The sequence below is a fragment of the Lentzea sp. NPDC042327 genome (assembly GCF_040647275.1).
Taxonomy (GTDB): Bacteria; Actinomycetota; Actinomycetes; order Mycobacteriales; family Pseudonocardiaceae; genus Lentzea.
On the sequence record NZ_JBEZBX010000011.1, the window covers coordinates 168572 to 225137 of the forward strand.

The following is a 56566-nucleotide window of genomic DNA, read 5'->3' on the forward strand; positions in this document are numbered from 1 at the left end:
CGACCTCGGCCAGTTCGCGGAGTGCCGCTTGGGTGTGCAGAGAAGGCATGTCCAGGTCCTGTGCGAAGCCCTGCGCGATCGCGCCGGCCAGCCTGATCGCCCGGTCGCCGACGGTGGCGTTGCCGCGCACGGCGCCGTAGAGCACGCCCTGCACGGTGCCGCGCACCGCGACCGGATAGGCGAACACCGAGGTCAGGCGCTCCTCACCGACGACCATCGGGTCGAACTCGTGGGTGATCGCGCGGGTGGAGGCGTAGTCGTTGACGCGCACGGGCGTGCCCATCGCGACGGCCGTGCCGCCCAGCCCGCGGCCGGAACCGACCCGCAGGCCGTGCAACGACGTGCCGCGGGTGCCGTGGAAGTGCGAGAGCAGCAGCTGGTTCGCCGCCGTGACAGCGCCGCCGAACACCACGGGCAACCCGGTGGCGCGGCGGAGCATGTCCAGGCGTTGCGGCAGCAACGCGGGGAAGCGGTCCGGCAGCACGTCCAGCAGTCTTGCTGACGGGAGCACCCTCGAAAAGGGGTGCACCCCCGTCCGGGGGTATCGGCGTGCCCTCGGGCCACCGCACCCTCGTCAGCCAGCGAAAGGAGGCCAACCGATGGCCAGTCACGACACCTACCGCGCGGCCCGCGACCTGATGCTCACCGACCCGGGGTCGTTCCGCTGGCCGAGCTTCCCGGACGCCTTCAACTGGGCGCACGACTGGTTCGACGTCATCGCCGAGGGCAACGCCGCCACCGCGCTGCACATCGTCGAGGAGGACGGCCGCGAGCGGGCGCACTCGTTCGACGAGCTGCGCCGCCGGTCCAACCGGGTCGCGCACTGGCTCGCGCGGCACGGCGTCGGCAAGGGCGACAGCGTCATGATCATGCTCGGCAACCAGGCCGAGCTGTGGGAGTCGATGCTCGCGGTGATGAAGCTCGGCGCGGTGATCATGCCGACCACCACCGCACTCGGGCCCGCCGACCTCGCCGACCGGCTGCGGCGCGGTGCCGTCCGGCACGTCCTCGCCCGTGCCGAGGACGCGGACAAGTTCGAGGGCGTGGCCGGGGAGGACACCGGCACGGTGCTGATGGCCGTCGGCGGTGGCGCGCGGGCCGGCTGGCTCGACTACGCGCAGGCCGGCGACGAGCCGGACACCCCGCTGCCGCACCCGCAGACCCGCGCCGACGACCGCTTGCTGCTGTACTTCACCTCCGGCACCACCAGCCGCCCGAAGCTGGTCGAGCACACCCAGGTCTCCTACCCGGTCGGGCACGTCACGACCATGCGCTGGATCGGCATCCGGCCCGGCGACGTGCACCTCAACATCAGCTCGCCCGGCTGGGCCAAGCACGCGTGGAGCTGCTTCTTCGCGCCGTGGATCGCCGAGGCGACGATCTTCGTCTACAACTACGCCCGCTTCGACGCCGCGGCGTTGCTGGAGCAGATCCGCTCGAAGGGCGTCACCACGTTCTGCGCGCCGCCGACGGTGTGGCGGATGCTGATCAAGGCCGACCTCAGCGGCGGACCCGGTGCGCTGCGGGAGGTCGTGGCCGCGGGCGAACCGCTCAACCCCGAGGTGGTCGAGCAGGTCCGGCAGCACTGGGGCCTCACCCTGCGGGACGGGTTCGGCCAGACCGAGACCACGCTGTCGGTCGGCAACCTGCCCGGTGAGGTCGTGAAGCCCGGCTCGATGGGACGGCCGCTGCCCGGTGTGCCGGTGGTGCTGGTCGACCCGATCACCGGTGAGCGCGCCGACGAGGGCGAGATCTGCATCGACCTGGGGGAGCGGCCGATGTCGCTGATGGCCGGCTACCACGGCGACGAGGAGCGCAACGCCGAGGCGATGGCCGGCGGTCACTACCACACCGGCGACATCGCCTCCCGCGACGAGGACGGCTACCTGTTCTACATCGGACGGTCCGACGACGTGTTCAAGGCCTCGGACTACAAGATCTCGCCGTTCGAGCTGGAGAGCGTGCTGATCGAGCACCCGGCCGTCACCGAGGCCGCCGTCGTGCCCGCGCCCGACCCGCTGCGGCTCGCCGTGCCCAAGGCGTACGTGGCGCTGAGCCCCGGCTGGGAGCCGACCAGGGAGACCGCGCTGCAGATCCTGCGGCACGCCCGCGAGAACCTGGCGCCCTACCAGCGGATCCGGCGGCTGGAGTTCGCCGTGCTGCCCAAGACGGTGTCCGGCAAGATCCGCCGCGTCGACCTGCGCGGCCGCGAGGAGCAGGGCGTCGAGCAGGCGGCGGAGTGGCGCGACGAGCAGTTCCCCGAACTGCGCGGGTGACCGTCGCTCGACCTGGTGCCGACCGGCGATCACTGGGAGCGTGGACGACCTCGCCCACGACGACAGGAGCACACCCATGGTGCGCAAGATCGCCGGTCGGCCCGCTGTGATCACCGGTGCCGCCTCCGGCATCGGCCGCAGCCTCGCGCGGCGGCTGTCCCGGCACGGCTCCCCGGTGGTCATCGCCGACGTGAACGAGGAGGAGCTCGCGAAGACGGCGGCCACGCTGTCCGGGCCGGTGCTGAGCCGGGTGCTCGACGTGCGCGACGCGGAGGACTTCCGGCGCTTCGCCCGGGAGACGCGGGAGTGGCTCGACCTGCCGCTGGCCGCCGTGTTCAACAACGCGGGCGTGGCGACGGCGACGAGCGTGCTGAACGCCGTGCCCGAGGACGACACCTGGCTCTTCGACATCGACTACTGGGGTGTCGTGAACGGCACGCGGGCGTTCCTGCCGATGCTGGTGGAGCAGAACTACGGCGTCGTCGTGAACACCTCCAGCGTCTACGGGCTGGTGGGCATGCCGAACAACAGCGCCTACTGCGCGGCGAAGTTCGCGGTGCGCGGCTTCACCGACTCGCTGCGGCAGGAGCTGCGCGGCACCGGCGTCAGCGCGGTGACCGTGCACCCCGGCGGGATCAAGACCAACATCATCCGCAACGGCCGCATCCGCCGCGACCCCGAGGACCGCGGCCGGGACCTGGAGCAGATCGCGGCCGACTTCGACGCCATCGCGCTCACCACGCCCGACCGCGCAGCCGAGGTCATCCACCGCGGGGTGGAGAAGGGCAAGGCGCGCATCCTCGTCGGACCGGACGCGCACGTGTTCGACGCGCTGGCCCGCATCGCGCCCACGCACTACTTCAGCGCGATGGCGTGGTTGTTCGACCGGCGGCGGTGACGCTGCCGCCGGAGGACTGGGGGAAGATCTCGCGCATGCGTTCCTCGACCGCGGTCCGGCGGACCGAGCAGTGGTTCGTCCGGCAGGGCGCGCCGACCATGATCGAGGGCTACGCCTTCCTCACGCACGTGCTGCCGCGGATGCTGCCCGTGCTCGCCTTCATCGCGGCCGGCAGCCTCGCGTGGCTGGTGCCGCTGCGGGCGGCCGGGCCGGGCCGGTGGGTGCTGCTCGGCGTCGTCGTCGCGGTGACGGTGGGCGCCTGGGCGGTGATCTCGGTGTTCGTGCGGCGGCTGCCGACGTTCTCGCGGCGCACGACCTTCCTGCTGCTCGGGGCGTACGCGGCGATGCCGGTCGCGGTTCCGCTGCTGCAGCTGGTGATCGACGACACGATCACCGCGCCGGGCGAGGAGCTGTTCGGGCTCGTCGGGTTCGTCGTCTTCTTCGGGGTGGCGTTCGTCGCGGCGATGGTGTTCACGACCTACGGCGTGGCCGGGCTGGTGCGGGCGGCGGTCCGGCACGTCCTGCACGACCTGCGCAACAGCGTCCACCTGCTCGGCCGCGCGTTGCCGCCGATGCTGTTCGTGACGCTGTTCCTGTTCTTCACCGGTGAGCTGTGGCAGGCGATGAACCAGCTGTCGTGGCAGCGGGTGAGCCTCGTCGTGCTGCTGTTCGCGGCCATCACCGTGCTCGCCGCGGCGGCCCGGCTGCGCGAGGAGATCGGGCGGGTGGAGCAGGACCTGCGCCCCGAGGTGCTGGCGCGGGCGTGCGAGGGCACCCCGCTGGCCGGTGTCGAGGTCGCGGAACCGTTGCAGCCCAAGCGGCTCACCGGCAGGCAGCTGCGCAACCTGCTCGTCATGCTCGCCACCAGGCAGCTCGTGCAGGCCGCGGTGATCGGGCTCGCGCTGTTCGCGTTCTTCGTGCTGCTCGGGCTGATCGTGGTCACGCCGGCGGTGGCCGAGCAGTGGATCGGGTCGCCGCCGGTCATGTCCCCGGTCCTGGGCCTGCCGTCGGCGATGCTGCGCAACGCCACGCTGTTCGCGGCGTTCGGCAGCATGTACCTGTCGGTGACGTCGATGAGCGACAACGAGCACCGGCGGCAGTTCTTCGCCTCGGTCGTGGAACGGGTCGAGCGCACGCTGGCGGTGCGCGCGGTGTACCTGGACCTCAGAAAGCAGGTTCGGGGCTGAGCGCGGTGTCGCGGCTGGGCGGCACGCCGAACCGGCGCCGGTACTCGCGGCTGAACTGCGACGGGCTGTCGTAGCCCACCCGGTGGCCGGCCCGCGTGACGTCCGTGCCGGTGGCGAGCAGCACCCTGGCCTCCTGCAGGCGGATCTGCTTCTGGAACTGGATCGGGCTCAGCGCGGTGACGGCCTGGAAGTTGCGGTAGAACGCCGACTCGCTCATGCCCGCGACCCGTGCGACGTCCTCGACCTTGAACGACTCCGCGTAGTGCGCGCGGATCCAGCTCACCGCCCTGGAGATGTGCGCGAGGCTGGAGTCGCCGCTGCCCAGCTGCCGCACGGCGGCGCCCTGGTCGCTGTTCACCACCCGCCAGAGGATCTCCTGCTTGACCAGCGGGGCGAGCACCCGCGCGTCCCGCGGCCGCGCGACGAGCCGGGCCAGCCGGGTGACGGCGTCGAGCAGCTCGGGGGTCGCGTCGCTGACGGCCAGGCCCTGCGGGGTGCCGGTGGTCCGCGGCAGGTCGTGGCGCAGCAGCAGCTCGGCCACCGCCTCCGGCCGCAGGACGATGCCGAGGCCGAGCGCGGGGTGCGCCGGGCTCGCGCCGACCCAGTCGCCGGTGATCGGCAGGTCGACCGAGGCGACGAGGTACTGGCCCGCCCGGTAGTCGTGGACCCGGTCGCCGAGCGCGATGCGTTTGCGGCCCTGCGCCACGAACGCGAGGATCGTGCCGGTCGTCGACGGGCCCTCGTGGCCGCGGACGACCTTGGCCATGAGCACGTCCTCCACCGGTGTGCTCAGGTCCGGCCGGGCGTGCCGGAGGATCAGGTCACGCAGCTCGTCCACCGCGGTGATGGTCCTCGCCGCCGGAGGATCAGGCAAGCCCGTCCACGAACGTCAGCGCCTCCGACAGCGGTTTGCGGTGCAGGTCCGGCACCTCGCAGTCGTCGGCGGGGTACCCGACCGGGAACAGGATGTAGGGCCGTTCGGACTCGCGGCCCAGCAGGTCGGTCAGGAACGTCATGGGGTTGGGCGTGTGCGTCAGCGTCGCCAGGCCCATCGAGTGCAGCGCGGCGATGAAGAACCCGCACGCGATGCCGACGCTTTCGTTGGTGTAGTAGGTCTTCCGGCCGTTCTGCTGCTTCTGCGCGAACACCACCACGAGCCAGGGCGCGACCTCCAGGAACTCCTTGTGCTCGTCGGTCTCCAGCCGCGCCAGCGCCGCGTGCCACTCGGGGACGTCGCGCTCGCGGTAGAAGTGGCGCTCCTCCCGTTCGGCGGCCTCCCGCACCCGGCGCTTCACCTCCGCGTCGGCCGTCGCGACGAACCGCCACGGCTGCTGGTGCGCGCCGCTCGGGGCGGTGTTCGCGGCCCGCACCGCCACCTCGATCGCCTCGGCGGGAACGGGGTCCGGCGAGAACCAGCGCACCGAACGGCGCCGGTCGAGCAGCCGGTGGAACTCCCGGCCGCGGTCGAGGCCCTCCGCGATCGGCAGGCGCGGTGGCGTGTACGGCAGGAACGGGTGGCGGTGCTCTCGGGTCACGCCCTGGACGATGCCGATCCGCGCAGCCGAAGACCAGCTCAAGTTTCTCAGGCCAGTTGTAAGTTCAGCTCATGAATCTGCCGAACGTGACGCTGCGGCAGCTGGAGTACCTGGTCGCCGTCGCCGAGACCGGGTCGCTGACCGGCGCAGCGGCCCGGTGCCACGTCTCGCAGGGCGCGGTCTCGCTGGCGCTCACCGAGCTCGAACGCGTGCTGGACCTGCAGCTGGTCGTCCGGTCACCGCGCAGGGGAGCGGCACTGACCGCCGCCGGCCAGCGGGTGCTCGCCGACGCCCGCAGGGTGGTCGGCGCACTGGGCGACCTCGGCGCGCAGGCCCGCGGGCTGAGCCGGACGGTCGGCGGGACGCTCGTGGTCGGCTGCTACGCGCCGATCGCGCCGTTCCACCTGCCGGCGGCGATGGCCACGTTCGAGCAGGCCAACCCCGGGGTGTCGGTGCGGTTCGTCGAGGGGAGCCTGCCGGAGATCGGCGAGCACCTGCTCACCGGCCGCTGCGAGATCGCGTTCCTCTACGACCAGGACCTGCAGCCGGGTCTCGCGTTCCGCAGGCTGTACGACCAGGAGCCGAAGGTGCTGCTGCCGCAGGGACATCGGCTGCGCCGGCGACGCGCGGTGCACCTGCGCGACCTCGCGGGTGACCCGTTCGTGCTGCTGGACGTCCCGCCGAGTGAACACTACTTCCGCTCGGTGTTCACGGCGGCGGGGCTCGACATGGTGGTGGCGCACCGGGCCCGCAGCTTCGAGCTGGCCCGGTCCCTGGTGGCGCGCGGCCTCGGCTACTCGATGACCGTGCAGCAGCCGGCGGTGTCGCAGTCCTACGAGGGGCTGGAGGTGGTGAGCCTGCCGTTGCGCGACGCCGTGCCCACCACGCCGGTGGTGCTGGGCTGGGCGCAGGGCGGTCCGCTGACCCGGCGCGCGCAGGCGTTCGCGGACCACTGCGCGGTCCTCTTCCGCCCGTGAGCAACTGCAAGTACCACCAACACATGATCAAACCCCCGCTGACCACCACCAACATGTTCGTCACCTGCCGAAGCAGACTTGCGTGCGCAGGGCGGCCGGGGGTGCTGTTGGTAGTGGAAAAGTGCCTGTTGATGTTGAGTTGGTGGTACTTGCAGATGCGTGGGTCAGGGAGGGGCGGGGTGGTCGCTGATACGTTGCCGTGGGACGGGTGGTGAGGATCCACCACCCCTCGCGGAGAAGGGTTGGCTCGATGAGCTTGCTGCGCAGTTACGTGTCGGGGAAGTGGCACACGCCGGACGCCGAGGGCGCGCCGTTGCACGACGCCGTCACGGGTGAGGAGATCGCCCGGATCTCGTCCGCGGGCATCGACATGGGTGCCGCGCTCGACCACGGGCGCCGCGTGGGCGGGCCGGCGTTGCGCGAGCTCACCTTCCACCAGCGCGCGCAGCTGCTGAAGGCCCTCGGCCTGTACCTCAAGGAGCACAAGGCCGAGCTGTACGCGTTGTCCGCACGCAGCGGTGCCACGAGGTCCGACTCGTGGATCGACGTCGACGGCGGCTTCGGCGTGCTGCTCGGCTACGCCTCCAAGGCCAAGCGTGAGCTGCCCAACGACAAGGTCTACGTCGACGGGCCGGTCGAGCCGCTGGGCCGCGGCGGCACGTTCGTCGGCCAGCACATCTGCACGCCGCTGCGCGGTGTCGCGGTGCAGATCAACGCCTACAACTTCCCGATGTGGGGGCCGCTCGAGAAGTTCGCGCCCGCGTTCATCGCCGGGGTGCCGTCGCTGATCAAGCCCGCCTCGCAGACCGCGTACGTGACCGAGAAGCTGGTCGAGCTGATGCTCGCCTCCGGTCTGCTGCCGGAGGGGTCGCTGCAGCTCGTCTGCGGGTCGGCCGGCGACCTGCTCGACCACCTGACCGAGCAGGACCTGGTCGGGTTCACCGGCTCCGCGTCGACCGCCCAGCACCTGCGCACGCACCAGGCCGTGATCCGGTCGTCGGTGCGGTTCAACGCCGAGGCGGACTCGCTCAACTGCTCGATCCTCGGGCCGGACGCCGTGCCGGGCACGCCGGAGTTCGACCTGTTCGTCGGCCAGCTCGTCGCCGAGATGACGACCAAGGCCGGTCAGAAGTGCACAGCGATCCGCCGTGCGCTGGTGCCGTCGTCGCTCATCGACGCGGTGGGCGAGGCGACGGCCGCGAAGCTCGCCGAGGTGGCGATCGGCAACCCGGCCGACAGGTCGGTGAAGATGGGGGCGCTCGCCGGTCTGGAGCAGCGCGAGGAGGTGCTGCGGTCGCTGAAGGCGCTGCGGGAGAACGCTTCCGTGGTCTACGGCGACGGCGCGCTGTCCCTCGTGGACGCCGACGCCGAGCGCGGTGCGTTCATGTCGCCGATGTTGCTGCGCGCGCCGGCGGACGCCGTGCAGCCGCACGAGGTCGAGGCGTTCGGGCCGGTGTCCACGCTGATGCCGTACGACTCGGTGGACGACGCGGTGACGCTGGCCGCCAGGGGCTCCGGCTCGCTGGTCGGGTCGATTGTCTCGGCGGACACCGGCTTCGTGCGCGACGTCGTCGTCGGCGTGGCGCCGTGGCACGGGCGGCTGCTGGTCCTCGACCGCGACGACGCGGGGGAGTCGACCGGGCACGGGTCGCCGCTGCCGATGCTGGTGCACGGCGGACCGGGCCGCGCCGGCGGTGGCGAGGAGATGGGCGGCATGCGCGGCGTGCTGCACCACATGCAGCGCACCGCCGTGCAGGGCTCGCCCAAGGCCCTGGCCGCCGTGACGAACCGGTGGGTCGCCGGGGCGCCGCGCACCGAGGCCGAGGTGCACCCGTTCCGCAAGACGCTCGCCGAGCTGCGGCTCGGTGACACCGTGGTGGCCGGCCCGCGCACGGTGACGCTGGCCGACATCGAGCACTTCGCCGAGTTCACCGGGGACACGTTCTACGCGCACATGGACGAGGAGGCCGCCGCGGCCAACCCGTTCTTCGGCGGGCGGGTCGCGCACGGCTACCTGGTGGTGTCGTTCGCGGCGGGCCTGTTCGTCTCGCCGGAACCGGGGCCGGTGCTCGCGAACTACGGCCTGGAGAACCTGCGGTTCGTCACGCCGACGTTCCCCGGCGACGAGCTGACGGTGACGCTCACGGTCAAGCAGATCACGCCGCGCGAGGACCAGGACTACGGCGAGGTGCGCTGGGACGCCGACGTGGCGAACCAGAAGGGCGAGTCGGTGGCGCGCTACGACGTGCTGACGCTGGTCGCGAAGAGCTGACAGCACAGCGGGCCGGCGGCGACCTGCGCCGCCGGCCCGCTGTGTTCAGGAGGAGCCGGGCTACTTCGGGTCGCGCCGGGGCAGCGGCCGCGTGGCCGGTCCCTCCAGCACGTTGCCGTCCACGTCGAACCGCGAGCCGTGGCACGGGCAGTCCCAGCTGCGTTCGGCCGAGTTGAACCGCACCAGGCACCCGAGGTGCGTGCAGCGCATGGACACGGCGTGCAACTGCCCCTCCGGGTCGCGGTAGACACCGGTCTTGCCGAGGCCGTCGCGGATGACGTGCGCGTGGTCGGGCGGCAGCGCGTCGCTGTTCGTGGCGTCGGCCGGCAGCACCCGGTCGCCGACCATCTCCACGGCCACCTCGGCGTTCTTCTTCACGAGCGCCGGCAACGACTTCAGCGACAGCCGGTGCGGGCTGAACCGCTCGGCGAGGTCGTTCGGCTTGCCGGTCACGAGGTCCGCGAGCACGGTGGCGGCGAACGTGCCGGAGGTCAGGCCCCACTTCATGTACCCGGTGGCGGTGAAGATGGTGTCCGCGCCGGGCGTGTAGCTGCCGATCATCGGCAGGCTGTCGTAGGCCGTGGGGTCCTGGGCCGACCAGCGGTGGGTCACCTCGGTGACCGGCCAGTGCCGCCGGGCGAACTCCTCCAGCCGCCGGTACGGCTCCTGCACCGGCTTGCCGGTCTCGTGACCCTGCCCGCACACGATCAGCTGGTCGCCGTACGCGCTGATCGACCACGACGGGCTGCCGGCGCTGATGGCGAGCGCGCTGGGCGGCGGACCGTCCAGCCGGGCGGCGATGGCGTAGGAGCGCGGCGTCTTCAGCCGGGCGAAGAACAGGCCGCGGTCGAGCAGCGGGTAGTGCGTCGCGAGCACGAGCCGGTTGAAGCGCACCTCACCGTCCTTGGTGGACAGCTTCTGCCCGGTCACGTCGAGGACGCGGCTGTGCTCGTAGACCTTGCTGCCGTCACCGTCGACCGCGGCGGCCAGGCCGTGCAGGTACTTCACCGGGTGCAGGGTCAGCTGGTCGTCCAGCCGCACCGCGGCGTGCACCTCGAACGGCAGGTCGAGGTCCGCGTCGAGGCGGACCGGCAGCCCGGCCTGCCGCGCGTGGCGGAACTCGGCCTCGACGGTCGCCACCTCGTCCTCGGCGTAGGCGTAGGTGGCGGCGGAACCGCGCCGCAGGTCGCAGGCGATCTCCTCGCGCTGCACGAGGTCGGCGACCTGGCCCACGGCCGCCAGTGACGCGGCGGCGTAGTCGGCGGCGGTCGCGACGTCGTGCGTGCGCACGAGGGTCGAGTACACAGTGGACTGCAGCGCGGTCACCTTGGCGGTGTTGTTGCCCGACGCGCCGGACGCCACGCGGTCGGCCTCCAGCACCACGACCCGCAGGCCGCGGCGTTTGAGCAGCAACGCGGTGGTCAGACCGGTGATGCCGGCGCCGACGACCGCGACGTCGAACGAGTGGGTGCCGGTGAGCTGCGGACGGGGTCGGGCGGGCAGTGCGGAGAGCCAGAGCGACTGGTCGCCGGTGGTGGTCATGGCGGCCGGGTACCCGCGAGTGGTCTCTGCATGCCTGCGGCCGTGGCGGGGTATGCGGGGTGCATGGGTAAGCACCGGGTAGTCGTCGTCGGCGGAGGGTTCGGCGGCCTGAACGTCGTGCGCGGGCTCAAGGACGCCGACGTCGAGGTCACGCTGATCGACCGCACCAACCACCACCTGTTCCAGCCGCTGCTCTACCAGGTCGCGACGGCGTTGCTGCCGGCAGGGGACATCGCGCCCGCGTTCCGCGCCATCCTGCGCAAACAACGCAACGCGCACGTGCTGCTGGGCGAGGTGACCGGGTTCGACACGCAGCAGCGGCTGGTCGACGTCGACCTCGCGGACGGCACCGCCCACCGGGTCCCGTACGACACGCTGGTCGTGGCCGCCGGTGCCCGCGACAGCTACTTCGGCAACGACCAGTGGGCCGAGCACGCGCCGCCTATGAAGACCCTGGAACAGGCCGTCGACCTCCGCTCACGGCTGCTGCGGTCGTTCGAGCACGCCGTCACCGGTGACCCGAAGGAGTGGTTGTCGTTCGCCGTCATCGGCGCCGGCCCGACCGGCGTGGAGCTGGCGGGCCAGCTCGCCGACCTCGCCCGCCGCGCCCTGAAGGGCCAGTTCCGCGAGATCGACCCGCGCGACCTGAGCATCACGCTCCTCGACGCCGTGCCGCACGTGCTGCCGCCGTTCTCCGACCCGCTGCGCAAGCACGCGCGGGCCAAGCTCGAACAGCTCGGCGTCACGGTCATGACCGGTGCCATGGTCGAGTCGATCGACGACCGCGGCCTGACCACGAAGGACGGTGACCGGGTCGAGGCGCGCACGATCATCTGGGCCGCGGGCGTGCAGGCCTCACCGCTGTCGCGCAAGATCGCCGAGGCCACCGGAGCCGAGCTCGACCGCAAGGGCCGGATCAAGGTGGACCCCGCCGACTGCTCGGTGACGCCGGAGATCTTCGCGATCGGCGACATGGCGAACCTGAACGACCTGCCGGGCATCGCCGAGCCCGCGATCCAGGAGGGCCACCACGTCGCCCGCGTGATCAAGGCCCGGCTCACGGGGCGCACCCACCGGCCGTTCAAGTACCTCGACCTCGGCACCATGGCCACGATCTCGCCCGCCGACGCCGTCGCGGACATCAAGAAGCTGCGGCTCAGGGGCGTCATCGGCAAGGTGGCGTGGGCGGTGGTGCACATCGCGTTCCTCGTCGGCTTCCGCAACCGGATCGCCGTGCTCGCGAACTGGGGCTGGAACATCGTGACCGGCCGGCGGACCCAGTCGATCATCCTGCAACCGGTGCAGGCGCGGGACGGGTCCACCGGCAGTTAGCGCCGGCGCGGGTGCGGGTACCCGCCCTGGCGTGAACACCGAGCTGCTGGGCCTCTACCTCAACGACCACCTGACGGCCGAGGTGGCGAGCACCGAGCTGGCCCGCCGGATCAGCCGCACCCGGCCCGAGCTGCGGGCGCTCGCCGACGACGTCGAGTCCGACCGCGAGGAGCTGCTCGACGTGATGCGCGGCTACGGCGTGGAACCCCGCGCGGCCAGGGCCGCGATCGGCCGGCTGGCGGAGAAGGCGGGGCGGCTCAAGCTCAACGGCCGGCTGCTGAGCCGCTCACCGCTGAGCGACGTGCTGGAGCTGGAGGGCCTGCGGCTGGCCGTCGAGGGCAAGGCGGCGCTGTGGCGGACGCTGCGCGCGTTGCCCGGGGCCGACACCGACCGGTTCGACCGGCTGCTGAGCCGGGTGGAGGGCCAGGCGGGCGTGGTCGAGCGGGAGCGGATCCGGATCGCCCCGAAGGTGTTCACCGCGGAGCAGCCCGCCGGCGCCGACGCCGGCGGCCTCGGGGGAGTGGACGTCGAGCGCACGTTCACCGTCGCCGCCTCCCCGGAGAACGTCGTCGGCTACCTGCGCGACTTCGCCCGCACCGAGCAGTGGGACCCCGGCACCGTCACGTGCGCGCGGCTGGACGACGGCCCCGTCGCGGTCGGCTCGCGCTGGCGCAACGTCTCCACGTTCCTCGGCCGCCGCACCGAGCTGGTGTACGAGCTGACCAGGGACGACCCGGACCGGCTGCGGTTCGAGGGCCGCAACGGCACCGCCACCACCGTCGACGACATCTCGGTCACCGCGGGCGGCACACCGGGCACGACGAAGGTCGGCTACCACGTGCACGTGGAGCTCACCGGCCTCGCGAAGCTCGGCGCGCCGGTGGCGAAGCTCGCACTGGAGAAGCTCGGCAGCGACACCGAGCGGTCGCTGATCCGGGTGCTCGGCGACGTCGGCTGAGCCGTCGCGCACAGCGGTAAAGGCAAAGGAAAACCGCAGGTCAGGACGCGTTCCCCGGCTCGGGGGCGATCCCTAGACTCCCTCAGGCCGGTTGCACGGACAGGCTCTTCCTCCTGGCGGCACCGGCCTGAGCACAGAGGGAGAACTGGGGTGTTCGAGAACAACGTCACCAGGCGCGGTTTCGTCACGGGCGCGGCAGCGGTCGCCGGTCTCGCCGGCCTGTCCACCGTCGCACCGGGCCTCGCGGCCGCCGACCCGAAGATCGGCGACCAGCACCGCGAGGAGGAGTTCAGCGCCTCCGACGTCAGCGCCGCCGCGCTGATGACGTTCCAGAAGATCGACGGCACGCCCGTCTACTACTGGCGCTCCAACCGCGGCAACACCACCGCGCGCAACTGGCAGTGCACCGACGCGTTCTACACCGCGCTCGTCGCGTGGATCCGCGACCTGCGCTCCCTGTCGTCGAGCTACGGCTCGATCAGCTACATCGTCTCGGCCGGCTTCTACGTCGACAAGGCGGGCCAGCACGGCGCCGGCACCGCCATGGACCTCGACCACGTCCGCTGGTCCGGCGGCAACACCACCTCCCCGCTCGACCAGGCCCACGCGTCGGGCACCGCGTCGGTCCGCAAGCGCTACCTGGCCACCGAGGCCGTGTGCCGCCGCCGGTTCCGCTACGTGCTCGACGGCTGGTACAACGCCGACCACGCCGACCACATCCACGCCGACTTCGGCGGCATGCCGGTCCGCGCGGTCAAGGACTCCGAGTCCGACACCAAGTTCGTCCAGGCCGTGTGCAACAACTTCCGCGGCGCCGGCCTCGCCATCGACGGCATCTGGGGCCCGGCCACCACGAGCGCGTTCACCGGCCTCAAGTCGGCGCTCGCCATCACCGGCGACCCGCACACCAGCTCGTCGGTGTGGCAGTCGATGCTGTCGAAGATCGCGACCAAGGGCTTCGCGAACCAGAACATCTGACCCGCGCTCCGCATCGACCGGCTTTGCCGTGACATTCCGCGGTCGGCCGGTCTCGATTCACGAGCGGTGCGTTCACCGCACCTCGTGAATGCGCGAGGAAGCTTTTGGGGAATTGCCGCGCGGAAAACGGCGAGGGGCGCATCCGGCACCGTGGATGCGCCCCTCGCCGTGAGGTGGGGAAGTGCCTACCTGGGCGCGCTGCCGCCCGGGCCGCCGAGGCCGAACAGGATCCGCTGGATGAGCTCGGGATCGACCTCCGGCTCGTCGCCCAGCGCCTCCGCGGCCGGCGAGCGGCGGCGTTCGCGGCGGGGGAGCGGGACCGCGGTCGCGTTCACGCCGGTCGGGAGCGGGATCTCGCACCAGATCAGCTTCACGCCACCGCTGAGCTGCAGCTCACCGGTGCGCAGGTCGGGGGAGGTGGGCGGCATGACGAACCGGGCCGCCTCCAGCTCCACCACCAGGTAGTCGCCGGTCAGCCGCAGCCGCAGCGTGATCAGCCGTGAGGTCTTCGGGTCCGCGGCCTCGATCGCCGCCTCCACCAGGGCGCATGCGACGGCGGAGCACTCGCCGACCATGTTGCGCAGCCGCCACTCGCCCAGTGTGAACCGGACGAACAGGTCCGCGCAGTTCACCGCGGTGGGCAGCGCGATGAGTGTCAGGTCGTCGACCTGGGCGGTCGGGGCGTTCGCCTGCATGCTGCCTCCGTTTCGCGTGCGGCGCGCGAGGCCACGACAGACACCCACATGGCCGTCGCGGTGTGCCGGAATCTACATGGGTATACGGAGGAAGCAACGGCCCGGTTGACCCGTCCGTCAAAAGTCACGCTCAAGTCACGACCAGAAGGCCTGTCGTTCACTCAGTGTGGGAATGGCGGGGCCCCATGATCACTTTCCGTGATAACGGGAGTCGGCATCGCTTCCGGGCGAACCGGTACCGGGTGCCGGGAGGGGCGCCTGCTGCGGCGGGGCGACGGGGGGACGGTGCCAGGCCGTCGCGCTGGTCGTGGGGCGCATTTCCATTTCGGGGTGGTGGCGACATCACGGCACTTAAAAATATTTAAAACGGATTAATCGTCTGAACGGTGGATCAGCGGTGCCGGGCCGTCGGCTAACTTCGGTCGTGATCGCCACAGCGGTCACCTCGACCACCTGAACACGCCGGTCCCCACACCTGGCGCCGATAGCCCCGGCAGATCCACCTCACCACACCGGTGTGGAAGGGCACGTGCGCACTGCTCACCGGTTCCTCCCTCCTGCTCGGAACCCGGTGGTGCGGCAGCGGTGCAGCGCGGCCGGCCGGTGCCCGCCGGCGGCGCGGACCCCGTCCCGGTGTCCGCGCCGCCGGCGGTGTTCACGACACGACCCTCCGGAGCCTCAGTTGGACGCGTGCACCACCCAGAGGCCCGCGGTCGACGTGGAGGGAACCACCCGTGCTCTCCGCGACCCTGCGGGCGATGTCGAGCCCCAGCCCGGTGGACCCGCCACCGCTGGTGCCGCGCAGCACCGCGTGCCCGGTGTCCCGGATGCCGGGGCCCGCGTCCTCGACCACCAGCGCCACCAGGTCGGCCTGGTGCACCAGCGCGACACCGAACCGCGTGCCCTCCCGCGTGTGGCGGAAGACGTTGCCCAGCACCGCGTCCAGCGCCGCGGTGAGGTCGGTGCGGGCCAGCGGCACCAGCGCCGGGCGGTCGGCGCCCCTGACCGTCCACGGCCGGTCCTGGTCGTCGGCGAGCGCGGACCAGAACACCAGCCGGTCGCGCACCACGCCCGAGGCGTCCACGGCCGTGCTCTCCGGCTGGAGACCCGACCGGGCCGCCTTGATGATCTCGTCGACCTCTCTCTCAAGCCCCTTCACGGCCGCGCGGATGCGGTCCGCCCCCATCCCCTGTCCGAGGGTGTCCGCGTCCAGCAGCAGGGCCGTGAGGGGTGTTCTGAGGCGGTGGGAGAGGTCGGCGACCACCTCGCGTTCGGCGGCGAGCAGGTGCCGGACGCGTTCGGCCATCGCGTTGAACGCCCGCCCGACCTCCTTGAGCTCGGGCGGGCCCTGCACCGGGACGCGGGCCGACAGGTCGCCGTGCCCCATGCGCCGCGCGCCGTCCGCGAGCGCCCTCGTGGCCTTCACCGCCCGCGCGCCCAGCCGGTCGGCGACGAGCACCGACCCGGCCACCAGGCCGACCGCCACACCGGCCAGCGCGAGCCAGGTGCCCATGACGCCGTGCGTGAGCTGCTCCGCGGGCACGAACGCCTCGACGATCGCGATCTCGTTGCCGCCCAGGGCGATCGGCTGCAGGTAGGCGACGCCGTCCGGGCGTTCGGCGACGCCGGCCCTCGCCTGCCTCACCGCGTCGGCGAGGTCCTTCGCGGTGATGTGCGAGGTGCCGACCGTGACCGGTCCGCTGAAGTGCACGGCGAGCCGCTGCTGCCCGCCGTAGCGGGTGCTCGCGATGGCCTGCCGCACGTCCTGCGGAGTACGCGAGATCACCAGTGCGGGCGTGAGGGCACCGGCCTGCTTCTGCGCCTCGCTGAGCGCGCGGTCGTGGGCGGCGCCCTTGACGACGATCGCGAGCGGGATGAGGAACGCCAGCGCCACCATGCTCGTCGCCGCGAGAGCGACGAGCACCAGTGACCGCCTCACCTCGGTGCGACCAGGCGCACGCCGACACCGCGCACCGTGTGCAGGTACCGCGGCCGGGCGGCCCGTTCGCCGAGCTTGCGCCGCAACCAGCTCAGGTGCACGTCGAGCGTCTGGTCGTCGCGGTGCGAGGGCCACAGGTGCCGCAGGATCTCCGCGCGCGGCACGACCTCGCCCTGCCTGCTCGCGAGGAACGCGAGCAGCTCGAACTCCTTGTGCGTCAGCGACAGCTCCTGACCGTCCACAGCGGCCCTGCGGCGGTCCACGTCGACCTCCAGCCCGCCGACCCTGAGCTGCCGGTGGTCCTTGGCCCGCCGCAGCACCGCCTGCACCCGCGCGCCGAGGTGCTCGCTGGAGAACGGTTTGACCAGGTAGTCGTCGGCACCGGCGTTGAGCAGCCGGACGATCTCCTGCTCGTCGTCGCGCGCCGTGGCGATGACGACGGGCGTGTCGGTGACGCCCCGGATCATCCGCAGCGCGTCACCACCGTCGAGGTCGGGCAGGCCGAGGTCGAGGACCACGACGTCGTAGGCGTGCGCGGAGACTTCGCGCAACGCCTCGATCGCGAGCGCCACACCGTGCACGACGTGGCCCTGGTCGGTGAGCGCGCGTGTGATGGCGGCGCGCACGGCGGAGTCGTCCTCCACCAGGAGTACCGATGCCATGTCGCTAACGGAGGGACGTCGCGGTGAGACGGTCGATCGGGTACCTGACCGCGTGGGCGGTCGTGACCGCGGCGGCCGTCGGGCTGTCCTGGCTCGGAATCCGGTCGGCCATGGAACCCGCCCCCGTCGCCGTCGCCGATGCCACCGGTGGGCCCGGGATTCTGCCGATGCCGACCTTCGAGTCGATGAGCGTGGCCGTGCCGACCACCACCACTACCGCTCCCGCCGCTGTTGCCACCACGACCACCAGGCCTCCCCTGCGCTCGTCCGCTCCGGTGTCAGCTGTTCCGACGAGTACTACGGATGGGCGGGCGTCGGCGGCTCAACTCCCGGCCGGCGAATGGCAGGCGGACGGGTCGTACGTGCACGCGTTCCACCTGCGCGGCGGGGACGTCGTGGTGCGGTTCCGGGCGTCCGGGGTGCAGGCGCTGTCGGCCACGCCCGCGGAGGGGTGGGCGGTGGGCGTGGAGCAGCCCGGTGGGCCGTTGGTGGTGAACTTCCAGGACCCGGCGGGGAGGTTGTCGCGGTTGGAGGCCACTTGGGAGGGTGGGCCCACCGCGCGGGTGGTCGAGAGGTAGGCGGCACGGACGTTGCCCCGCCGCGGAACCGCCCGAGCGGCAGCTCCGCAACGGGGCAACGGTTACAGGCCGATGGCCTTCGCGATCTGCGCCGGCCGGAGCACCCGCAGGATCGCCTCGAACAGGTAGTAGTCGCCGTACGGCAGCGAGACCTCGACGCCGTCCTCCGAGGGCCGGTTGCGGGTGCCGCGCGCCAGGACCGCCTCCGCCCGGCTCGACTGCGACGTCAGGCAGGTGCGGACGAGACCGTCGAGGATCAGCAGCGCGCGCCGGCGGTAGCGCTCCTGGCCGGTGGCCTTCGCGAGGTCCAGCAGGCCGCAGGCCAGGATCGCGCCCGCGGAGGAGTCCTTGACGTCGTTGGCGCCCAAGGGGGAGCGGTAGTCCCACACCGGGACGTTGTCGGGGGTGAGGACGGACAGGGCGTAGTCGGCCATCCTGCGGACGGTGTCGCGGAACTCGCGCAGGCCCGTGCGGCGGTACATGGTCGTGAAGCCGTAGACGCCCCAGGACTGGCCGCGCGACCAGCACGAGGCCGGGCTGTAGCCCTGGACGGTGCCGGGGCCCAGGGGTGCGCCGGTGTCCGGGTCGAAGTCGAAGACGTGCGGGGTGGAGCCGTCGGCGCGCACGAAGTGGGTCTGGGTGGTGCGGGCGTGGGCGGTGGCGATGTCGATGAACCCGCGGTCGCCGGTCTGCTCGGTGGCGAACGCGAGGAGGTCGAGGTTCATCATCGTGTCGATGATGACGCGGCCCGCGTTGCCGGGGGTGCCGAGGCGGCCCCAGGCGCGGATGAACCGGCCGGTGGCGTTGTAGCGCCGGGTCAGGGTGTTCGCCGCGTCGACGGCGCCGTCGCGCCAGACCCGGTTGCCCGTCAGGCGGTACGCCGTGACCCAGGAGGGGGAGAAGAGGAAGCCCAGGTCGTGGTCGCGGGGGTCCAGGCGGCGCGGGGCCAGGCGGTCGTTCGCGGCCTCGGCGAGGGTGCGGAACAGCGGGTCGCCGGAGTCGAGGTGCGCGAGCCAGAGGGTGCCCGGCCAGAAGCCGCCGACCCAGCCGCCGTCGGCGACGTGGGTCCACTTCTCGAAGCGGGTGATCTCCGGGAACGAGGTGGTGCCCGGTGCGACCGCGCGGAGCTTCGCCAGGCCGTAGTCCAGTGCCGCGCGCAGGCGGGCCGGGTCGGCGGAGGCCGTTCCGGTGTCTGCGGAGGCGACCAGCGGGGTGGTCGCGGCGGACGCGAGGAGGGTGCGTCGAGACAGGTTCACGAGACCGTCCAGTCCCTTTCGGATTCCGTGCGCCCGGCGCCACCCTGCCAGAGACGATCAAGGTCCGGCAAGAGGTATTCGGGTTGTGCATGGGCAGTACGGAAAACCTTGGGATTGACGGTGTGAAAAATTGATTCTTACGCTCGATTGCGTCGAATCGAGTTGGAGGTCTTGAGATGGCACAGGTACGGGTTCGCAAGCCGGTCGCGCCGGTCGTGCTCACGCCGTCGCTGGTGCAGGCGATGATCGCCCGCCGACAGGCCGTCCAGGTGGCCAAGTTCCGCACCACCTGCACCGACTGCCTGCCCAACTACTGAGCGGCTGAGGGGACTTCGCCGTGGAGCTCGACGCTGATGCGCTGATTCGCGCCTTGGCGGTGTGCTGCGGCGAAGAACCCGCCGACCCGGCGGAGGCGGTGTGGCTCGCCCGCAAGAAGCAGCCGTCGTTCCTCGCCACCCTGTGCTCCGCGTGGGGTGAGCTGAACGACGGGCTGGCCTTCGAGCTGGCCGCGCAACGCGACCGGGTCGCGTTCTACCGGGTGCTGGCGGCCTCGCTGGACTCCCCGGAGATCATTCCGCTCAAGGGCCTGGAGGTCGGGCGGCTCTACCCGGCCGGCTGGGTCAGGTACATGAACGACCTCGATTACCACGTTGGAAAACCCGAACTGCTGTGGGAGGTCGCAGCCGCTTTGGTCGAACGCGGCTGGACGCTCGACTCCGGCACGTTCACGAGGGTGGACAACTCACTGCAGGTGCTGCTGAGCTTCCGGATGCCGCACCCCGACCGCTACCAGCTCCCCTACGGTGTGGAGCTGACGAGCTACGTGAGCCTCGGCGACCTCGGTGCGGTGCCGCCGGTGCTCACGCTCACACCGGACCTGGCGCCGGTGAAGAACCTGATGATGCTGCTGTTCGAACGGTTCGAGCAGCCGTTCCGGGCACGCGACCTCCTCGACGGGGCGTTGCTCGTCGAGGCGGCGCAACCCCGTGACGTGGAGCGGATGCTGGACCGGCTCGACCTGTGGCCCGAGTACGCGGAGCTGGCGTCGCTGCTCGCGCGCGCAGAACTGGGACCGTCGCCGCAAGTCCCGCGTGACGCCGTGGTGAGAGCACGTCGGCGTCGCGCGGGACGGGCCGTGCGCAGCGTGCTGTCCACCGCCGGGCTGGCCCGCAGGGCGCAGCACCGGATGGTGGACCGCGGGCTGCCCGCAGCCGGGCGCAGGGCGTTCGAACGGGTCGGTGCCCGCTGGGCGCTCGACTCGGGGCTGCTGTGCTTCGGGCTGCCGGTGGACGGGCGGTCCGACCGCGTGCGCGTCGGCGGGCGGGGGGACCTGACGTGGGTCGACACCCCGGTTGCCCGGTTCCTGCTGACTCCCGGCGACGAACTGCCGTCGTCCGCCGAGGAGTTCGTCTGAGGAGGTGTGTTGGTCATGGCCGTGAACTCCCGCAAGCCCAAGCTCCCGACGAAGAAGTAGGAGGACTCCAGATGGCGAAGAAGCACGGTCACAAGCAGGCGGTCAAGCCGAAGATCAAGAAGCGGCGCTAGGAGGTCGGGACGCTGTGGTGTTCGTGCTGCTGGGACCCGACGCGGTGGCGCGGCAGCTCGGCGTCCCGATCCTGGACCGGCTCGAAGGGGCCGGTTTCACCCCGCTGCGCTGGCACCTGATCGGTCGACGACCGTCCGGTTTGGACGCCTTCCACGCCGAGAACATCGACAAGCACTGGAAGGGCTACCTCTACCGGCTCGTCGACCGGCTGTTCGCCCACGGCCCGTTCCTGGCGCTGGAGGTCAGCGGGTCGCACGAGGAGCTGCGGGCCCTCAAGGGCTCCAGCGACCCCGCCCAGGCCGCCCCCGGCACGATCCGCGGCGACCTCGGGACGATCAACGTGGTGCTCGCGCTCATGCACAGCTCGGACACGCCCGCGGACTCCGCACGCGAGAGCGCGGCGTTCCTGCCCGGCGGTTTCGCCGGCACGGGCGACCCGCGGCCGGTGCTCAAGACGCTGGCCCGCGGCGGGGTCGCGGAGACGCGCGGGTTCGACGAGGTGCTCGTCGGGCTGCACTCGCGGATCGAGGCCGCGCTGTGGCACGAGCCGCCGGGCCACCCGGTGGAAGCGGTGCTGGAGCACGACTTCCTGACACCGGAGCTCGACGTGGAGCACGCCGCGGCGCTGGCGGCGACCGTCGGCGTGCGGATCGACCCGTGGGAACGGCTGGTGCTCGCCACCTCACAGCACTTCGCGCCGCGTCGTGGCGGCACTGCGGCGGAGCACCTGCGCTAGCTCCGGGTCGCGGGTGCGGACCCAGCCGTTGAGCGGCGTACCCGTGCACCCCCTGCCGCGCTTGGCCGCCCACGCACCCTGGCCGTAGCCGATGGTCCGCACGCCCTCCGCGTACGCGTGCTCCGCGGCCGCGTAGAAAGCGGTGCCGAAGTAGGCCAGCCGCGAGCGGTCGTCGGTGTAGTCGAACCCGACCGAGGTGCAGGTCCAGTCGCCCTCGTGGCGGGCGAACATCGCGTAGCCGACGGCGTTGCCGCTGTCCGGCCGGGCCACGAGCGTGGTCGCGTCCATCGCCGCGAGGTCGGCGAGCTTGCGGCGTTCGGCGGCGAAGTCCGCGCTGCCGCGGTACTTCCGCGCGAGCTGGCACTTCAGCGCGGCGAGCTCGTCGAGGTCGGGCTCCTCGCGGCGGACGTCCGCGGCGGACCGCATCTCGCGGCGGATCTCCTTGCGGCGCTTGCGGGGGAACGCGGCGAGGTAGTCGGCGACCCCCGTGCCCGGCAGGTGCAGGTCCCACGTCATCGACAGCGGCACGCACGTGAAACCGCGCTCGCGCAGCACCGGTTCCAGCGGACCGGGCCGGGTGTAGAGGAACGCCGTCGTCGGGACGTCGTGCGCGAGCGCCGCGTCGACCAAGCCGTGCAACGCCTCCGGGTCGGTGGCGCGCGGACCGACGGGCAGGCACTCGTAACCGGGCACCATCACGGTCAGCACCGGCACCCACGGCGGCGAGTCGATGGGCTCGCGGGTGATCGGCAGCGCGGACGCCGGTCCGGCCAGCGCGTACCCCAGGTCGAAGAACTCGGTGGGCAGCGGCTCGTGCTGGACGAACGCGTGCGCCTCGACCCCGTCGGCGCGCAGCGGAACCGGCGGGGGCAGCCGGCCGCCCATCACGGCGATCCACGTGGGAGTGGTGAGGATGCTCATGCGCGCAGCAGCACGCCGTCGAGGTGGCACGGGCCCAACCCGTGCCGCTGCTTGAAGACGGCGTTGCTGCGCCCGCCTTCCAGCACCGGTTTGCCCAGGGCGAGCGCGAGCCGCACCGACTCGGCGAACAGCACCCCGTACGGGCTGTGGTTGCCGTCCACCGAGTAGTCGACACCGCACGTCCAGGTGTGGAACCGCGTCGCGTCGGTGAGGCAGACACCGGCCGCGACGAGCCGGCCGCGCTGGCGCACCTCGATCACGTGCGCGCGCTCGCCCAGCGCCAGCACGAACTTCGCGAACGTGCCCTCGGGGTAGAAACCGCCGTTCTCGAACCGGGCCGCTGTCCGGCCGCACAACGGCGTGATCTCGTCGAGCGACGCCGACGTCACCGGCAGGACCTCCGTCGTGACACCGGCCTCGCGCGCCCTGCGCTCGTTGCGCCGCAGGTTCGCCCGCGCCCGTTCACCCAGCCGGGACAGGTAGTGCTCGTAGTCGGTGACACCGGTCAGGTCGGCCGCCCACCGGTCGACCAGGTGCCGCGCGGGCAGGCCGTTCGCCCGCAGCTCCTGGCCGAACTCGCTGCCGCGCCGCACGTTCACGAACCCGCACCACTGCGCGCGGAACAGCGACGCGGTGCGCAGCATGGCGTTGATGACCGTCGGCACCACGTCGATGCCGATCGTGGACGGCACGTGCGCGTCGTAGCAGTGCCAGGTGTGGCTGAGCAGCGCGGGCTGGTCGCGGGCCTCCGGGTAGGCGGTGTACAGGCAGCCCAGCGGGTCCGCCGCCGTCTGGAGGTACATCGGGTTCACCGCGACCGCCTGCTCGCCGCGCCGCACCACCAGGTAGGCGAAGGCGTCGATGGCCGTCAGCGGTGCCTGCTCGTAGGCGTCGAGGTACGCGTGCTCGTAGAACACCGGCGCTCCGGCCGCGTGCACCACCGCATCCCAATCGGCAGCATCGAATTCCCTTATGGAGCGGGAAAACTCGACGCGCATCGACGTTGACGCAGGTGGTTTCGGCACGCCCATACTCTACGACCTGTGCCAGGGCGAACGAGGAGATCGAGATGGCATCGGTGTACTTCCTGACGAAGCTGGGCACGACCGAGGAGCTCGCTGCCTCCCCCGGCCAGCCGCTGCCGGACGTGTTGCGCCGGCACGGGATTCCGGTCAACGCGGTGCTCACGTCGGTCAACGGCGAGATCGTCGCCGAGGACACCGTCGTGATCGGCGCGGACGACGTGGTGCAGGTGCGGCAGGTCCGCTTCTACGACCTGGACGTGGCGCGCCGCCCCAAGACCGTCGTCTACGGCACGCCGAACCCGGTCTACACCAAGAAGGTCATGTTCGACACCAACGGTTCGCTGGAACACCGGTGCGAGCAGCTGGACGCCGACTCGTTCGTGCAGTACGTCGAGGAGGCGTTCGTCCAGAGCTACGTGCTGAACGCCGGTGAACGCGTCGTCATCGGCCTGTCCGGCGGACGGGACAGCGTGGCGTACCTGACGCTGCTGGAGCGGACCCGCGACCGGCTGCCCGCGGTCGACATGACCGCGGTGACGATCACCGGCCTGCCGGACTGGGAGGAACCGGCGACGTTCGCCGCGGCCCGCGAGTCCGGCGCACGGCTCGGCATCGACCAGGTGATCGTGACCGCCGAGGACGTCGAGCGGGTGTTCCGGCTGCGCAAACCGTTCGTGGAGGCCATGAACGAGGTCGTCGCCGGCGACGGCGCGCACCTGACGATGGTGATCGGCCACCAGGTGTTGCGGCGGATGCTGGAGGAGGACGCCCGTGCCCGCGGCGCCTCGACGGTGGCGTTCGGCTTCAACGCCGACGACCTCGTGGCCTCCATGGTCACCTGGTACACGACCGGTTTCCGGATGGGCGGCATCCCGGCGCGCGAGATCGGCGGCCTGCGGTACGTGTTCCCGTTGTACCGCATCACGAAGAAGGAGCTGACGCTGTACCTGGAGCTGGTCGCGCCCGAGCTGAACCGGCAGGGCACACCGGGCCGCTTCACCACGGGACCGGACGAGCGGTCGATGTCGTACGCGGTGACGGACCACCTGTTCGACCTGTGGCCGGGCGTGGACTACTACCTGTTCTCGGCGTTCGAGAACATGCAGCGGTACATGTTCCCGATGGTGGAGGCCAAGTGCCGCTACTGCGGCGGCGTCTACCTGCTGCAGGAGGGCATGCAGAACGCCTCCGACGTGTGCGACGTCTGCGACTTCTTCGCGCGCCGGGAACTCAACTTTGCGTGAGCACCCGTTCTTCACGCGGGACTACTGGGTCTTCGCCGCCGCCGAGTACTCGCCGGCCCGCACCGCCGCCGAGGTCGCCTACCTCACGTCGGTGCTGCCGGCCGGTGGGCGGGTCCTCGACCTCGGGTGCGGGGTGGGTCGGCACGCGCACGGGCTGGCGCGCGCCGGGTTCGACGTGGTCGGGGTCGACGTGTCGGAGTGGGCGGTCGACCAGGCCCGGCGCGGGCCGGGGGTCTTCGTGGCGGCCGACCTGACGGGGGCCTGGCCGGACTTCGCGGGCCTGGGTGCCTCGGGGTCGGGTTCCGCTGGGTCGAACTCCGCTGGGTCGAACTCCGCTGGGCCGGGTTCCGACGGACCAAGTGCACCCCCTGGGGGCCCGCCACGCGGGATCGATCCAGGGTTCGACGCCGTCGTGTGCGTGCAGGCGTTCGGGTGGGGCGGTGACGCGGACCAGGTGCGGTTGCTGCGGCGGGTGCGGTCGGTGCTGAGGCCAGGCGGGGTGCTGGTGCTCGACCACTCCAACGCCACGGCGATCCTGCGCGGCTACCGGGACCACGCGGTGGCGGAGGTCGACGGCCACACGTTCACGTTCCACCGCCGCTTCGACCCGCTCACCGGGCGCAGCGGGGGAGAGGTGCGCGTCGAACGGCCCGACGGGTCGTCGTGCGTGCTGCACGACGACGTGCGGCTGTACCACCCGCCGGAGGTCGCCTCGCTGCTCGACCGGGCCGGGTTCGTCGTCGAGCACGTGGACGCGGACTTCACCAGGGGTGCCCCGGTCACCGCGGACACGCGGTACGTCCAGTTCGTCGCCACCGCTCGGGTGTCGGCGCTGGAGGGGCACCGCGGGGCGGCGGAGGGGGTCGACCTGCGGTGGGCACCGGACGAGGTGGAGTTCGTCCAACCCGCCATCGACCGGGCGTGGGCGGCGCTGGGCGGTGTGGCGGAACGGGCGCGCCGCTACGACGTGGCCGACCCGTACGGTGCGAAGGCGGCACCGGTGCTGCAGCGGTACTTCGGGATGTTCCTGGAACCGGAGCAGGTCACCTGCGGTGCGGGTGCGACGGGGTTGCTGCGGTCGCTGGCCGCGCTGGCGGTCGACGGCTTCACCTGCGCCGGGCACCCCGAGTTCGCGCTCGCCGCTGCCGCGATCGGGGCTCCGGAGGGCTCCGCCGTGGTCGTGGTGGACCGGCCCGGCGTCTCCGGTGAGGTCATGGGGCTCGACGAGATCGGTGAGATCGAGGCCGACGTCCTCATCGTCGACGAGACGTGTGCCGCGTACCTGGAACCGCACGACAGCGCGGTGCGGTTGCTGCCGCACCGCCGCGGGCTCGTCGTCATCAGGAGCATGTCGAAGGGCTACTGCTGCGGCGGGCTGCGGGTCGGGTTCGCGCTGGCGTCCAGGGACATCGCGTCCAGGGTGCGGGAGGTCGCCGCACCGCTGGCCGTGTCGGCGCTGTCGCTGGACCTGGCGCTCGCCCTGCTGGAACAGGGGGACGTGCTGCGGCCGCTGCGGGACCGGATCAGGGCGGTGAAGCCGTCGTTCGTGGACCTCCTGCCCGACGTGGCACCCGGCGACCCGCGGGTGCCGTGGGTGCGCGTGCCGTTGTCGGCCGAGGTCTGGCTCAAGGAACGCGGTCTGCAGGGCAAGGTGCTGCCGGACGGCATCAGGCTGTCGGTGCCGTTGTCGCAGCAGCGGCGCGAGGCGGTGTTCGGGTGAGGTTGCAGGAGCTGGTGGACGCGCTGCACCGCGGCTTCGACGCCGAGGCGGCGATGACCGACGTGAAGGCGCTGTGCGAGTTCGACCGGTACCAGGTGTCGGCCGGGCTGCAGGCGGCGGCGGAGTACGTGGCGGACCGGGTGCCGCTGCGCGACGTCGAGGTGCGCCAGCACCGGCCGGAGAGCCGGTGGTGGACCTTCCGCGGGCCGCCGGCGTGGACCCCGGTGTCGGCGACCCTGGAGGTCGGCGGCACCGCGCTCGTGTCGTACCCGGACCAGCCGTACGCGCTCGGGGCGTTCTCGGCCGCCTGCGCGGGCCGCACGGTGCCGGTGAGCGCGGAGACCCGGCCGGGGGCGCTGGTGCTGGCACCGGAGCTCTCACCGCACGAGCTGGCCCGCCGCGGGGTCTTCGGCTTCGTCACGCGGGCCGGGCGGGTCGAGCTGCCCCCGCACAGCCCGCTGGTCGCGTTCTGCGTCGACGAGGAGCAGCTCGCGGTCCTGCGGCAGGCAGGGCACGCGCGGGTCTCGGTCGAGCTGGGCGAGCCGGTGCAGATGCCGGTGGTGTCCGGGCTCCTCCCGGGAACGGGACCGGAGCTGCTGCTCACCGCCCACCTGTGCCACCCGCGGCCCAGCGCCAACGACAACGCCTCCGGTGTGGCGGCGTTGATGGCGGTCGCGTCGCTGCTGCGCGAGACGGCCGGTGCGCCGGTGCGGTTCGTGTGGGGACCGGAGTTCGTGGGCACGGCCGCCTACCTGCAGGACGCGCCGGTGCCGGCGGTCGCGGTCAACGTCGACATGGCCGGGGAGGACCAGGCGCTGTGCGGCGGGCCGCTGGTGATCGAACGGTCACCGGACGAGAAACCCTCGTACGTCACGGCGCTGGCCGAACGGGTGGCCGCGCTGATGCCGGGAACGCGGTCCTACAGCGGGGCCGTGCCGTGCGACGTGTGGTCGTGGCGGTCGGTGCCGCACGTCGGTGCCTCGGACCACGCGCTGGTGCCGTGCCCGAACGTCGGCCTCAACCACTGGCCGGACCGGTTCAACCACACCGCGTCCGACACGTTCGACAAGGTGTCGGCCGACGAGCTGCGCCGGACCACCGCGCTCGCGGCCGCGGTGATCGGTGCCATTCGGGTTGATGATGGCTCGCTCAAGGCCGACGTCGCGGACGCGACCTCCGCGTGGGCGGCGGCCTACGTGGCGGGCGGGCTGGCCGGTGCGGCACCGCGGCGGCAGCTGGAGTGGGACGAACCCGTCTACGACCCGTGGGCGACGACGGCGGCCGCACGCCGGCTCGCGCACCGCAGGGCCGTGGCCCAGGCGACCGTGGCGTCGCTGCGGCAGCCACCGACCTCCGGCGAGCCGCGCAGCGGTGGCGTGGTGGCGTTCTGGGACGGGCCGTTCAACCTCCGCGCGCTGGCGGAGGACTGTTCTCAGCAGGACCGTGCCTGGCTGGACGCGCGCATCGCCGAGGACCGCGGCGGTGCCTACGCGCGGATGTCGGCGCTGGCGCGGGGGATCGACGGGCGGCGGTCGCGGTACTCGGTGGGGTGGTGGGCGGCGCTGGCCTCGGAGCTGACGGTTCCGGTCGCGTTCGCGCAGCGGTTCCTCGACGTGCTGTGTGCCGCGGGATGGGCGGGGGAGTCGTGATGTGGCGCAAGGTGCTGAGGGACCGGCGGCTGCGGGTGCTGTTCGTCGGGCAGGTGCTGAACATGTTCGGCAACACCGCCCTCGTGATCGCGCTGGGCATCTGGGTGCTGGAGCTGACCGGGTCCAGCGGCGCGGCCGGGGTGATCTTCTTCCTGATCGCCGTGCCGACGCTGTGCGCGCCGTTCATCGGGCTGCTGGTGGACCGGTTCCCGCGCAGGACGGTGCTGATCTGGGCGGACCTCGGCGCCTGCGTGCTGGTGGGTCTGCTGGTGTTCTGGCCGTCGGTGTGGCTCATCTACGTGGTCACCCTCGGGTACGGGGTGTCGGCCCAGGTCTACCGGGCGGCCCGCGGCGGGCTCGTGCACTCGATGGTCACCGAGGACGAGCTCGGCGACGTCAACTCGGTGTTCGGCGCGCTGAACCAGGGGCTGCGGATCGTGGGACCGCTGGCCGGTGCGGCGGTGTTCGCGGCGTTCGGCGGGTCGGCGGTGGCCGCCCTGGACGCCGTGACGTACCTGGCGTCGATCGTGTCGCTGCTGCTGTTGCGCGGTGTTCCCGACCTGACCAGGACACCGGAGCGGGAACCGATCGTGCCCGCCCTGCTCGCCGGGGTGCGGCACATCTGGGCCACCCCGGCGTTGCGGCAGATGGTGATCGCGGGCGCGGTGGCGTTCACCGGCGCCGGGATGCTCAACGTCGCGGTGTTCGACCTCGTGACCGCGGGCCTCGGCCGGCCACCGGAGTTCCTCGGGGTGCTCGGGTCCGTGCAGGGCGCCGGGGCGGTGCTCGGCGCGGTGGCGGTCGGCCGGTTGATGCGGCGGCGCGGGGAGTTCGTGACCGCGGCCATCGGGTTCCTGCTGAACGGCCTGGGGCTGGGGCTCGCGGCCACCACGACCCTGACCGGCGTGTGCGCGGGCGCGGTGCTGATCGGGCTGGGACTGCCGATGATCCTCGTCGCCGCGATGACCCTGGTGCAGCGCAGGACCCCGAACGAGGTGCAGGGACGGGCCATCGCGGCGTCCGAGGCGATGGTGGACCTGCCGTACACGGTGGCGATCGGCGTCGCCACCGTGGTCATCAGCGCGGTCGGGTACTTCGCGATCTACGTCGTGCAGGCGGCGGTGTTCGTCGTCGTCGGGCTCGTGGTGCTGCGCATCCGCGATCAGGTGCGCCAGACGGCGTAGGGCACCTCGACCTCGTCGCGGCTCACACCGCCGTGCTCGAAGCGCGCGGACGGGTCGGGCACCGGGAACGCCGGCGACGCCGCCACGGCCACCACCGGGCCCGCCTCCGGCTGCGGCAGGCCGAGGTCGGACGCGTGGTGCACGGTCGCCGCGTCCCCCAGGGTCGTTGCCACGCGGTCGAAAACGGCCTCCAGCCGGTCCGGCCTCGGGTACAGCCAGCGCATCCGGCCCGCCCCGCCGGACGGGATCGCGCACTCCTCGCGGACGATCGCGTCCCACGCCTCGACGAGATCGGGGTCGGCCGCGACCGGGACCTGGCCGTGGTCCGAATGCGCGACGACGGTCCAACCCGCTGCGGCCCAACGGGAAGCGTGTGCGTCCAGACGCAGCATCGCCTCGTGCACCGACTCGTCGTACCCGTTGCGGTGCACGTGGTCGTCGATGTTGACGTAGGTCCACAGGAAGCCGTGGTCGGCCGAGACCTTGTCCAGGTCCGCCACGACGTTCGCGACGAGCAGCGGTGGGTCCTCCGCCTGCGCGGTGAGCTTGTGCTGTGCGGGCGCGGGTATCCGGGTGCACCCCCGCAGCAGCGCCCGCGCCCAGGTGCCGGTCAGCAGGTCGATCTCCCGCGCCAGGACCGCGGCGCCGTGGCGTTCCAGCACGGTCGGCAGCGACGGGATCGACGGTGCGCCGGTGATGGCGTGCACCAGGCCGGAACCGTTGCGGTACACCGTTCCCGGAACGCGGTGCACGTCGGCGGCGGCACCGGTCAGCGCCGTCAGCCAGGCCGTCGCCGACGTCGACGGCAGCGTGGAGGTGAGCGTGGTGATCTCGGCTTCGAGCCACGTCTGTCCGGCCACGTCCGATGAGAGCCCGTCCACGGCGAGGACGATGACGCCCCTGTCCGCGCTGCGCACCGCGTCGTCGAGCCGGGAAGGCACCTCTGCCAATGACATCGCAGCACTGTAACGCACGTCATCGGGTGACTTTTGCGCGGTTGGGCGCTAAAAGTTCGGGTATTCGAGCCGGATGCGGTAAAGAGGTCCTTTACGGGTGAGGGAAGGCGGGCGGATGGCGGTCGGGGTTCTGGACGTCGGGTGCTTCAGCGCACACCTGGTGGTCGTGGAACGTGACCTGACGCGTCCGCTGGTGTCCCACAAGGTCCGGCTGCGGCTCGACCGCGAGCTGAGCGCGGAGGGCGCCATCAGCCCGGCCGGGATCGACTCGCTGTGCGAGGCCGTGCAGGCCGCCCGCAAGGCCGCGGGGGACACGCCGTTCCTGCCGTTCGCCACCTCGTGCGTGCGCGACTCCGCGAACGCCGGCGAGGTGATGCGCAAGGTGTCGCGCCGCACCGGCGTGGAGCTGAAGGTGTTGTCGGGCAAGGAAGAAGCCCGGCTGTCGTACGCGGCCTCGCGGCACTGGTTCGGCTGGGGCGCCGGCCCGCTCGTCGTGCTCGACGTCGGCGGCGGCACGGTCGAGCTCGCCGCCGGTGACGGCGCCGAACCCGAATTCGCGATCTCCTTGCCTTTGGGGGCAAGGACTTTGACCCGCTCCGGCCTCGCGGTGGAGGACATGCGGGAAGAGGTGCGCGAGCGCATCGAGGCGGTGTTCCCGCGCTACGACGGCGCTCGCGCGATCGGGTGTTCCAAGGTGTTCCAGCAGCTCGCCCGGCTCGCGGGCGACCGGCGGTCGGCGTCCTCCGCGACGCGGCAGCTGCGGGCCAAGGACCTGGAGAAGTGGATCCCCCGGCTGGCCAAGCTCTCCGTGCGGGAACGTGCCGCGCTGCCGGGGATCTCCCGGCACCGCGCGCGGCAGTCGCTCGCGGGGGCGGTGGTGGCCGAGGCGTTGATGCGCGCCACCGGACATGACGTCGTGGACATCTCGCCGTGGTCCACCAAGGAGGGTCTGCTGCTGGACCTGGTCGAACGGTCGCGCCGCGTCACACCGGCCGCCTGACCCGCCCTCAGCGGGTGTTGACCAGAGCGGTCACGGCGTTGTCGACGCTGCCGAAGATGAGCAGCAACTGGTCGACCGCGGTCACTTCGAGGGGCTGCAGCACAGCCCTGCTGTTGCTCACGACTCCGAACCGGATGCCGAACTCGTCGGCCGTGTTCTGGGTCTCCACGAGCGTGCGGATGCCTTCGGAGCCGAAGAAGCGGACCTCGCGCAGATCGATGACCAGCGCGGGCGGCCTGCGGTCGAGCAGAGCGGCGATCCTGCTGGTCACCGGCGCTGACGACATCATGTCTATCTCGCCGGTGAGAGAGACGACCGGGATGGACTGGACATAGGTCGTTCGCTGTTGAAGTTGGTTCATAGGGGACTCCCGTCCGCACCGACCGTACGCGCCCTCCCACGACACCCACAACCCGGACGGGGTCCCCCCACCGCGCCGCTCAGGTGAGCAGGAAGGCCCTGACCAGCAGCATCGCGGCCACCAGCACCGCGAAGGCGATGATGACGATCACGGCGATCCGCCCGAGGTTGCGCGGCGGCGTCGCCTCCTGGTGGGACAGCCCCGAGGTCTGCCCGGCCTCCGGGGGTGTGTCACCCGGTTGCACCCCTCCGCCGGGTTCGAGTCCAGGTGTGCGTTCTGGGTCAGCGGTCATAGGGGCACAGGTACCCGTTTTCAGTCTTCCAACTCCGCCCAGACGACTTTGCCGCCACCATCGGGTGTCGTCCCCCAGCGCACGCTCAACGCCTGCACGAGCTGCATGCCGCGCCCGCGCGCACTGGTCGGGTCCACCGGACGCATCTGCGGCAGCCGCTCCGACAGGTCGTGCACCTCGACCAGCATCCCCGCCGCACGCCGCGTCACCGTCAGCGTGATCGGTCCCTTGCCGTGGTCGATGCCGTTCGACACCAGTTCCGTGACGATCAGCTGCGCGTCGTCGGACAGGTCCTCCGACAGTCCCCAGGAGGTCGCGGCCTCCCGTACGACCTGACGTGCGCGCGCACACGACCCGCCCTCGGCGGTCAGGGTCACCCGCACCTCTGCCAGTGGGTCGTTCAACACAGGGCGCATCGTCGCACATCCGGTGGGTCGTCCGGATCTTTCAGCCCCCCGGTGGTCGCACGGGTGGACGTCGTGCTGCACGATTTGGGTCGCACGAGTCGGGCGTGGCGGAAGGAACGGCGACGATGGAGCTCAACGTCGGCAGCGAGGTCCAGCGGGGGTGGCGGGTGCTCGCCGTCGCCGGTGAGCTGGACATCGACACCGTCCCCGTGCTGTCCGCGCGGATGGACGCGGACGTGACCGGGAAGCACGCGGTGCTCGACCTGGAGCTGCTGCAGTTCATGGACTCGACCGGGCTCGCGCTCGTGCTCGACTGGCACCGGCGGCTCGCCGAGTCCGGCGGTCAGCTGCGGATCGCCGCTGTTCAGGCGCCCGTGCTGCGGTTGTTCACGCTGGCCGACGTCGCCGGGGTGCTGAGCCTGCACGAGAGCGTGGACGCGGCGGTGCAGGAGTCCGTGGAGAGCGCCCTCTAGCGGCGTCCGCTCCAGCGCGGGTGGGCTGAACGCGAGCCCACCCGGGGTGCTGTCACGGGTGAGACCACCCCGGCCGGGCTCCGCGCTCACACCTCCCCGGACACCCCCAGGTAGTACGCGATCAACCGGATCAGGTGCTCGGTGTCCACCGGCTTCGTCACGTAGTCGGTGGCACCGGAGGCCAGCGACTTCTCCCGGTCGCCCTTCATCGCCTTCGCCGTGACAGCGATCACAGGCAGGTCCGCGTAGCGCTCCATCGCCCGGATGGCGGAAATCGTGGCGTTGCCGTCCAGCTCGGGCATCATGATGTCCATCAGGACGATCGCCACGTCGTCGTACTGCTCCAGCGCGCGCACGCCGGTGATGCCGTTGTCGGCGAAGATCGCTTCCAGGCCGTGCAGCTCCAGCACGGACGTCAGGGCGAAGACGTTGCGCAGGTCGTCGTCCACGACCAGGACCTTCTCGCCGTGGAAGCGCATCGAGTCGGACGGGGCCAGCGGCGCGGCCGGCGCCACGATCGGCGCGGGTTCGGGCAGGACGACCGCGTCCGACACGACCTTGCCCAGCGGCAGGCAGAGGGTGAACGTCGAGCCGATGCCCGGCTCCGAGCGCACGCGCAGGGCACCGTTGAGGAGCTGGGACAGCTCGCGGCTGATGGACAGGCCCAGGCCGGTGCCGCCGTACTTGCGGGACGTGGTGCCGTCGGCCTGCTGGAACGCCTCGAAGATGACGGCCAGCTTCTCCGCGGGGATGCCGATGCCCGTGTCGTGCACGTCGAACGCCACGGTCGAGGGGTCGTCCATGCGCACGTGCAGGCGGATGCCACCGTCGTGGGTGAACTTCACCGCGTTCGACAGGAGGTTCCGCAGGATCTGCTGGAGGCGGTGCTCGTCGGTGCGCAGGGTCTCCGGCACGTCCGGGTCGACGCGGACCGAGAACTCCAGGTGCTTCTCGGCGGTCAGCGGCAGGCAGAGCGTCTCGACGTAGCGGACCAGCTCGTCGAGGCGCACCCGGTCCTCGTGCAGCGTCATGTGGCCGGCCTCGACCTTGGTCAGGTCGAGGATGTCGTTGATGAGCTGCAGCAGGTCCGAGCCCGACGAGTGGATCGTGCGGGCGAACTCGACCTGCTTCGGGTTCAGGTTGCCGTCGAGGTTGTCGGCCAGCAGCTTGGCCAGGATCAGCAGTGAGTTCAGCGGCGTGCGCAGCTCGTGCGACATGTTCGCCATGAACTCGGACTTGTACTTCGAGGCCGTCTGGAGCTGGCGGGCGCGGTCCTCCAGCTCCTCGGAACCGGCGCGCAGCTCGGTGGTCAGGCGCTGCGACTCGACGAGCAGGGCGTCGGTGCGGGAGTTGGCGAGCATCGTGTTCACGTTGACGCCGATGTTCTCCTTCAGCTGGTCCAGCAGGTCCAGGTGGACGTCGGAGAACTCGTTCAGCGAGGCCAGCTCGATCACGCCCAGGGTCTCGCCCTGGAACAGCACCGGCAGGATGACCAGGTTCACCGGTGCCGACGAGCCCAGCGCGGAGGACACCGTCAGGTAGCCGGCGGGGACCTTGGTGACCAGGATCGTCTTCTTCTCGAACGCGGACTGGCCGACGAGCGACTCGCCCATCTCCACGCGGGTCGCGCGGGCGGCGTCGAGGCGGAAGCCGTAGGAGGCGGTCAGCTCCAGCGTCTGCTTGCTGTCGTCGTCCTCCTGGAGCTGGTAGAACGCGCCCTGGTGGGCGCTGACCAGCGGCGTCAGCTCGCTCATGATCAACGACGCCAGCGCGCGCAGGTCGCGGTGGCCCTGCATCAGGCCGGACAGCCTGGCCAGGTTCGTCTTCAGCCAGTACTGCTCGCGGTTCGCGCGGGTGGTCTCCTTCAGGTTCGCGATCATCTGGTTGACGTTGTCCTTGAGCTCGGCCAGCTCGCCGGACGCGTCCACGGTGATCTGCCTGGTCAGGTCGCCCGCGGTCACGGCGGTGGCGACGGCGGCGATCGCGCGGACCTGGGTCGTGAGGTTCGAGGCCAGCTGGTTCACGTTGTCGGTCAGCTTCGACCACGTGCCGGCCACGCCGTCGACCTCGGCCTGACCGCCCAGCTTGCCCTCGGTGCCGACCTCCCGGGCGACGCGGGTGACCTCGTCGGCGAACGACGACAGCTGGTCGACCATCGTGTTGATCGTGGTCTTCAGCTCCAGGATCTCGCCGCGCGCCGAGACGTCGATCTTCTTCGTCAGGTCGCCCTGCGCCACGGCGGTGGTGACCTGGGCGATGTTGCGGACCTGGTTGGTCAGGTTGTCCGCCATGAAGTTCACCGAGTCGGTGAGGTCCTTCCACGTGCCCGCCACGCCCGACACGCGCGCCTGACCGCCGAGGATGCCCTCGGTGCCGACCTCGCGGGCCACGCGGGTGACCTCGTCGCCGAACGCGCGCAGCGTGTCGACCATGCCGTTCAGCGTGTCGGCGAGGGTCGCGACCTCGCCCTTCGCCTCGACGGTGATCTTCTTCGACAGGTCGCCGTTCGCGACCGCGGTGGCGACGGCGGCGATGTTGCGGACCTGGTCGGTGAGGTTGTCCGCCATCAGGTTGACGTTCTCGGTCAGGTCCTTCCACGTGCCGGCGACGCCCTGCACGCGCGCCTGGCCGCCCAGGCGGCCGTCTGTGCCGACCTCGCGGGCGACGCGGGTGACCTCCTCGGCGAACGAGGACAGCTGGTCGACCATCGTGTTCAACGTCGACTTCAGCTCCAGGATCTCGCCGCGCGCGTCGACCGTGATCTTCTGCGACAGGTCGCCGTTCGCCACGGCCGTCGCGACGTGCGCGATGTTGCGGACCTGGTTGGTCAGGTTGTTCGCCATGAAGTTGACGTTGTCGGTCAGGTCGCGCCACGTGCCCGCCACGCCGGGCACCTGCGCCTGGCCGCCCAGGCGGCCGTCGGTGCCGACCTCGCGGGCGACGCGGGTGACCTCCTCGGCGAACGAGGAGAGCTGGCCGACCATCGTGTTGATCGTGGTCTTCAGTTCGAGGATCTCGCCGCGCGCGTCGATCGTGATCTTCTGCGTCAGGTCGCCGCGCGCGATGGCGGTGGTCACCGAGGCGATGTTGCGGACCTGGGTCGTCAGGTTGTTCGCCATGACGTTCACCGACTCGGTCAGGTCGCGCCAGGTGCCTGCGACACCGGGGACCTGGGCCTGACCGCCCAGCCGGCCGTCCGAACCGACCTCGCGGGCCACGCGGGTGACCTCGTCGGCGAACGAGGACAGCTGGTCGACCATCGTGTTGATCGTCGACTTGAGCTCCAGGATCTCGCCGCGCGCGTCGACGGTGATCTTCTGCGTCAGGTCGCCCTGCGCCACGGCGGTGGTGACCTGGGCGATGTTGCGGACCTGGGTCGTCAGGTTCTCCGCCATGAGGTTCACGTTGTCGGTCAGGTCGCGCCAGGTGCCCGCCACGCCCGGCACCTTCGCCTGACCGCCGAGCTTGCCGTCCGTGCCGACCTCGCGGGCGACGCGGGTGACCTCGTCGGCGAACGAGGACAGCTGGTCGACCATCGTGTTCAGCGTGTTCTTCAGCTCCAGCATCTCGCCGGAGACGTCGACCGTGATCTTCTGGGTCAGGTCGCCGTTGGCCACCGCCGTCGCCACCTGGGCGATGTTGCGGACCTGCTTGGTCAGGTTGTTCGCCATCGAGTTCACGTTGTCGGTCAGGTCGCGCCACGTCCCGGCGACGCCGGGAACCCGCGCCTGACCGCCCAGGCGGCCGTCGGTGCCGACCTCGCGGGCGACGCGGGTGACCTCGTCGGCGAACGACGACAGCTGGTCGACCAGGCCGTTGACCGTCGAGCCGAGCGTGGCGAACTCACCGCGCAGCGTCTGGTCGGACATGCGCTTGGTCAGGTCGCCCTCGGCCACGGCGGCGAGCACGCGGCTCAGCTCGGTCGTCGGCCGCATCAGGTCCTCGACCAGGCCGTTCACCGAGTCGGCGATCAGCGACCAGCCACCGGCGGTGCCCGCGGGCGCCACCCGTTCGGTGAGCCTGCCCTCCTGGCCGACCGCCTGCCGGACCCGGCCCAGCTCGCCGGCCAGCCACTGGTTGCGCTCCGCGATCTCGTTGAACACGTCCGCGAGAGCCGACACGGGCCCGTTCCCCGGCACCACGAGCCTGCGGCGGAAGTTGCCGTCCCGCAGGTCTCTCATGGCGGAGAGCACCCGGTCGAGGGTCGCGTCCGTCTCTTCGTTGGCCGTGGTCACTCCAAGCCTCCGTGCCTCGGTGGTCGCAGCCAAGCCTGCCACGTTAGGTTGGGAGCGAGGTAACTTGATGCCGCGATGCACGCCAACGACCCGCAGGAGGCCGTGATGACCCGGCCGTCCGCGCAGGACCAGAGCGGATGAGCAGCACCGTGGGCATCGACCTGGACGGCTGGCAGCGCCTGGTGGACGGGCTGCGCGAGGCGGTCCTCGTCGTCGACCCCGCCGGTGCCGTGCGGGTGCGCAACGCCGCGGCCGCCGAGCGGTTCCCCCGGCTGTCCCCCGGCGAGCACCTCGACGTGCACGTCGCCGGCCGGCAGCTGGACCTCGGTGACGGCTGGAGTGCCTGGTACTTCACGGACTCCGCGCTCGACCACGCCCACCTGCGGCTCGCGGGCGGCACGTCGCGGGAGACGACGCTCAAGACCATCGTGCAGCTCGCGGCCGAGCTGCTGGGCGAGCACTGCGTGGCCGTCGTGCCCGCGACGCGCGACCGGCTGGAGTGGTGGCGGTGCGGTGGCGGCGAACCCACGGTCACCCGCACGCCGCGCCGGGCGACGGTGCTGGCGGAGGTCCTGACCGGCACCTCGACGCTGACGAGGATCACCTCCCTGGGTGACGGCAGCTGGGGCGTGCCGGAGGACTTCGGCACCGCGCTGGCCGTGCCGCTGGGCGTCGGGGGAGCGCTGGTCGTCGTCCGACGGGGTGAATTCCCGCCGAACGACGTCGAGCGCGTGCGGTTGTTCGGCAAGCACGCGGCGGCGGCGCTGGAGTCGTCGTCGAAGCTGACCGAGCAGCGGCGGATGATCGAGGTGCTGCGCTCGGCGCTGCTGCCGCTGCCGCTGCCCGAGCTGCGCGGTGCCTCGCTCGCGTCGGTGTACCTGCCCGCCCACCAGCGGGCGGAGGTCGGCGGCGACTTCTACGACGTGCACCCGCGCACCGACGGCTCGGCGACGTTCGCGCTGGGCGACGTCTGCGGCCACGGGCTGGAGGCCGCGGTCCACAGCGGACGGGTGCGGCAGTCGCTGCAGGCGCTGTCGCTGGTCGAGACGAACCCGGTGCGGCTGCTGCACCTGCTGAACACCTCGCTGCGCGCCACCGGCTCCAAGCTCTTCACCACGATCGTCGTCGGCGAGCTGGTGCCGCTCGCGTCCGGGGGAGTGCGGCTGTCGCTCGCGTCCGGGGGCCACCCGTCGCCGCTGGTGCTGCGCGCGGACGGCACGGTGCAGGAGATCAGCGCCCCCGGTGCGATCGTCGGCATCCTGGCCGACGTCCGGTTCACCGGCGAGCAGGTGACCCTGGCACCCGGCGACACGCTGCTGCTCTACAGCGACGGGTTCACCGAGGCCCGCGCGCACACCGACCGCAACGAGCTGTTCGGCGAGCAGCGGCTCCGCGCGGTGCTCGAGGAGTGCAAGGGGCTGCCGGCGGAGGAGATCGCGCGGCACTGCCAGGAGGCGGTGCTGCGGTGGCTCGGCAGCGGCGACCACGACGACCTCGCCCTGCTCGCGGTCCAGGCCGTGTGAGCTCGCCCGGGTGACGAGCGTCCCCGGTCCGCGCACCGGGCACGGCGGCCGCCGGTGCTACGCCGACCCGGTGTTCGCCGACGTCATCTGAGTGCCGACGACGGACAGCAGCCGCAGCTTCTCGTGGCTCTCACTGCCCGGCGTGGCGGTGTAGACGAGCAGGAAGTGGTGCTGGTCGGGGTCGAGCAACGTCTGGCAGTGCAGCTCGAGCGCGCCGACGGCCGGGTGGACGTACCGCTTGACCTCGCGCGGGCGCAGGCCGATCTCCTGCCGGTCCCAGACGGTCCGGAACTCCTCGCTGGTCGCCAGCAGGAGGTCGGCGTAGTGCGCCGCCCGCGAGCCCGGTCCGCGCCGGGTCAGGGCCTCCCGCAGTCCCGAGGCGAACATGCGGCCCAGGAACGCGTGGTCGGCTGGCTCGTACAGCGCCCGCGACGACGGGTCGCTGAACCAGCGGAAACCGAGGCTGCGCTCCGGTCCGGTGCGGGCGGCCGCGTCACCGGTGAGCGCGACGCCGAGCGGGGTCTGGCGCAGCGTCTCGCCCAGCTCGGTGACGACCTCGGCCGGGGTGTCGTGCAGGCGGTCGAAGATCCGGGCGAGGCCGGGGCTCACGTGGTCGCTGGTCCCGCCCCTGCCCGGCGGTGGGTGGCCCGCGAGGCGGAACAGGTGGTCGCGCTCGTCGAGGGACAGGTGCAGGCCCTGGGCGATGGCGGCGATCATCTGCTCGGACGGGTGCGGCCCGCGTTCCTGCTCCAGCCGCGCGTAGTAGTCGGCGGACATGCTGCAACGGGCGGCGACCTCCTCGCGGCGCAGGCCGCTGGTCCGGCGGCGCCGCCCGCGCGGCAGGCCGATGTCCTCCGGCTGCAGCGTCTCCCTGCGGTGCCGCAGGAACGCGGCCAGCCCGGCTCGGTCGATCACGGCGTCTCCTCTCGCTGTCCCCTTTCTAACGCTCACGCCCCGCCGTAGCCACGGACTCCCAGGTCCTGGATGTGCGCGCGCCGTCCGTCCACGGTGGAACGGAGAGACCGCGGACGAACCAGGGGAGTGTGCGATGAGCAGGAAGTTCGACGTCGAGGTGCCGGACCTGACCGGGAAGCGTGCGGTCGTCACCGGCGGCAGCGACGGGGTCGGGCTCGGCATCGCCGGACGGCTCGCGGCGGCGGGGGCCGAGGTCGTGCTGCCCGTCCGCAACCCGCGCAAGGGCGAGGCCGCGCTCGCCGAGATCCGGCGGCGGACACCCGGCGCGACCGTCTCGCTGCGCTCGCTCGACCTGTCCTCGCTGCGCTCGGTCGCCGCGGTGAGCGCCGAGCTGCTGGAGGAGGGCGCGCCCGTGCACGTCCTCGTGAACAACGCGGGCGTCATGACCCCGCCCGAACGGCAGACGACCGCCGACGGGTTCGAGCTCCAGTGGGGCACCAACCACCTCGGCCACGTCGCGCTCGTGACGGCGCTGCTGCCGCTGCTGAAGGCCGGCCGCGCCCGCGTCACCTCGCAGATCAGCATCGCCGCCAACCAGAACGCCATCAACTGGGACGACCTGAACTGGGAGCGCTCCTACAGCGGCGGCAAGGCCTACGGCCAGTCGAAGATCGCACTGGGCCTGTTCGGGCTGGAGCTCGCGCGCCGCAGCGAGGCGGGCGGCTGGGGGATCACGAGCAACCTGGCCCACCCCGGCGTGGCACCGACGAACCTGCTCGCCGCCCGCCCCGAGGTCGGCCGCGCGAGCGACACCCCGGCCGTGCGCCTGATCCGCGTCGCGTCCGCGGTCGGCGTGCTCGGCACCGTGGAGTCCGCGCAGCTGCCGGCTCTGCTGGCCGCCACCGCGCCGCACCCCGCGCCGTTCTACGGCCCGACCCGCTTCGGGCACCTCAGCGGCCCGCCCGCAGAGCAGGCGCTCTACAGCCGCCTGAGGTCCGCCGACGAGGCCCGGCGCGTCTGGGAGGTGTCGGAGGAGCTCGTCGCTAGCGGACTCCGTGCGGGCGGAACTGGACGCTGATGCGCGGCCCGACGACCTTCGCGGTCTTCGGGATGGCGTGCTCCCACGTGCGCTGGCACGACCCGCCCATCACCAGCAGGTCGCCGTGGCCCAGCGCGTACCTGTGCGTCTCGCCGCCGCCGCGGGGCCGGAGCAGGAGCGCGCGCGGCGTGCCGACGGACAGGATCGCGACCATCGTGTCGTCGGTGGCGCCGCGGCCGATGGTGTCGCCGTGCCACGCGACGCTGTCGCGGCCGTCGCGGTAGTAGCAGAGGCCGGCGGTGGTGAACGGTTCACCCAGCTCGGGCCGGTAGTGCTCCGAGAGGGCGGCACGGGCGTTCGTGAGCACGTCCGAGGGCAGCGTGCCGTAGTAGAAGCAGAGCAGGCGTGGCACGTCGACCACGGTGTCGTACATCTGGCGGCGTTCTGCCCGCCACGGCACGGTCTCGACCAGCTCGTCGAACACGGCGTCCGCGCCGGAGAGCCAGCCGGGCTGCACGTCGACCCAGGCGCCGTGGCCGAGCTCGGTGCGGCGCGGGGCGAGCGGGGCCAGGACCGGCTCCGCTTCCAGGTCGAAGAGAGATCCCTGGCGCATGGCGCGCAGCCTAGTCGAAGAGGTGTTCTACGACCACTCAGGGCCGCAGCACGGCGCAGACCGCGTCCGCGACCAGGTCGCGGGCCGCTGCCAGGTCGAACACGCCGAGCAGGAACCGGCGCACCGACTCGTGCGCCGGACCCATCGCCACGGGTTCCAGCGCCCATGGCGGCACGGTCCGCAGCTCGCCCGTCTCCATTCGCGCCAGGAACCACGTCAGCACCGGGGCGAACTCCGCCTGCTTGGCCGCGGGGTCGGCGTGGTCCGGTGCGGCGTAGAGGAACCGCGCGCGGCTGGGGTTCGCGGTGACCCAGTCGAGGTAGCGCAGCGCCAGGTCGCGGACGGCCGCGAGGGCGGGCCGGTTGTCGAGCGCGGGGGTCATCGCGGCGACGCAGCGGCCGTAGGAGTCGGCGTAGAGCTGTGCGAACACGCCCGCGCGGCTGCCGAAGTGGTGGTAGATGCTGCCGTTCGACATGCCGGAGCGCTCGGTCAGCGCCGCGATGGTGACGGCGTCGAGCCCGCCCTCCTCGACGAGCCGCAGCGCCGCGTCGAGCAGGGACTGTCGTCGGTCGGCCATGGGGGTTAGAGTACCGCTCTGGAGCAACGCTCCAGAGAAGGGGAGAGCAATGGCGCTGTCGATTCCCGGCCTCCTGCGCGACCGGGTCGCCCGCACGCCCGGTGCCGAGGCGGTGCGGTACCGCTCCGGTACCGGCTGGGTCTCGCTGACCTGGGCGGAGCTGCAGGACCGCGTGGCGCGCGAGGCGTTCGGGCTGCGCGAGCGGGGGCTGCGGCGCGGCGACCGGGTCGCGCTCATGGGCCGCACGAGCATCGAGTGGATCGTCACCGACCTCGCCGTGCTGGCCGCCGGTGGCGCCACCACCACGATCTACCCCAACAGCACCGCCGCCGAGGTCGCGCACATCGTCAGCGACTCCGGCAGCAAGCTCGTGGTCGTCGAGACCGACGAGCACGCGGCGCTGGTGCCGGACCTCGACGTGCTGCGGTTCGGCGCGGTCCCGCAGGCCGACGGCGACTACGCCGCGCTGATCGCCGAGCTGGGGCCGGACGACCTCGCGACGCTGATCTACACCTCCGGCACGACCGGCACCCCGAAGGGCGTCGAGCTCACCCACGCGAACTGGGTGACCACCGCGGAGGCCATCGCCTCGCTGGGCATCCTGCGCGAGGACGACCTGCACTTCCTGTGGCTGCCGCTGTCGCACGCGTTCGGCAAGGTGCTGACCATGGCGATGATCGCCGTGGGCGCCGCCACCGCCGTCGACGGCTCGGTCGAGCGGATCGTGGACAACCTCGGCGAGCTGCGGCCGACGATCGTCGCCGCCGCCCCGCGCATCTTCGAGAAGATCCACGGCCGCATCGTCACCGGCGCGCGGGAGAAGGGCGGGCTCACCGAGAAGGTCTTCCGCTGGGCCGACCGCGACCACGGCGCCGCGACCCGCTGGCTCGCCGACCGGCTGGTGTACCGCAGGCTGCGCGACCGCGTCGGCGGCCGGATCCGCTACTTCGTCTCCGGCTCCGCCCCGCTCGCCGGTGAGATCGCCGAGTTCTTCTCCCGCGCGGGCATCACGATCCTGGAGGGCTACGGCCTCACCGAGTCGTCGGCGGCCACGTTCTTCAACCGCCCCGGCATGATCAAGATCGGCACGGTCGGCCCGCCGATCCCCGGCACCGAGGTGCGGATCGCCGACGACGGCGAGGTGCTGCTGCGCGGCCCCGGTGTCATGCGCGGCTACCACAACCGCCCGGACGCCACCGCCGAGGCGCTCGTCGACGGCTGGCTGCACACCGGTGACATCGGCGAGGTCGACGACGCGGGCCGGCTGCGGATCACCGACCGCAAGAAGGAGCTCATCAAGACCTCCGGCGGCAAGTACGTCGCCCCGGCCCCGGTCGAGAGCCTGCTGAAGGCCGCGTCCCCCTACATCAGCAACGTCATCGTGCACGGCGACCGCCGCAGGTACTGCGTGGCGCTCGTGACGCTGGACCCGGACACGCGGGCGGGGCTGCCGGACCCGGAGGCCGAGATCGGGCGCGCGGTGGAGGTCGTCAACGCGCAGCTGCCGCGGCACGCGACGATCAAGCGGTTCGCGGTGTTGGAGGAGGACTTCAGCGTCGAGGACGGGTTGCTGACCGCGTCGCTCAAACCCCGCCGCCGGGAGATCGAGAAGCGGTACGCGTCCACATTGGACGGCCTGTACTAGACGCCTGTGCGGGCTCGTTCGGGGCGCGCCTCGAACGGAGCCCGCACGGGCGGTGGGTGCTCAGTCGCAGACGGCGCCGCGGGACGCCGAGCCGACCAGCTTCGCGTACTTGGCGAGCACGCCGCGCTGGTAGCGCGGGGGCAGCGGGGCCCACCCGTCACGGCGGCTGTCGAGGTCCGCGTCCACGTCGAGGGTGCCCTCGGCGACGTTGAGCGTGATGCGGTCGCCGTCCTGGACGAACGCGATGGGCCCGCCGTCGACGGCCTCCGGGGCGACGTGGCCGACGCACAGGCCGGTGGTGCCACCGGAGAAGCGGCCGTCGGTGAGCAGCAGGACGTCCTTGCCCAGGCCCGCGCCCTTGATGGCCGCGGTGATCGCCAGCATCTCGCGCATGCCGGGACCGCCCTTGGGACCCTCGTAGCGGATCACCACGACGTCGCCCGCGGTGATCGTGCCGTCCTCCAGGGCGTCCATGGCGGCGCGTTCGCGGTCGAAGACCCTGGCGGTGCCGGTGAAGACGTCCGAGTCGAAGCCCGCGGACTTGACCACGGCGCCGTCCGGGGCGAGGGAGCCCTTCAGGATGGTGATGCCGCCGGTGCGGTGGATGGGCCTGTCCAGGGCCCGCAGGACGTTGCCGTCGGGGTCGGGCGGGGCGATGTCGGCGAGGTTCTCGGCGACGGTCCGGCCGGTGACGGTGAGGCAGTCGCCGTGCAGCAGGCCCGCGTCCAGCAGCGCCTTCATGACCACGGGCACGCCACCGATGCGGTCGACGTCGGTCATCACGTGCCGGCCGAACGGCTTGACGTCCGCCAGGTGCGGCACGCGCGCGCTGATGCGGGTGAAGTCGTCGAGGCTGAGCTCGACCTCGGCTTCGTGCGCGATGGCGAGCAGGTGCAGGACGGCGTTGGTGGAGCCGCCGAACGCCATGACGACCGCGATGGCGTTCTCGAACGCCTCGCGCGTCATGATCTGCCGTGCGGTGATGCCCTTGCGCAACATCTCCACGACCGCTTGGCCGGACCTGCGCGCATAACCGTCGCGCCGGCGGTCGGTGGCCGGTGGCGCGGCACTGCCGGGCAGGGACATGCCGAGCGCCTCCGCCGCGCTGGCCATGGTGTTCGCCGTGTACATGCCGCCGCACGCGCCCTCGCCGGGGCAGATCGCGCGTTCGATCAGGTCCACGTCCGCGCGGCTCATCAACCCCCGCGCGCACGCGCCCACGGCCTCGAACGCGTCGATGATGGTCACCTCGCGTTCGGTGCCGTCGGTCAACGTGACCCGGCCCGGCAGGATCGACCCGGCGTAGAGGAACACGCTGGCCAGGTCCAGCCGCGCGGCCGCCATCAGCATGCCCGGCAACGACTTGTCGCACCCGGCCAGCAGCAGCGACCCGTCGAGGCGCTCCGCCTGCATCACCGTCTCGACGCTGTCCGCGATCACCTCCCGCGACACCAGCGAGAAGTGCATGCCCTCGTGGCCCATCGAGATGCCGTCCGACACCGAGATCGTGCCGAACTCCAGCGGGTACCCGCCGGCCGCGTGCACCCCGTCCTTGCCGGCCTTCGCGAGCCGGTCCAGCGACAGGTTGCACGGCGTGATCTCGTTCCACGACGACGCCACACCGATCTGCGGCTTCTCCCAGTCCTCGTCGCCCATGCCGACGGCCCGGAGCATGCCGCGCGCGGCGGTGCGCTCCAGGCCGTCGGTGACGTCCCGGCTGCGTGGCTTCACGTCTGTCATGCCACGAACGGTAGTGCCAATCAGGCGGGATTCGCCGCATGGGTGAGCGTTTCCCACGCGACGAACAGGTTGTCCGTCCCCTGTGGACGCTGGCTCTCGGTGTAGCGCTGGGTGTTCGCCATCCCGATCCCGAGCCGGGTGCTCAGCGCGGTGAAGCTGACCTCGCTCGTCGGCCCGAGGTGGCGGTTGAGCGTGCCACCGCACAACCAGCTCGGCATCGGCTCACCGTTCTGGTACCTCGTGTGCAATCCCCACGCGTGGCGCATCCGCTCCCGGATCTCGGCCCCAGAGGTCCTGGCCCTGGTGCCTGGCGGTCTCCGCGAAGTGCGCGGCGGCCGCGAGCCCGTAGGCGGTGTGGGTGAAGTCCCGGCACGTCTCCTGGGTGAGCCCGTCGACGAACGTGTCCTGGCCGTACCAGTAGGAGATGATCTCGTCCCTGGCGTCGACGGCACTGCCCGGCCGCGTCTTCGGCAGCGCTCCGTCACCGGTCAGGTAGATGAACGCGGGAAGGCGCCCGCGGAAGATCCCGACCGCCCTGTCGTAGACGGCCCGGTCCTCCAGGAACACGGCGATGCCCAGCGTCGCCTCCATCATGCTGAGTTCCCAGTTGCCGGCGGTGTCGACCCGGCCGTTCCCGATCTCCGGCAGGTACACGTCGCGCAGCATGGTGGCGAACCGGCCGCTGTTCGGCCAGTTCCCGCGGACGTGCTCGATGATCTCGGCGGCCTTGGGCCAGCTGCTCGCCGACCACGCCGTCTGCAGCGGGGCGTTGGAGCCGGTGTGGTCGCGGATGGTGGCCGACCAGACGTCCATGAGCTGGATCGCCTTCTGCGCGTAGCGGTCGTCGCGGGTCATGTACCAGGCGAGCGACATCGTGTACGCGGCGATGGCGTCCTCGCGCTCGTCGGTGCAGCCGAGGTTCGGGTTGGAGTAGGAGCCGCACTCGACGACGGCCCGCGGCTTCGGGACGCGGTTCAGGTCGGCGTACTTGCTCGCCATCATGCGGTCGTAGGCCGTCTTCCACGGCTGGGCGCCGGCCTGGACCTTGGCGCGGACGAAGTCGAGCTGCGGGCGGGAGACGACGACACCGGGGTGGGTGAAGGTGGCAGGAGCGGCGGTCGCCGTCGTGGTGGCCGGGGCGATGAGGGACGCGAGCAGTGCGATCAGCACCGCGCAGGAACGGGTGACCATGCGGACCAGTGTCAGAGGTGTGGACCTTCGCCGTCAAAGACCGGCGCAGATTTTTAGGAACGATCGTTCTTGACTGATCGTTCCCAAAAACGCTAGGGTCGTGACATGGGACGACGGAGGTCTTTCGACGTGGACGAGGCCGTGGCGGCGGCTGCGGACCTGTTCGCCCGCAGGGCCTACGACGGGGTCTCGATCGACGACCTGGTGACCCACACCGGCGTGCACCGCAACAGCCTCTACGGCGTGTTCGGCAGCAAGCGCGGGCTGTACCTCGCTGCGCTGCGCCACCACGTCGAGCAGGACGTCCGCCCGCGGCTGGCCGAGGCGGCCGGAGCGGGGCACGTGCCGGGGTGGGACCTGCTGCTGCTCGCGGCGGTCGACCGGGCGCGCGAGGACCCCGAGGTCGCCGGGCTCGTGTCCGCGGTCCTCGGCGAGGTCGACGCGGCGACGGGGGACCCGAGCGCCACCGAGGAGCTGCTGGGGCGGTGGCTGCGCCACCGGGCGACCGGCGACGGCGTTCCCGACAACGACGAGGCACCGGGAACGGTGCAGGGTGAGGAGAGCTGACGTGGCGGTCATCAGTGTGCAGGGCGAGGACCTGGTCGTGGAGATGGAGGGCCTGGACAAGCTGTGGGCGTTGAAGAGCAGGCTGACCATCCCGCTGGCGAACGTGCGGGGCGCGACGGCGGACCCCGGGATCGCGGGTGAGCCGAAGGGGCTGCGGGCGCCGGGGACGCACCTGCCGGGGGTGATCACGGCGGGCACGTTCCACCGGGATGGCGAGAAGGTGTTCTGGGCGGTCCGCGACGGCAAGAACGCCGTGGTCGTGGAGTTGGCCGACGAGCAGTTCACCCGGCTCGTGGTCGAGGTCGACGACCCGCGCGAGGCCGTGGCCCTGGTCGAGAAGGCGATCCGCCGGTGATCGGCAAGGTCGCGGTGGCGCTGGTGGCCGTGGTCTCCGCCGCGGCGGGCGTGGCACCGCCCTTCGTCGCGGGCACCGCCTCCGCCGTCGCCCACACCGCGCGGCACGGCTCCTGGGTGCCTGCGCACGACGAGGAGGTGTCGTTCGTCGTCGACGGCACGACCACCTGGGGAACGCTGCACGTGCCGGCGCGCCGCCGCGGTGAGCGCCTGCGCGCCGCGGTGCTGCTGCCCGGCAGCGGCCCGACCGACCGCGACGGCAACCAGCCACCCGCGCTCATGGCGAACACGCTGCGCGACCTCGCCGGAGTGCTGGCCGCCGACCGGGTCGCGACGCTGCGGTTCGACAAGTACGGCACCGGCCGCACGGGACTGGGCGCGTACGCGGGACGTCCGCAGGACATCGACTACCCGGCGTTCGTCCGGCAGGCCGCGGCCGCACGCGACCTGCTGCACCGCCGTCCTGAGGTCGACCAGCGCCGGGTGGCGCTCGCCGGCCACAGCGAGGGCGGCATGACGGCGCTCGTGGTCGCCGCGCAGGCGCCTCGGCACCGCCGGGCCGCCGCGCTGGTCATGTTGCAACCGCAGGCGTTGCGGTTCCTGGACGTGCTCGCGATGCAGCTGCACGGCCAGATCGCCCAGCTGGTCGCGGCCGGGCAGCTGTCCGAACAGGACGCGGCGGTGATCGACCGCGCGGTCGACACGGCCGTGACCGACCTGCGCACCGGCCGGGCGGTCGACACGACGGCCATGCCACCGGCGCTCGCCGCGCTGTTCGGCTCGCTGGCCGGCCCGAACCGGAAGTTCGTGGTGAGCGACGACGCGGTCAACCCGCCCGACGTCGCCCGCACGCTGCCGCCGCGCACGCCCGTGCTCGTCACCTGCGGCGAACTCGACCCGCAGGTGCCGTGCCACACCACGGACCAGCTCGTGTCCGTTGTGGGCGGCCGGGTGGTCCTGCCCGGTGCGGGGCACGCGATGACCACGGCCGACGGGACGTTCTCACCCGTTCTCGTGCGCAGCCTCAGGGCACTGCGGTGGTGACGGGCAAGTCCTGAATGGACAGAGCGGACCCTGGCTCTGCCGGCGCCTGCAAGTACCACCAACTCAACATCAACAAGCACTTTTCTACTACCAACTGCGCCGTCGGCCGTCCGTAGACCTGGAACCTGGTTCGACGGGTGGTGACCATGTTGGTGGTAGTCAGCGGCGATTCGATCATGTGTTGGTGGTACTTGCAGACGCCTGGGCAGCAACGAGGGGGCGGGTCAGGTGCTCAGCGGGTCACTCGCGGCACTTCTTGCCCTTGTTCACGCAGTTGACCAGACGGTTCATGATCTTCTGCGACATCACGTTCGCGAAGTCGTCGTGGTCGGTGAGCGGGTTGTGCTCCTCCTCCGGGAAGGAGTCGACCAGGTAGCGGCCCTCCTTCTGGACGTCGAGCGGGATGTCGTAGGTCAGCGAGATGCGCAGCTGCGGCACGGCCTTGAAGCCCTGCTTGCAGCGGCCGTTCTGGTCGGGGAACACGATGTGGTCGCGGTGGTTCGCGGAGTCGATGTTCTTGCCGTCCCAGCAGCTCGGGAAGTCGTGGACCCGCTTGACCTTCGCGCCCTGCGGGCAGATCGGGTACTTGTCCATCAGGACCTTGTCCTCGAACCCGGTGCAGGTCCAGGAGGCCCTGGCGTTCTTCGGGCCGTTCTGGCCCGCCTTGGCGTCGCCGTAGAGCACGCGGAGGAACTTCGGCATCGCGGTGACCTTGCCGACGGGCGAGCCGCGGAAGGTCAGGTCGACGACGGCCGGGCGCTGGATCTCGCCCTCGTTGCCCTCGAGCTCGTTCTCGGCGTTCTCCTCGGCGTTGTCCTGGTCCTTCTTGCCCTCGGTGCCCTCGGCCTGGGCGTTGTCGCTGTTCTGGCCGCCGTTGTCGAGGCCCTGCTCACCCTGGGCCTGGTCCTTGACGGCGCAGGCGGCGGCCGGGTTCAGGTCGGGGGCCTGCCGGCCCTGGCGGCTGAACGCCAGCATCATCCGGTCGAGGATGGCGGCGCGCTTCTCGCGCGTCGGGCCGACGATGACGTTGTCGCGGTCGGCGGCCTTGGTGGCGGCCACCTTCTTCTCGGCCTCCTCGGTCACCTTCTCGATGTTCTCGAGCTCGCGGTCGATCTCCGCCTGGGCCGCGTCCGGCACGTCCTCGGGCAGCAGCGACGCGACGTCGGGGCATTCGAGGCGGGCCTCGGCCTTGGCGGCCTTGTCCTCGTCCTGCTGGGCCTTGTCGTCCTTCTTCGGCGGAACCTGCTCGCCGCCCTCCGCGGCCTCCTCCTCGTCGATGATGCGCACGACGGGCCAGAAGTAGGCGGACCTGTCACCGTTCTTGCAGGTCGTGCCGGCGGCCTGGAGCGACTTGTTGTTCGAGTCCGCGTTCGTGGACAGGTTGCCGACGTAGTCGTGCAGGTGCTGGGCGCCGTTGCGGACGCCGGGCTGCGCGATGAAGTTGTCCGGGTTGAAGTGCCCGTTCTCGTTGCGGCCGCAGTTGACGGTGAACGTGCCGGTGGTGGCGTTCTGCTGCTGCCTGGGTTTCTTGACGTTCGGCTTCACCTTGGTGATGTCGACGAACAAGCTCTTGTCCGCACCGTCGGCGAGCGCGGCGCCATCAGAAGAACTGACGGCCACCACCGCGGCGCCGCCAGCGACCACGGCCATCGCCGCGGCGGCAGCGGTGAGCCAGATCGTGGATTTCCTCCGGTGAATAGCCATGTGCCACCTCGTGGTAGTCCGGAAAAACGGCATGCTGAAGAAGGCGGCGATGAGCCGCGTGTTCGGGTCGAGCTCGGTGTGCGGTCAGTGAGAACGGGAACTGCGTCGTGACTTCTTCTTCGACCGGGAGATCATCCGCATTCCGACCAGGGCCAGTGCCAGAACGGCGATGGCGCCGAAGAAGACGCCGTTGTTGTCGCCGAAGACGCCCTGTTCCGCGGTGCGGGTGAACCTGGTGCCCTCCGGCACGGTCGGGATCACCCCGTCGGTCGGGTTGACCGAGGCGTCCGCGTCGGCGGCGTCCGTCGTGCCCGCCGGGTCCGGGGTCCCGGACGCCGCGGTCGGGGGAGCGAGCGGTTTCGGCGACTCCAGTCCGGCGAAGTCGACGCGACCGGTGTCCTCCAGCACCTTCATGTGGTCGAAGACGGTGATCATCGCCTGCGTGGAGAGGATGCGGATGAGCTCGTTCTTCGTGCCCGCGCGGATCTGCGCCGCATAGGCGTAGACCTTGCCGTGCGCCGCGCGGAGCCGGTTGGCGAAGACGGCGTCGAACTCGTCACCGGTCGCCGCGTCCATCTCGGCGAGCCAGCCCTTCTGCTCGTCGGAGGCCTCGGTGGGCAGCGTGTGGCCGAGCAGCACGCCCGCCCTGTTCACCACGTTGTCCAGCAGCGTGTGGCCCTCGACGAGGTGCTTGCTCGCCTCCAGGATCTTGGGCTGGTCCGGCCGTTTGGCCCTGCCCTTGTCACCGGCGGGCTTCTCCCACAGACCGGCCTGCTTGACGCGGTTCATGAAGTCCCGGTCAGCGGGACCGAGCGGCCCCCACTGCGTCTGCACGACCTCGTCACCCGTGCCGGCGCTGCCGGGTGGCGGGGTGGAGATCGGCGTCGACGGGTTCGCGGGTTGGCCGATCGCGCTCCCGGTGCTGAGCAGCACGGCCAGCGCACAGCCGGCCAGCGCGACGAGCAGTCGCGCCGGCATTGCCAGGTCCATGGGGAGTCGCACGAACGGGAGTACGGCCGGGGGCAGGAGCGCGCCTCAGTTCGAGACCCCGGCGTTATCGAACCGTTATCCGGACCCGCGCAACCCGGCCGCGCGGCTCCGACCTACCGTGAACGCCATGAGCAAGCGTTTCGTGGCGTTGGGGGACTCGTTCACCGAGGGAGTGGGCGACGACGACGCCGGTCGACCGAACGGTGTCCGCGGCTGGGCCGACCGCGTGGCCGAGGTGCTGGGTGCGGCGGACCCGGAGTTCGGCTACGCCAACCTGGCCGTGCGCGGCCGCCTGCTGCCCCAGGTGCTGGGGGAGCAGCTGGAGCGGGCCCTCGCGATGAAGCCGGACCTCGTGTCCCTGTACGCGGGCGGCAACGACCTGATGCGCCCCAAGGTGGACATCGACGGCCTGATGCGCCGGTACCGGGCCGCCGTGGCGCGGCTGACCGTCGCGGGCGCGCGCGTGGTCCTGTTCACCGGCGTCGACGGCGCGGACGACCCGGTGTTCCGCCGGATGCGCGGCCGGGTGGCCATCTACAACGAGCACGTGCGCGCCATCGCGGCCGAGCACTCGTGCGTCCTGGTCGACATGTGGTCGATGCGGCAGCTGCGGGACCGCCGGATGTGGTCGGTGGACCGCCTGCACCTCAACGCGCTGGGGCACCGCGAGGTCGCGATCTCGGTGCTGGACGGCCTCGGCGTGCGGCACTCGCTGGAGCGGACCGTGCTGGACATCGCGCCGCTGGTGGACCGGCGGGTGCGGCGTGCGGAGGACCTGCGGTGGGCGCGCGAGCACGTCGTGCCGTGGGTGGTGCGGCGGCTGCGCGGGCAGTCGTCGGGGGACGTCGTCCGGCCGCGGTGGCCGGAGCTGTCGCCGCCGTCGTGAGTCGATCTTTCCTGCCGCGAGAACGTGTTGTGGCAACTAGCGTGCTGTGAGCGCGTAGGCGGGCAACGGCACGTTGCCGTGCTTGGCCGCCGACTGCCGCAGCAGCTCCTTGGCCAGCCCGTCCGGTGCCTCGTGCAGGGCGATCGCGACCTCCCAGTCGGCGTCCTGCAGCTCGCCGGTGTCCACGTCGGACACCCGCTCGACCTCCCACCCCGTGCGGCCCAGTGCATCGAGCACCGTCGCGCGGGTCAGCGGTGCGCGCACGTTGACGTCGGTGTCCCCGGTGATCCGGTCCTGGGCGAGCACGGCCAGCAGGTGCGGCAGCTGGTCCACCGCGGCGGGCTGCGGGTCCCACTCGGCGAACGCGAGCCGGGCGCCCAGCTCACGCGCCTTCGCCAGGGTCCGTTCGAGCAGGCCCGCGGACGCGAAGTACCAGGAGCAGTGCGCCAGCACGACGAGGTCGTACCCGGTTCCGACGTCGTCGGTCAGGACGTCGGTCTCGAACCGCATGTCGATCCGCGCACCGAGCGGTCCGTCGAGCAGGTGCCGGGCGGACTGGCCGACGGTGACCGGCGCGCCGTAGTCCCGCGACGCGACGTCGACGCCCACGACCGTCCCGTTCGGACCGGCGAGGTCGGCGAGCACGGCGGTCATGTCGCCTTGGCCGCAGCCGATCTCCAGAATCCTGCCACCGACGGGGATTTGCCAGTTTTCGGCCAGTTGCAGGCGGTATCGGGTCTGCGCGACCTGGATGTCCGGACTGGCGGCCCAAGCGGCCATGTGTCGCGCGATCTCTGCTGCCCTCATCGCGACCGAGACTAGACGTGCGCACCCTTGAACCAATGGTCCAGACCAGTTAACGTGCTCGCCATCACGTATCCCTGCACGTGAAGGAGCACCATGAAGAGGTTTCGCTGGCAGTTCCTGACCATCGGGGTGGCGGTTGCCGCCGTGGTCGGAGGCGTGCTCGCCGCTCCCGCGAGCGGTGCGACAGGCGTGACGGCCGCGTTCACCAAGACGTCCGACTGGGGCAGCGGCTACGAGGCCAAGTACACGATCGGCAACGGCGGCTCGACCGCGCTCACCTCGTGGACCCTGGAGTTCACGCTGCCGAGCGGGCAGTCGATCGCGTCGCTGTGGGACGGCACCTACACCGCGAACGGCCAGACCGTCACGGTGAAGAACAGCTGGAACGGCAACGTCGGCGTCGGCGGCTCGACCAGCTTCGGCTTCACCGTCCGCGGCTCCGGCGGCAGCCCCACCGGCTGCAAGATCAACGGCGCGTCGTGCGACGGCACCGGTGGCACGACGACGACCACCACCAAGACGACCACCACTACGACTACGACCACGACCACGTCGAACCCGCCGCTGCCCGGCACCGGCCGCGGCGCGCCCTACCTGTACCTGGGCTGGGGCAACCCGCAGAGCGCCACGCAGGTCATGAGCCAGACCGGCGTCAAGTGGTTCACGCTCGCGTTCGTGCTCTCCGGCGGCGGCTGCACCCCGTCGTGGGACGGTCAGCGCCCGCTGACCGGCGGTGTCGACCAGCAGACGATCAACGCGGTCCGCGCGGCCGGTGGTGACGTCGTGCCGTCTTTCGGCGGCTGGAGCGGCAACAAGCTCGGCCCGAACTGCTCGACGCCGGAAGCGCTGGCCGGCGCCTACCAGAAGGTGATCGACACCTACGGCCTCAAGGCCATCGACATCGACATCGAGAACTCCGACGAGTTCGAGAACACCACCGTGCAGGACCGCATCCTGACCGCGTTGAAGATCGTCAAGCAGAAGAACCCCGGCATCCAGACGATCGTCACGTTCGGCACCACGACCACCGGGCCGAACTTCTACGGCGCCCGGCTGATCGACCAGGCCAAGGCGCTCAACGCGAACGTCGACGTGTTCACGATCATGCCGTTCGACTTCGGCAGCTCGAACGTCCGCACCGACACGATCGGCGCGGCCACCGCGCTGAAGAACAAGCTCAAGTCGACCTTCGGCTGGAACGACGCCGAGGCGTTCAAGCACGTCGGCATCTCCGGCATGAACGGCCTGTCCGACCAGCGCGAGGTGACCAGCGTCGAGGACTGGACCGCGATCCGCGACTGGTCGAAGGCGAACGGCCTCGGGCGCCTGGCGTTCTGGGCGGTCAACCGCGACCGCGGCGGCTGCGACGGCCAGGTGGCGGACCAGTGCTCCGGCATCGCGCAGGCCGACCTGGCGTTCACGAAGATCACCGCCGGTTTCTAGGCGACACGGCCGGTTCCCGGTCGAGCACGAGCCGTCAGCGCCGTTTATTCGGTGGCGCTGACGGCTTACGCTTGTGCCATGCGTCGACGACATTGATCTTCAACTGATCTGACCAGGACCGCGACGGCGTGGGCGTGGTGTTCGCACCTCCTCCCGATCTACGCGCTGTACGCGTTGCTCTTCGCCGACAGCGGGCTGTCGGACGCCCACATCTCGGTGCTGCTCGCCATCTGGTCGACCACCGCGGTGGTCTTCGAGGTGCCCTCGGGCGCGATCGCCGACCGGTTCTCCCGGCGCGGCTCGCTGGTGGCCGCCGGGGTGCTGCAGGCACTCGCGCACGCGGCGTGGGTGGTGTTCCCGTCGTTCTGGGGCTTCGCGGCCGGGTTCGTGCTGTGGGGGCTCGGCGGCACGCTCACCTCCGGTGCGTTCGAGGCGCTGCTGTACGACGGTCTGGCGGCGAACGGGGACGAGGAGTCGTACGGGCGGCTCAACGCCCGCGTCGACACCGTCGAGCTGATCGCCCAGGTGCCGGTCGCCGTGGTGGCCACCGTGCTGTTCTCGCTCGGCGGCTACTCGCTGGCCGGGTGGGTCAGCGTGGCGATGTGCCTGCTGTCGGCCGTGATCGCGCTGCGGTTCCCCGAACCGGACAGGGAGCCGGCGCCCGGCGAGGACGGGTACCTCGCGACCCTGCGCACCGGGCTGCGCGAGGCGGTGCCGGTCAGGCGGGCCGTCATCGCGGTCGCGCTGGTGTACGCGATCGACGCCTTCGAGGAGTACTTCACGCTCCTGGCCCACGACTGGCACGTGCCCACGGTGTGGGTGCCGCTGGCCACGATCGGGGTGCCGCTGATGGGCGCGGCCGGTGCGTCGCTCGCGGGCAGGCTGCCGTGGCGCGGCTGGGTGCTGTTCGCCGCGGGTGGCGTGCTGGTGCTCGCGGCCGTGCTGGCGGTACCGGCGGCGATCGTCCTGCTGGGACTGTTCTACGGGCTCTACCGGTTCGTGCTCGTGCACGTGGAGACCGAGTTGCAGCACCGCATCGACACCGACGCGCGGGCCACCGTGACGTCGGTGGCCGGGATCGGGTCGGAGTTCGTGGCGTACGCGGTGTACGCGGCGTGGGTGCTCGGGTCGGCCGTGGCGGTCGGGGTGCTGGTGCTGGTGGTCGCGGTGGTGGTCTCGCTGCGGAGGTGACCGGGCGGAGAGGGACGGGCGGGCCGAGCACGCTGCCGAGGTCGGCCGTTCGACGTCCGCGGGGAGCTGATGTGGACGAGGAGCCGGTCGGGGCGGACGTAACGCCAGGATCGTCCGAACAGATCGAACCTCACAAGCCGGACAATCCGCGGAGGCCGCCGTGTTCGTCGTCCAGATCTTCCTGCCGCTGGCGTTGGCCCTGGTCATGTTCGGCCTCGGCCTCACGCTCACCACCGGGGACTTCGCCAGGGTCGCGAGATATCCCAGGGCGGCCGTCATCGCTCTCGTCTGCCAGGTGGTGGTGCTGCCCGCGATCTGCCTCGGCCTGGTGCTCGCGTTCGGGCTCCAGGGCGTGCTCGCGGTCGGCATGATGCTGCTCGTCGCGTCACCGGGCGGCACGTCGGCGAACCTGTTCAGCCACCTCGCGGGCGGCGACGTCGCGCTCAACATCACGCTGACGGCGATCAACTCCGTGCTGGCGGTGTTCACGCTGCCGCTGGTGGTCGGGCTGAGCATGGCGCACTTCATGGCGGACAGCGCCGAGGTCGGGCTGCAGCCGGCGAAGTTCGTGCAGGTCTTCGCGATCGTGCTGGTGCCGGTTGCGATCGGCATGCTGGTGCGGCGCAGGTTCGAGGCGTGGGCGCTGCGGATGAACGACCCGGTGCGCGTCGCGTCGGTGGTGGTGCTGGTGCTCGTCATCATCGCGGCGATCGCGCAGGCCCACCGGCAGCTGCTCGACAACATCACCACGCTCGGCCCGGTGGCGTTGCTGCTGAGCGTCTTCAGCCTGCTGATCGGCTACTACGCGCCCAAGGCGTTCAACGTCGACCGCGGGCAGGCCGTCGCCAGCGCCATGGAGATCGGCATCCACAACGCCACGATCGCGATCACCCTCGCCCTCACCGTGCTGAACGACGAGACGATGGCGATCCCGCCCGCGGTGTACGGCGTGCTGATGTACCTGCCGGCGGCGATCGCGGCGAAGTTGCTGGCGCGGAACAGGACCGCGGTCGGCTGAAGCGGTTGCGGCTGTGGCTGGGTTGAGCGTGACATGCGTTCAACCACAACCACATTGCTCGCGGCCGTTCTCCTCGCCCCGTCGGGGAGAACCGCTGGCGCGACCCGCAGCCCGCCCGGCCCTGGCAGGGCGTCCTGAAGGCGGACCGGCCAGGTCCGCGCTGCGACCAGGCAGAGGACTGCCTGTACCTCAACGTCACCAGGCCGCCGCGGGCCGCGCACCGGCCGGTGCTGGTCTGGGTCCACGGCGGCAGCTCCACCACCGGCGCCGGAGCCGACTACGGCGTCGAACGGCTGGTGCGCCGGGGTTCCGTCGTCGTCACCGTCAACCACCGCCTGGGTGCCTTCGGGTACTTCGGCTTCCCCGGGCTCGCCGGCTCCGGCGCGTTCGGGCTGCGCGACCAGCAGGCCGCGCTGGAGTGAGTCCAGCGCAACATCCGGGGCTTCGGCGGTGACCCGCACAACGTCACGCTGTTCGGGGCGTCG

At 71.6% G+C, this 56566-nt stretch carries 52 protein-coding genes and 1 pseudogene (2 of these 53 cut by a window edge); 29 read left to right on the plus strand and 24 right to left on the minus strand.

Annotated elements, in window-relative coordinates; translation table 11 throughout:
- Positions 1–484, minus strand: the 5' portion of a protein-coding gene (locus AB0A63_RS27160; RefSeq protein ID WP_360396358.1) for a LuxR C-terminal-related transcriptional regulator. The gene continues 281 nt to the left of window position 1, outside the view; only the first 484 of its 765 coding nucleotides appear in the window; the start codon lies at positions 482–484; its stop codon lies beyond the left edge, outside the window.
- A 115-nt stretch (positions 485–599) separates the two neighbouring features.
- Between AB0A63_RS27160 and AB0A63_RS27165 the strand changes: the two genes are divergently transcribed.
- From AB0A63_RS27165 to AB0A63_RS27175, 3 genes are all read left to right on the plus strand, one after another.
- Entirely contained in the window at positions 600–2276 is a 1677-nt protein-coding gene (locus AB0A63_RS27165; RefSeq protein WP_360396360.1) for an AMP-binding protein, read from the plus strand.
- A 76-nt stretch (positions 2277–2352) separates the two neighbouring features.
- Complete coding sequence (locus tag AB0A63_RS27170; RefSeq protein ID WP_360396362.1) at positions 2353–3174, plus strand: SDR family NAD(P)-dependent oxidoreductase; 822 nt, start codon at positions 2353–2355, stop codon at positions 3172–3174.
- Positions 3150–4361 carry a hypothetical protein gene (locus AB0A63_RS27175; protein ID WP_360396364.1) on the plus strand — a complete coding sequence of 404 codons (1212 nt, stop codon included), beginning with the start codon at positions 3150–3152 and terminating at the stop codon, positions 4359–4361. Before AB0A63_RS27170 ends, AB0A63_RS27175 begins: the two co-directional genes overlap by 25 nt.
- Here the strand turns inward: AB0A63_RS27175 and AB0A63_RS27180 are convergent.
- Together AB0A63_RS27180 and AB0A63_RS27185 are read right to left on the minus strand one after the other, a co-directional pair.
- Positions 4339–5199: an AraC family transcriptional regulator gene (locus AB0A63_RS27180; RefSeq protein ID WP_360396366.1), complete on the minus strand. Its 861-nt coding sequence runs from the start codon at positions 5197–5199 to the stop codon at positions 4339–4341. The two genes, AB0A63_RS27175 and AB0A63_RS27180, sit on opposite strands and share 23 nt — an antisense overlap.
- A 28-nt stretch (positions 5200–5227) precedes the next feature.
- Positions 5228–5896, minus strand: a complete 669-nt coding sequence (locus tag AB0A63_RS27185; protein WP_360396368.1) for a nitroreductase family protein — start codon at positions 5894–5896, stop codon at positions 5228–5230.
- Between the two features lie 71 nt (positions 5897–5967).
- Here AB0A63_RS27185 and AB0A63_RS27190 point away from each other — a divergent pair, with 71 nt between their 5' ends.
- Together AB0A63_RS27190 and paaZ are read left to right on the plus strand one after the other, a co-directional pair.
- Positions 5968–6873 carry a LysR family transcriptional regulator gene (locus tag AB0A63_RS27190; protein WP_360396370.1) on the plus strand — a complete coding sequence of 302 codons (906 nt, stop codon included), beginning with the start codon at positions 5968–5970 and terminating at the stop codon, positions 6871–6873.
- Between the two features lie 250 nt (positions 6874–7123).
- Positions 7124–9145 (plus strand): phenylacetic acid degradation bifunctional protein PaaZ, encoded by a 2022-nt coding sequence (gene paaZ, locus AB0A63_RS27195; protein WP_360396372.1) that lies wholly within the window; start codon positions 7124–7126, stop codon positions 9143–9145.
- Positions 9146–9205: 60 nt separating this feature from the next.
- On the opposite strand, the gene AB0A63_RS27200 is transcribed toward paaZ, so the two are convergent.
- On the minus strand, positions 9206–10687 hold the full coding sequence (locus tag AB0A63_RS27200) for an FAD-dependent oxidoreductase (protein WP_360396374.1): 1482 nt from the start codon (positions 10685–10687) through the stop codon (positions 9206–9208).
- Positions 10688–10750: 63 nt separating this feature from the next.
- On the opposite strand from AB0A63_RS27200, the gene AB0A63_RS27205 reads away from it, so the two are divergent.
- The 3 genes from AB0A63_RS27205 (at position 10751) to AB0A63_RS27215 (ending at position 13955) form a co-directional block, all read left to right on the plus strand.
- Positions 10751–12019, plus strand: a complete 1269-nt coding sequence (locus AB0A63_RS27205; protein WP_360396375.1) for an NAD(P)/FAD-dependent oxidoreductase — start codon at positions 10751–10753, stop codon at positions 12017–12019.
- A gap of 31 nt (positions 12020–12050) precedes the next feature.
- Positions 12051–12977, plus strand: coding sequence for an SRPBCC family protein (locus AB0A63_RS27210; RefSeq protein WP_360396377.1), 927 nt, complete (start codon positions 12051–12053; stop codon positions 12975–12977).
- A 150-nt stretch (positions 12978–13127) separates the two neighbouring features.
- The gene (locus tag AB0A63_RS27215; protein ID WP_360396379.1) at positions 13128–13955 is read left to right on the plus strand and encodes an extensin family protein; all 828 of its coding nucleotides are present in this window, start codon (positions 13128–13130) and stop codon (positions 13953–13955) included.
- Between the two features lie 185 nt (positions 13956–14140).
- On the opposite strand, the gene AB0A63_RS27220 is transcribed toward AB0A63_RS27215, so the two are convergent.
- From AB0A63_RS27220 to AB0A63_RS27230, 3 genes are all read right to left on the minus strand, one after another.
- On the minus strand, positions 14141–14650 hold the full coding sequence (locus AB0A63_RS27220; protein WP_360396381.1) for an ATP-binding protein: 510 nt from the start codon (positions 14648–14650) through the stop codon (positions 14141–14143).
- A gap of 655 nt (positions 14651–15305) precedes the next feature.
- Entirely contained in the window at positions 15306–16589 is a 1284-nt protein-coding gene (locus tag AB0A63_RS27225; protein WP_360396383.1) for an ATP-binding protein, read from the minus strand.
- A complete protein-coding gene (locus AB0A63_RS27230; RefSeq protein WP_360396385.1) occupies positions 16586–17251 on the minus strand; it encodes a response regulator transcription factor in 666 nt (221 codons plus the stop codon). Before AB0A63_RS27230 ends, AB0A63_RS27225 begins: the two co-directional genes overlap by 4 nt.
- A gap of 23 nt (positions 17252–17274) precedes the next feature.
- Here AB0A63_RS27230 and AB0A63_RS27235 point away from each other — a divergent pair, with 23 nt between their 5' ends.
- On the plus strand, positions 17275–17829 hold the full coding sequence (locus AB0A63_RS27235; protein ID WP_360396387.1) for a hypothetical protein: 555 nt from the start codon (positions 17275–17277) through the stop codon (positions 17827–17829).
- Between the two features lie 62 nt (positions 17830–17891).
- Here AB0A63_RS27235 and AB0A63_RS27240 read toward each other — a convergent pair whose 3' ends face one another.
- Positions 17892–19085 (minus strand): glucuronyl hydrolase, encoded by a 1194-nt coding sequence (locus AB0A63_RS27240; protein WP_360396389.1) that lies wholly within the window; start codon positions 19083–19085, stop codon positions 17892–17894.
- Positions 19086–19261: 176 nt separating this feature from the next.
- On the opposite strand from AB0A63_RS27240, the gene AB0A63_RS27245 reads away from it, so the two are divergent.
- The 3 genes from AB0A63_RS27245 (at position 19262) to AB0A63_RS27255 (ending at position 21367) form a co-directional block, all read left to right on the plus strand.
- Positions 19262–19402 (plus strand): hypothetical protein, encoded by a 141-nt coding sequence (locus AB0A63_RS27245; RefSeq protein ID WP_154697563.1) that lies wholly within the window; start codon positions 19262–19264, stop codon positions 19400–19402.
- Between the two features lie 20 nt (positions 19403–19422).
- Positions 19423–20499: a hypothetical protein gene (locus AB0A63_RS27250; RefSeq protein ID WP_360396391.1), complete on the plus strand. Its 1077-nt coding sequence runs from the start codon at positions 19423–19425 to the stop codon at positions 20497–20499.
- A gap of 145 nt (positions 20500–20644) precedes the next feature.
- Positions 20645–21367: a nucleoside-diphosphate kinase gene (locus tag AB0A63_RS27255; protein WP_360396393.1), complete on the plus strand. Its 723-nt coding sequence runs from the start codon at positions 20645–20647 to the stop codon at positions 21365–21367.
- Here AB0A63_RS27255 and AB0A63_RS27260 read toward each other — a convergent pair.
- Positions 21314–22288 carry a hypothetical protein gene (locus tag AB0A63_RS27260; protein WP_360396394.1) on the minus strand — a complete coding sequence of 325 codons (975 nt, stop codon included), beginning with the start codon at positions 22286–22288 and terminating at the stop codon, positions 21314–21316. The two genes, AB0A63_RS27255 and AB0A63_RS27260, sit on opposite strands and share 54 nt — an antisense overlap.
- Positions 22285–23226, minus strand: coding sequence for a GNAT family N-acetyltransferase (locus AB0A63_RS27265; RefSeq protein WP_360396396.1), 942 nt, complete (start codon positions 23224–23226; stop codon positions 22285–22287). The genes AB0A63_RS27260 and AB0A63_RS27265 overlap by 4 nt, the downstream gene beginning before the upstream one ends.
- Positions 23227–23357: 131 nt before the next feature.
- On the opposite strand from AB0A63_RS27265, the gene AB0A63_RS27270 reads away from it, so the two are divergent.
- From AB0A63_RS27270 to AB0A63_RS27285, 4 genes are read left to right on the plus strand one after another with little or no spacing between them, the layout of a single operon-like run.
- Positions 23358–24557 (plus strand): hypothetical protein, encoded by a 1200-nt coding sequence (locus AB0A63_RS27270; protein ID WP_360396398.1) that lies wholly within the window; start codon positions 23358–23360, stop codon positions 24555–24557.
- The gene (locus tag AB0A63_RS27275) at positions 24550–26277 is read left to right on the plus strand and encodes an aminotransferase class I/II-fold pyridoxal phosphate-dependent enzyme (protein WP_360396400.1); all 1728 of its coding nucleotides are present in this window, start codon (positions 24550–24552) and stop codon (positions 26275–26277) included. The genes AB0A63_RS27270 and AB0A63_RS27275 overlap by 8 nt, the downstream gene beginning before the upstream one ends.
- The gene (locus tag AB0A63_RS27280) at positions 26274–27926 is read left to right on the plus strand and encodes a DUF4910 domain-containing protein (protein ID WP_360396402.1); all 1653 of its coding nucleotides are present in this window, start codon (positions 26274–26276) and stop codon (positions 27924–27926) included. Before AB0A63_RS27275 ends, AB0A63_RS27280 begins: the two co-directional genes overlap by 4 nt.
- Positions 27926–29110: an MFS transporter gene (locus AB0A63_RS27285; RefSeq protein ID WP_360396403.1), complete on the plus strand. Its 1185-nt coding sequence runs from the start codon at positions 27926–27928 to the stop codon at positions 29108–29110. Before AB0A63_RS27280 ends, AB0A63_RS27285 begins: the two co-directional genes overlap by 1 nt.
- Here the strand turns inward: AB0A63_RS27285 and AB0A63_RS27290 are convergent.
- On the minus strand, positions 29089–30066 hold the full coding sequence (locus tag AB0A63_RS27290; RefSeq protein ID WP_360396405.1) for a hypothetical protein: 978 nt from the start codon (positions 30064–30066) through the stop codon (positions 29089–29091). The two genes, AB0A63_RS27285 and AB0A63_RS27290, sit on opposite strands and share 22 nt — an antisense overlap.
- A 115-nt stretch (positions 30067–30181) precedes the next feature.
- On the opposite strand from AB0A63_RS27290, the gene AB0A63_RS27295 reads away from it, so the two are divergent.
- On the plus strand, positions 30182–31066 hold the full coding sequence (locus tag AB0A63_RS27295) for an exopolyphosphatase (protein WP_360396406.1): 885 nt from the start codon (positions 30182–30184) through the stop codon (positions 31064–31066).
- 7 nt (positions 31067–31073) lie between these two features.
- Here the strand turns inward: AB0A63_RS27295 and AB0A63_RS27300 are convergent, their stop codons facing one another.
- The 3 genes from AB0A63_RS27300 to AB0A63_RS27310 form a co-directional block, all read right to left on the minus strand.
- Positions 31074–31427: an STAS domain-containing protein gene (locus AB0A63_RS27300; RefSeq protein ID WP_360396408.1), complete on the minus strand. Its 354-nt coding sequence runs from the start codon at positions 31425–31427 to the stop codon at positions 31074–31076.
- Between the two features lie 79 nt (positions 31428–31506).
- Entirely contained in the window at positions 31507–31719 is a 213-nt protein-coding gene (locus AB0A63_RS27305) for a DUF6480 family protein (RefSeq protein WP_360396410.1), read from the minus strand.
- Positions 31720–31739: 20 nt separating this feature from the next.
- A complete protein-coding gene (locus AB0A63_RS27310) occupies positions 31740–32135 on the minus strand; it encodes an ATP-binding protein (protein WP_360396411.1) in 396 nt (131 codons plus the stop codon).
- A gap of 95 nt (positions 32136–32230) precedes the next feature.
- Here AB0A63_RS27310 and AB0A63_RS27315 point away from each other — a divergent pair, with 95 nt between their 5' ends.
- Positions 32231–32599 (plus strand): STAS domain-containing protein, encoded by a 369-nt coding sequence (locus AB0A63_RS27315; RefSeq protein WP_360396413.1) that lies wholly within the window; start codon positions 32231–32233, stop codon positions 32597–32599.
- Between the two features lie 86 nt (positions 32600–32685).
- On the opposite strand, the gene AB0A63_RS27320 is transcribed toward AB0A63_RS27315, so the two are convergent.
- Positions 32686–36834 (minus strand): HAMP domain-containing protein, encoded by a 4149-nt coding sequence (locus AB0A63_RS27320; RefSeq protein WP_360396415.1) that lies wholly within the window; start codon positions 36832–36834, stop codon positions 32686–32688.
- A gap of 137 nt (positions 36835–36971) precedes the next feature.
- Here AB0A63_RS27320 and AB0A63_RS27325 point away from each other — a divergent pair, with 137 nt between their 5' ends.
- Complete coding sequence (locus tag AB0A63_RS27325; RefSeq protein ID WP_360396417.1) at positions 36972–38357, plus strand: GAF domain-containing SpoIIE family protein phosphatase; 1386 nt, start codon at positions 36972–36974, stop codon at positions 38355–38357.
- A 57-nt stretch (positions 38358–38414) separates the two neighbouring features.
- Here AB0A63_RS27325 and AB0A63_RS27330 read toward each other — a convergent pair whose 3' ends face one another.
- Positions 38415–39272, minus strand: a complete 858-nt coding sequence (locus tag AB0A63_RS27330; RefSeq protein WP_360396418.1) for a helix-turn-helix transcriptional regulator — start codon at positions 39270–39272, stop codon at positions 38415–38417.
- Positions 39273–39405: 133 nt separating this feature from the next.
- On the opposite strand from AB0A63_RS27330, the gene AB0A63_RS27335 reads away from it, so the two are divergent.
- A complete protein-coding gene (locus tag AB0A63_RS27335; RefSeq protein WP_360396420.1) occupies positions 39406–40350 on the plus strand; it encodes an SDR family oxidoreductase in 945 nt (314 codons plus the stop codon).
- On the opposite strand, the gene AB0A63_RS27340 is transcribed toward AB0A63_RS27335, so the two are convergent.
- Together AB0A63_RS27340 and AB0A63_RS27345 are read right to left on the minus strand one after the other, a co-directional pair.
- Positions 40316–40924 carry an alpha-ketoglutarate-dependent dioxygenase AlkB gene (locus tag AB0A63_RS27340; RefSeq protein WP_360396422.1) on the minus strand — a complete coding sequence of 203 codons (609 nt, stop codon included), beginning with the start codon at positions 40922–40924 and terminating at the stop codon, positions 40316–40318. The two genes, AB0A63_RS27335 and AB0A63_RS27340, sit on opposite strands and share 35 nt — an antisense overlap.
- Positions 40925–40961: 37 nt before the next feature.
- Entirely contained in the window at positions 40962–41501 is a 540-nt protein-coding gene (locus AB0A63_RS27345) for a TetR/AcrR family transcriptional regulator (RefSeq protein WP_360396424.1), read from the minus strand.
- A 49-nt stretch (positions 41502–41550) separates the two neighbouring features.
- Here AB0A63_RS27345 and AB0A63_RS27350 point away from each other — a divergent pair, with 49 nt between their 5' ends.
- Positions 41551–43146: an AMP-dependent synthetase/ligase gene (locus AB0A63_RS27350; protein WP_360396426.1), complete on the plus strand. Its 1596-nt coding sequence runs from the start codon at positions 41551–41553 to the stop codon at positions 43144–43146.
- 60 nt (positions 43147–43206) lie between these two features.
- On the opposite strand, the gene ilvD is transcribed toward AB0A63_RS27350, so the two are convergent.
- Genes ilvD through AB0A63_RS27365 form a run of 3 tightly spaced genes read right to left on the minus strand, consistent with a single transcriptional unit; the run spans position 43207 to position 46077 of the window.
- A complete protein-coding gene (gene ilvD / locus AB0A63_RS27355) occupies positions 43207–44886 on the minus strand; it encodes a dihydroxy-acid dehydratase (protein ID WP_360396428.1) in 1680 nt (559 codons plus the stop codon).
- A gap of 20 nt (positions 44887–44906) precedes the next feature.
- Entirely contained in the window at positions 44907–45104 is a 198-nt protein-coding gene (locus AB0A63_RS27360) for a hypothetical protein (protein ID WP_360396430.1), read from the minus strand.
- A 4-nt stretch (positions 45105–45108) separates the two neighbouring features.
- On the minus strand, positions 45109–46077 hold the full coding sequence (locus tag AB0A63_RS27365) for an alginate lyase family protein (protein ID WP_360396432.1): 969 nt from the start codon (positions 46075–46077) through the stop codon (positions 45109–45111).
- Between the two features lie 105 nt (positions 46078–46182).
- Between AB0A63_RS27365 and AB0A63_RS27370 the strand changes: the two genes are divergently transcribed.
- The 3 genes from AB0A63_RS27370 to AB0A63_RS27380 are packed head-to-tail and all read left to right on the plus strand — an operon-like array spanning position 46183 to position 48042.
- Positions 46183–46644, plus strand: a complete 462-nt coding sequence (locus tag AB0A63_RS27370) for a TetR/AcrR family transcriptional regulator (protein WP_360396434.1) — start codon at positions 46183–46185, stop codon at positions 46642–46644.
- A gap of 1 nt (position 46645) precedes the next feature.
- On the plus strand, positions 46646–46999 hold the full coding sequence (locus tag AB0A63_RS27375; RefSeq protein ID WP_360396436.1) for a hypothetical protein: 354 nt from the start codon (positions 46646–46648) through the stop codon (positions 46997–46999).
- Positions 46996–48042, plus strand: coding sequence for an alpha/beta fold hydrolase (locus AB0A63_RS27380; RefSeq protein WP_360396437.1), 1047 nt, complete (start codon positions 46996–46998; stop codon positions 48040–48042). The genes AB0A63_RS27375 and AB0A63_RS27380 overlap by 4 nt, the downstream gene beginning before the upstream one ends.
- A 240-nt stretch (positions 48043–48282) precedes the next feature.
- On the opposite strand, the gene AB0A63_RS27385 is transcribed toward AB0A63_RS27380, so the two are convergent.
- Entirely contained in the window at positions 48283–49746 is a 1464-nt protein-coding gene (locus AB0A63_RS27385) for a DUF1996 domain-containing protein (protein WP_360396439.1), read from the minus strand.
- A gap of 84 nt (positions 49747–49830) precedes the next feature.
- Positions 49831–50724, minus strand: a complete 894-nt coding sequence (locus AB0A63_RS27390) for a DUF4142 domain-containing protein (RefSeq protein ID WP_360396441.1) — start codon at positions 50722–50724, stop codon at positions 49831–49833.
- A gap of 139 nt (positions 50725–50863) precedes the next feature.
- Between AB0A63_RS27390 and AB0A63_RS27395 the strand changes: the two genes are divergently transcribed.
- The gene (locus AB0A63_RS27395) at positions 50864–51622 is read left to right on the plus strand and encodes an SGNH/GDSL hydrolase family protein (RefSeq protein WP_360396442.1); all 759 of its coding nucleotides are present in this window, start codon (positions 50864–50866) and stop codon (positions 51620–51622) included.
- A 36-nt stretch (positions 51623–51658) separates the two neighbouring features.
- Here AB0A63_RS27395 and AB0A63_RS27400 read toward each other — a convergent pair whose 3' ends face one another.
- A complete protein-coding gene (locus tag AB0A63_RS27400) occupies positions 51659–52429 on the minus strand; it encodes a hypothetical protein (protein ID WP_360396444.1) in 771 nt (256 codons plus the stop codon).
- Positions 52430–52522: 93 nt separating this feature from the next.
- Between AB0A63_RS27400 and AB0A63_RS27405 the strand changes: the two genes are divergently transcribed.
- From AB0A63_RS27405 to AB0A63_RS27420, 4 genes and pseudogenes are all read left to right on the plus strand, one after another.
- On the plus strand, positions 52523–53872 hold the full coding sequence (locus AB0A63_RS27405) for a cellulose binding domain-containing protein (protein WP_360396446.1): 1350 nt from the start codon (positions 52523–52525) through the stop codon (positions 53870–53872).
- 174 nt (positions 53873–54046) lie between these two features.
- Positions 54047–55063 carry an MFS transporter gene (locus AB0A63_RS27410; RefSeq protein ID WP_360396448.1) on the plus strand — a complete coding sequence of 339 codons (1017 nt, stop codon included), beginning with the start codon at positions 54047–54049 and terminating at the stop codon, positions 55061–55063.
- A 160-nt stretch (positions 55064–55223) separates the two neighbouring features.
- Complete coding sequence (locus AB0A63_RS27415; RefSeq protein ID WP_360396449.1) at positions 55224–56081, plus strand: bile acid:sodium symporter family protein; 858 nt, start codon at positions 55224–55226, stop codon at positions 56079–56081.
- Positions 56082–56134: 53 nt separating this feature from the next.
- Positions 56135–56566 (plus strand): annotated as a pseudogene (locus AB0A63_RS27420) (carboxylesterase family protein); it runs 426 nt beyond the window's last position.

Coding starts and splice junctions, on each gene's coding strand:
- AB0A63_RS27405 (WP_360396446.1), top strand. CDS start 52,523: ATGAAGAGGTTTCGCTGGCAGTTCCTGACCATCGGGGTGGCGGTTGCC.
- AB0A63_RS27170 (WP_360396362.1), top strand. CDS start 2,353: ATGGTGCGCAAGATCGCCGGTCGGCCCGCTGTGATCACCGGTGCCGCC.
- paaZ (WP_360396372.1), top strand. CDS start 7,124: ATGAGCTTGCTGCGCAGTTACGTGTCGGGGAAGTGGCACACGCCGGAC.
- AB0A63_RS27350 (WP_360396426.1), top strand. CDS start 41,551: ATGGCGCTGTCGATTCCCGGCCTCCTGCGCGACCGGGTCGCCCGCACG.
- AB0A63_RS27345 (WP_360396424.1), bottom strand. CDS start 41,501: ATGGCCGACCGACGACAGTCCCTGCTCGACGCGGCGCTGCGGCTCGTC.
- AB0A63_RS27305 (WP_360396410.1), bottom strand. CDS start 31,719: ATGACCGCTGACCCAGAACGCACACCTGGACTCGAACCCGGCGGAGGG.
- ilvD (WP_360396428.1), bottom strand. CDS start 44,886: ATGACAGACGTGAAGCCACGCAGCCGGGACGTCACCGACGGCCTGGAG.
- AB0A63_RS27295 (WP_360396406.1), top strand. CDS start 30,182: ATGGCGGTCGGGGTTCTGGACGTCGGGTGCTTCAGCGCACACCTGGTG.
- AB0A63_RS27335 (WP_360396420.1), top strand. CDS start 39,406: ATGAGCAGGAAGTTCGACGTCGAGGTGCCGGACCTGACCGGGAAGCGT.
- AB0A63_RS27360 (WP_360396430.1), bottom strand. CDS start 45,104: ATGCCGAGCTGGTTGTGCGGTGGCACGCTCAACCGCCACCTCGGGCCG.
- AB0A63_RS27165 (WP_360396360.1), top strand. CDS start 600: ATGGCCAGTCACGACACCTACCGCGCGGCCCGCGACCTGATGCTCACC.
- AB0A63_RS27205 (WP_360396375.1), top strand. CDS start 10,751: ATGGGTAAGCACCGGGTAGTCGTCGTCGGCGGAGGGTTCGGCGGCCTG.
- AB0A63_RS27200 (WP_360396374.1), bottom strand. CDS start 10,687: ATGACCACCACCGGCGACCAGTCGCTCTGGCTCTCCGCACTGCCCGCC.
- AB0A63_RS27290 (WP_360396405.1), bottom strand. CDS start 30,066: ATGTCATTGGCAGAGGTGCCTTCCCGGCTCGACGACGCGGTGCGCAGC.
- AB0A63_RS27270 (WP_360396398.1), top strand. CDS start 23,358: ATGGCATCGGTGTACTTCCTGACGAAGCTGGGCACGACCGAGGAGCTC.
- AB0A63_RS27190 (WP_360396370.1), top strand. CDS start 5,968: ATGAATCTGCCGAACGTGACGCTGCGGCAGCTGGAGTACCTGGTCGCC.
- AB0A63_RS27260 (WP_360396394.1), bottom strand. CDS start 22,288: ATGAGCATCCTCACCACTCCCACGTGGATCGCCGTGATGGGCGGCCGG.
- AB0A63_RS27245 (WP_154697563.1), top strand. CDS start 19,262: ATGGCACAGGTACGGGTTCGCAAGCCGGTCGCGCCGGTCGTGCTCACG.
- AB0A63_RS27385 (WP_360396439.1), bottom strand. CDS start 49,746: ATGGCTATTCACCGGAGGAAATCCACGATCTGGCTCACCGCTGCCGCC.
- AB0A63_RS27220 (WP_360396381.1), bottom strand. CDS start 14,650: ATGCAGGCGAACGCCCCGACCGCCCAGGTCGACGACCTGACACTCATC.
- AB0A63_RS27395 (WP_360396442.1), top strand. CDS start 50,864: ATGAGCAAGCGTTTCGTGGCGTTGGGGGACTCGTTCACCGAGGGAGTG.
- AB0A63_RS27370 (WP_360396434.1), top strand. CDS start 46,183: ATGGGACGACGGAGGTCTTTCGACGTGGACGAGGCCGTGGCGGCGGCT.
- AB0A63_RS27230 (WP_360396385.1), bottom strand. CDS start 17,251: ATGGCATCGGTACTCCTGGTGGAGGACGACTCCGCCGTGCGCGCCGCC.
- AB0A63_RS27300 (WP_360396408.1), bottom strand. CDS start 31,427: ATGAACCAACTTCAACAGCGAACGACCTATGTCCAGTCCATCCCGGTC.
- AB0A63_RS27390 (WP_360396441.1), bottom strand. CDS start 50,724: ATGCCGGCGCGACTGCTCGTCGCGCTGGCCGGCTGTGCGCTGGCCGTG.
- AB0A63_RS27325 (WP_360396417.1), top strand. CDS start 36,972: ATGAGCAGCACCGTGGGCATCGACCTGGACGGCTGGCAGCGCCTGGTG.
- AB0A63_RS27365 (WP_360396432.1), bottom strand. CDS start 46,077: ATGGTCACCCGTTCCTGCGCGGTGCTGATCGCACTGCTCGCGTCCCTC.
- AB0A63_RS27340 (WP_360396422.1), bottom strand. CDS start 40,924: ATGCGCCAGGGATCTCTCTTCGACCTGGAAGCGGAGCCGGTCCTGGCC.
- AB0A63_RS27310 (WP_360396411.1), bottom strand. CDS start 32,135: ATGCGCCCTGTGTTGAACGACCCACTGGCAGAGGTGCGGGTGACCCTG.
- AB0A63_RS27285 (WP_360396403.1), top strand. CDS start 27,926: ATGTGGCGCAAGGTGCTGAGGGACCGGCGGCTGCGGGTGCTGTTCGTC.
- AB0A63_RS27400 (WP_360396444.1), bottom strand. CDS start 52,429: ATGAGGGCAGCAGAGATCGCGCGACACATGGCCGCTTGGGCCGCCAGT.